49 protein-coding genes and 1 pseudogene (2 of these 50 only partly in view) are annotated in these 56,539 nt (G+C 67.4%); 30 read left to right on the top strand and 20 right to left on the bottom strand.

The features are described 5' to 3' along the window. Nucleotides 1-293, top strand: the 3' portion of a protein-coding gene (locus ACQPYM_RS29650) for a phosphotransferase (RefSeq protein ID WP_433007001.1). The gene continues 469 nt to the left of window position 1, outside the view; the window shows 293 of its 762 coding nt (coding positions 470-762); its start codon lies off the left edge, out of view; its stop codon occupies nucleotides 291-293. On the opposite strand, the gene ACQPYM_RS29645 is transcribed toward ACQPYM_RS29650, so the two are convergent. Beyond that, nucleotides 262-1,719 carry a flavin-containing monooxygenase gene (locus ACQPYM_RS29645; RefSeq protein WP_433006998.1) on the bottom strand — a complete coding sequence of 486 codons (1,458 nt, stop codon included), beginning with the start codon at nucleotides 1,717-1,719 and terminating at the stop codon, nucleotides 262-264. The two genes, ACQPYM_RS29650 and ACQPYM_RS29645, sit on opposite strands and share 32 nt — an antisense overlap. 134 nt (nucleotides 1,720-1,853) lie before the next feature. Here ACQPYM_RS29645 and ACQPYM_RS29640 point away from each other — a divergent pair, with 134 nt between their 5' ends. From ACQPYM_RS29640 to ACQPYM_RS29620, 5 genes and pseudogenes are all read left to right on the top strand, one after another. After that, complete coding sequence (locus ACQPYM_RS29640; protein ID WP_433006995.1) at nucleotides 1,854-2,219, top strand: YciI family protein; 366 nt, start codon at nucleotides 1,854-1,856, stop codon at nucleotides 2,217-2,219. A gap of 151 nt (nucleotides 2,220-2,370) precedes the next feature. Continuing rightward, nucleotides 2,371-3,189, top strand: a pseudogene (locus ACQPYM_RS29635) (RNA polymerase sigma factor); the annotation flags it as partial. A 232-nt stretch (nucleotides 3,190-3,421) separates the two neighbouring features. Then, nucleotides 3,422-3,715 (top strand): hypothetical protein, encoded by a 294-nt coding sequence (locus tag ACQPYM_RS29630; protein ID WP_433023521.1) that lies wholly within the window; start codon nucleotides 3,422-3,424, stop codon nucleotides 3,713-3,715. A gap of 67 nt (nucleotides 3,716-3,782) precedes the next feature. Next, nucleotides 3,783-4,175 (top strand): nuclear transport factor 2 family protein, encoded by a 393-nt coding sequence (locus tag ACQPYM_RS29625; RefSeq protein WP_433006992.1) that lies wholly within the window; start codon nucleotides 3,783-3,785, stop codon nucleotides 4,173-4,175. Nucleotides 4,176-4,242: 67 nt separating this feature from the next. Beyond that, the gene (locus ACQPYM_RS29620; RefSeq protein WP_433006989.1) at nucleotides 4,243-5,160 is read left to right on the top strand and encodes a phosphotransferase family protein; all 918 of its coding nucleotides are present in this window, start codon (nucleotides 4,243-4,245) and stop codon (nucleotides 5,158-5,160) included. Here ACQPYM_RS29620 and ACQPYM_RS29615 read toward each other — a convergent pair. Both ACQPYM_RS29615 and glgB read right to left on the bottom strand, forming a co-directional pair. Next, nucleotides 5,129-6,181, bottom strand: coding sequence for an NUDIX hydrolase (locus tag ACQPYM_RS29615; protein ID WP_433006986.1), 1,053 nt, complete (start codon nucleotides 6,179-6,181; stop codon nucleotides 5,129-5,131). The two genes, ACQPYM_RS29620 and ACQPYM_RS29615, sit on opposite strands and share 32 nt — an antisense overlap. Before the next feature lie 222 nt (nucleotides 6,182-6,403). Continuing rightward, on the bottom strand, nucleotides 6,404-8,686 hold the full coding sequence (gene glgB, locus ACQPYM_RS29610; protein ID WP_433006983.1) for a 1,4-alpha-glucan branching protein GlgB: 2,283 nt from the start codon (nucleotides 8,684-8,686) through the stop codon (nucleotides 6,404-6,406). Between the two features lie 99 nt (nucleotides 8,687-8,785). Here glgB and ACQPYM_RS29605 point away from each other — a divergent pair, with 99 nt between their 5' ends. Together ACQPYM_RS29605 and ACQPYM_RS29600 are read left to right on the top strand one after the other, a co-directional pair. Further along, entirely contained in the window at nucleotides 8,786-9,016 is a 231-nt protein-coding gene (locus tag ACQPYM_RS29605; protein ID WP_433006980.1) for a CopG family transcriptional regulator, read from the top strand. Continuing rightward, complete coding sequence (locus ACQPYM_RS29600) at nucleotides 9,013-9,426, top strand: type II toxin-antitoxin system VapC family toxin (protein WP_433023417.1); 414 nt, start codon at nucleotides 9,013-9,015, stop codon at nucleotides 9,424-9,426. The genes ACQPYM_RS29605 and ACQPYM_RS29600 overlap by 4 nt, the downstream gene beginning before the upstream one ends. An 11-nt stretch (nucleotides 9,427-9,437) precedes the next feature. Here the strand turns inward: ACQPYM_RS29600 and ACQPYM_RS29595 are convergent, their stop codons facing one another. The 5 genes from ACQPYM_RS29595 to arfA all read right to left on the bottom strand — a co-directional run bounded on the left by ACQPYM_RS29595 (nucleotide 9,438) and on the right by arfA (nucleotide 15,502). After that, entirely contained in the window at nucleotides 9,438-10,850 is a 1,413-nt protein-coding gene (locus ACQPYM_RS29595; protein WP_433006977.1) for a maltokinase N-terminal cap-like domain-containing protein, read from the bottom strand. After that, a complete protein-coding gene (gene treS, locus ACQPYM_RS29590; protein ID WP_433006974.1) occupies nucleotides 10,847-12,571 on the bottom strand; it encodes a maltose alpha-D-glucosyltransferase in 1,725 nt (574 codons plus the stop codon). The genes ACQPYM_RS29595 and treS overlap by 4 nt, the downstream gene beginning before the upstream one ends. 634 nt (nucleotides 12,572-13,205) lie before the next feature. Next, nucleotides 13,206-13,415 (bottom strand): hypothetical protein, encoded by a 210-nt coding sequence (locus ACQPYM_RS29585; protein WP_433006971.1) that lies wholly within the window; start codon nucleotides 13,413-13,415, stop codon nucleotides 13,206-13,208. Nucleotides 13,416-13,449: 34 nt separating this feature from the next. After that, a complete protein-coding gene (locus ACQPYM_RS29580) occupies nucleotides 13,450-14,145 on the bottom strand; it encodes a sunset domain-containing protein (RefSeq protein WP_433006968.1) in 696 nt (231 codons plus the stop codon). A gap of 133 nt (nucleotides 14,146-14,278) precedes the next feature. After that, entirely contained in the window at nucleotides 14,279-15,502 is a 1,224-nt protein-coding gene (gene arfA, locus ACQPYM_RS29575) for a channel-forming protein ArfA/OmpATb (protein ID WP_433006965.1), read from the bottom strand. Nucleotides 15,503-15,693: 191 nt separating this feature from the next. Between arfA and ACQPYM_RS29570 the strand changes: the two genes are divergently transcribed. Together ACQPYM_RS29570 and ACQPYM_RS29565 are read left to right on the top strand one after the other, a co-directional pair. Beyond that, complete coding sequence (locus tag ACQPYM_RS29570) at nucleotides 15,694-16,968, top strand: glycoside hydrolase family 18 protein (protein ID WP_433006962.1); 1,275 nt, start codon at nucleotides 15,694-15,696, stop codon at nucleotides 16,966-16,968. Between the two features lie 301 nt (nucleotides 16,969-17,269). Next, entirely contained in the window at nucleotides 17,270-17,854 is a 585-nt protein-coding gene (locus ACQPYM_RS29565) for a winged helix-turn-helix domain-containing protein (protein ID WP_433006959.1), read from the top strand. A gap of 63 nt (nucleotides 17,855-17,917) precedes the next feature. On the opposite strand, the gene ACQPYM_RS29560 is transcribed toward ACQPYM_RS29565, so the two are convergent. After that, nucleotides 17,918-22,333 carry a S8 family serine peptidase gene (locus ACQPYM_RS29560; RefSeq protein WP_433006956.1) on the bottom strand — a complete coding sequence of 1,472 codons (4,416 nt, stop codon included), beginning with the start codon at nucleotides 22,331-22,333 and terminating at the stop codon, nucleotides 17,918-17,920. 294 nt (nucleotides 22,334-22,627) lie between these two features. On the opposite strand from ACQPYM_RS29560, the gene ACQPYM_RS29555 reads away from it, so the two are divergent. Next, nucleotides 22,628-23,251, top strand: a complete 624-nt coding sequence (locus tag ACQPYM_RS29555; protein ID WP_433006953.1) for a winged helix-turn-helix domain-containing protein — start codon at nucleotides 22,628-22,630, stop codon at nucleotides 23,249-23,251. Here the strand turns inward: ACQPYM_RS29555 and ACQPYM_RS29550 are convergent. Then, nucleotides 23,229-24,371: a helix-turn-helix domain-containing protein gene (locus ACQPYM_RS29550; protein ID WP_433006950.1), complete on the bottom strand. Its 1,143-nt coding sequence runs from the start codon at nucleotides 24,369-24,371 to the stop codon at nucleotides 23,229-23,231. The genes ACQPYM_RS29555 and ACQPYM_RS29550 overlap by 23 nt on opposite strands. A 144-nt stretch (nucleotides 24,372-24,515) precedes the next feature. Between ACQPYM_RS29550 and ACQPYM_RS29545 the strand changes: the two genes are divergently transcribed. Next, nucleotides 24,516-25,781 carry a YncE family protein gene (locus tag ACQPYM_RS29545; RefSeq protein WP_433006947.1) on the top strand — a complete coding sequence of 422 codons (1,266 nt, stop codon included), beginning with the start codon at nucleotides 24,516-24,518 and terminating at the stop codon, nucleotides 25,779-25,781. After that, the gene (locus ACQPYM_RS29540) at nucleotides 25,781-26,968 is read left to right on the top strand and encodes a threonine synthase (RefSeq protein ID WP_433006944.1); all 1,188 of its coding nucleotides are present in this window, start codon (nucleotides 25,781-25,783) and stop codon (nucleotides 26,966-26,968) included. The genes ACQPYM_RS29545 and ACQPYM_RS29540 overlap by 1 nt, the downstream gene beginning before the upstream one ends. Here the strand turns inward: ACQPYM_RS29540 and ACQPYM_RS29535 are convergent. Continuing rightward, nucleotides 26,965-27,351 (bottom strand): hypothetical protein, encoded by a 387-nt coding sequence (locus ACQPYM_RS29535; protein WP_433006941.1) that lies wholly within the window; start codon nucleotides 27,349-27,351, stop codon nucleotides 26,965-26,967. The genes ACQPYM_RS29540 and ACQPYM_RS29535 overlap by 4 nt on opposite strands. 41 nt (nucleotides 27,352-27,392) lie before the next feature. Further along, nucleotides 27,393-29,381, bottom strand: coding sequence for an alpha-1,4-glucan--maltose-1-phosphate maltosyltransferase (locus tag ACQPYM_RS29530; protein ID WP_433006938.1), 1,989 nt, complete (start codon nucleotides 29,379-29,381; stop codon nucleotides 27,393-27,395). Between the two features lie 282 nt (nucleotides 29,382-29,663). Here ACQPYM_RS29530 and glgP point away from each other — a divergent pair, with 282 nt between their 5' ends. From glgP to ACQPYM_RS29515, 3 genes are all read left to right on the top strand, one after another. Next, nucleotides 29,664-32,261 (top strand): alpha-glucan family phosphorylase, encoded by a 2,598-nt coding sequence (gene glgP / locus ACQPYM_RS29525; protein WP_433006936.1) that lies wholly within the window; start codon nucleotides 29,664-29,666, stop codon nucleotides 32,259-32,261. Nucleotides 32,262-32,588: 327 nt separating this feature from the next. After that, nucleotides 32,589-33,146 (top strand): NADAR family protein, encoded by a 558-nt coding sequence (locus tag ACQPYM_RS29520; RefSeq protein ID WP_433006933.1) that lies wholly within the window; start codon nucleotides 32,589-32,591, stop codon nucleotides 33,144-33,146. A gap of 76 nt (nucleotides 33,147-33,222) precedes the next feature. After that, a complete protein-coding gene (locus ACQPYM_RS29515) occupies nucleotides 33,223-33,660 on the top strand; it encodes a hypothetical protein (protein WP_433006930.1) in 438 nt (145 codons plus the stop codon). A 264-nt stretch (nucleotides 33,661-33,924) separates the two neighbouring features. On the opposite strand, the gene ACQPYM_RS29510 is transcribed toward ACQPYM_RS29515, so the two are convergent. The 3 genes from ACQPYM_RS29510 to ACQPYM_RS29500 form a co-directional block, all read right to left on the bottom strand. Continuing rightward, complete coding sequence (locus ACQPYM_RS29510) at nucleotides 33,925-34,296, bottom strand: MarR family winged helix-turn-helix transcriptional regulator (protein WP_433006927.1); 372 nt, start codon at nucleotides 34,294-34,296, stop codon at nucleotides 33,925-33,927. Between the two features lie 68 nt (nucleotides 34,297-34,364). Continuing rightward, entirely contained in the window at nucleotides 34,365-34,745 is a 381-nt protein-coding gene (locus ACQPYM_RS29505; protein ID WP_433006924.1) for a hypothetical protein, read from the bottom strand. A 201-nt stretch (nucleotides 34,746-34,946) separates the two neighbouring features. Further along, a complete protein-coding gene (locus tag ACQPYM_RS29500; RefSeq protein WP_433006921.1) occupies nucleotides 34,947-37,682 on the bottom strand; it encodes a hypothetical protein in 2,736 nt (911 codons plus the stop codon). A gap of 188 nt (nucleotides 37,683-37,870) precedes the next feature. On the opposite strand from ACQPYM_RS29500, the gene ACQPYM_RS29495 reads away from it, so the two are divergent. Further along, entirely contained in the window at nucleotides 37,871-38,452 is a 582-nt protein-coding gene (locus ACQPYM_RS29495) for a dihydrofolate reductase family protein (RefSeq protein ID WP_433006918.1), read from the top strand. Nucleotides 38,453-38,458: 6 nt separating this feature from the next. Here the strand turns inward: ACQPYM_RS29495 and ACQPYM_RS29490 are convergent, their stop codons facing one another. Next, complete coding sequence (locus ACQPYM_RS29490; protein ID WP_433006915.1) at nucleotides 38,459-38,941, bottom strand: YfbM family protein; 483 nt, start codon at nucleotides 38,939-38,941, stop codon at nucleotides 38,459-38,461. 263 nt (nucleotides 38,942-39,204) lie between these two features. Between ACQPYM_RS29490 and ACQPYM_RS29485 the strand changes: the two genes are divergently transcribed. Continuing rightward, nucleotides 39,205-40,701, top strand: coding sequence for a DUF222 domain-containing protein (locus ACQPYM_RS29485; RefSeq protein ID WP_433006912.1), 1,497 nt, complete (start codon nucleotides 39,205-39,207; stop codon nucleotides 40,699-40,701). Nucleotides 40,702-41,722: 1,021 nt separating this feature from the next. Here ACQPYM_RS29485 and ACQPYM_RS29480 read toward each other — a convergent pair. Both ACQPYM_RS29480 and ACQPYM_RS29475 read right to left on the bottom strand, forming a co-directional pair. Further along, the gene (locus ACQPYM_RS29480; protein WP_433006909.1) at nucleotides 41,723-42,595 is read right to left on the bottom strand and encodes a transglutaminase-like domain-containing protein; all 873 of its coding nucleotides are present in this window, start codon (nucleotides 42,593-42,595) and stop codon (nucleotides 41,723-41,725) included. Continuing rightward, on the bottom strand, nucleotides 42,595-43,443 hold the full coding sequence (locus ACQPYM_RS29475; RefSeq protein WP_433006906.1) for a MerR family transcriptional regulator: 849 nt from the start codon (nucleotides 43,441-43,443) through the stop codon (nucleotides 42,595-42,597). Before ACQPYM_RS29475 ends, ACQPYM_RS29480 begins: the two co-directional genes overlap by 1 nt. A 287-nt stretch (nucleotides 43,444-43,730) precedes the next feature. Here ACQPYM_RS29475 and ACQPYM_RS29470 point away from each other — a divergent pair, with 287 nt between their 5' ends. The 4 genes from ACQPYM_RS29470 (at nucleotide 43,731) to ACQPYM_RS29455 (ending at nucleotide 45,611) form a co-directional block, all read left to right on the top strand. Next, complete coding sequence (locus ACQPYM_RS29470; protein WP_433006903.1) at nucleotides 43,731-44,150, top strand: PadR family transcriptional regulator; 420 nt, start codon at nucleotides 43,731-43,733, stop codon at nucleotides 44,148-44,150. A gap of 80 nt (nucleotides 44,151-44,230) precedes the next feature. Beyond that, complete coding sequence (locus ACQPYM_RS29465) at nucleotides 44,231-44,650, top strand: DUF3995 domain-containing protein (protein WP_433006901.1); 420 nt, start codon at nucleotides 44,231-44,233, stop codon at nucleotides 44,648-44,650. Continuing rightward, complete coding sequence (locus ACQPYM_RS29460) at nucleotides 44,647-45,144, top strand: RNA polymerase sigma factor (RefSeq protein WP_433006898.1); 498 nt, start codon at nucleotides 44,647-44,649, stop codon at nucleotides 45,142-45,144. The genes ACQPYM_RS29465 and ACQPYM_RS29460 overlap by 4 nt, the downstream gene beginning before the upstream one ends. Beyond that, nucleotides 45,141-45,611 carry a hypothetical protein gene (locus tag ACQPYM_RS29455; RefSeq protein WP_433006895.1) on the top strand — a complete coding sequence of 157 codons (471 nt, stop codon included), beginning with the start codon at nucleotides 45,141-45,143 and terminating at the stop codon, nucleotides 45,609-45,611. The genes ACQPYM_RS29460 and ACQPYM_RS29455 overlap by 4 nt, the downstream gene beginning before the upstream one ends. Before the next feature lie 68 nt (nucleotides 45,612-45,679). Here ACQPYM_RS29455 and ACQPYM_RS29450 read toward each other — a convergent pair whose 3' ends face one another. Both ACQPYM_RS29450 and glgX read right to left on the bottom strand, forming a co-directional pair. Further along, nucleotides 45,680-46,495, bottom strand: coding sequence for an SGNH/GDSL hydrolase family protein (locus ACQPYM_RS29450; RefSeq protein WP_433006892.1), 816 nt, complete (start codon nucleotides 46,493-46,495; stop codon nucleotides 45,680-45,682). A 94-nt stretch (nucleotides 46,496-46,589) separates the two neighbouring features. Beyond that, complete coding sequence (gene glgX / locus ACQPYM_RS29445; RefSeq protein WP_433006889.1) at nucleotides 46,590-48,686, bottom strand: glycogen debranching protein GlgX; 2,097 nt, start codon at nucleotides 48,684-48,686, stop codon at nucleotides 46,590-46,592. Nucleotides 48,687-48,869: 183 nt separating this feature from the next. On the opposite strand from glgX, the gene ACQPYM_RS29440 reads away from it, so the two are divergent. From ACQPYM_RS29440 to ACQPYM_RS29405, 8 genes are all read left to right on the top strand, one after another. Further along, on the top strand, nucleotides 48,870-50,162 hold the full coding sequence (locus ACQPYM_RS29440; RefSeq protein WP_433006886.1) for an ABC transporter substrate-binding protein: 1,293 nt from the start codon (nucleotides 48,870-48,872) through the stop codon (nucleotides 50,160-50,162). After that, entirely contained in the window at nucleotides 50,159-51,043 is an 885-nt protein-coding gene (locus ACQPYM_RS29435; protein WP_433006883.1) for a carbohydrate ABC transporter permease, read from the top strand. Before ACQPYM_RS29440 ends, ACQPYM_RS29435 begins: the two co-directional genes overlap by 4 nt. After that, nucleotides 51,036-51,875: a carbohydrate ABC transporter permease gene (locus tag ACQPYM_RS29430; protein WP_433006880.1), complete on the top strand. Its 840-nt coding sequence runs from the start codon at nucleotides 51,036-51,038 to the stop codon at nucleotides 51,873-51,875. The genes ACQPYM_RS29435 and ACQPYM_RS29430 overlap by 8 nt, the downstream gene beginning before the upstream one ends. 25 nt (nucleotides 51,876-51,900) lie before the next feature. Continuing rightward, nucleotides 51,901-52,917: a Gfo/Idh/MocA family protein gene (locus ACQPYM_RS29425; protein ID WP_433006877.1), complete on the top strand. Its 1,017-nt coding sequence runs from the start codon at nucleotides 51,901-51,903 to the stop codon at nucleotides 52,915-52,917. Then, a complete protein-coding gene (locus ACQPYM_RS29420) occupies nucleotides 52,914-53,972 on the top strand; it encodes a Gfo/Idh/MocA family protein (RefSeq protein WP_433006874.1) in 1,059 nt (352 codons plus the stop codon). The genes ACQPYM_RS29425 and ACQPYM_RS29420 overlap by 4 nt, the downstream gene beginning before the upstream one ends. A gap of 180 nt (nucleotides 53,973-54,152) precedes the next feature. Next, nucleotides 54,153-54,932 carry an enoyl-CoA hydratase/isomerase family protein gene (locus tag ACQPYM_RS29415; protein ID WP_433006871.1) on the top strand — a complete coding sequence of 260 codons (780 nt, stop codon included), beginning with the start codon at nucleotides 54,153-54,155 and terminating at the stop codon, nucleotides 54,930-54,932. Then, on the top strand, nucleotides 54,933-55,895 hold the full coding sequence (locus ACQPYM_RS29410; RefSeq protein ID WP_433006868.1) for a methyltransferase domain-containing protein: 963 nt from the start codon (nucleotides 54,933-54,935) through the stop codon (nucleotides 55,893-55,895). Nucleotides 55,896-55,914: 19 nt separating this feature from the next. Further along, a protein-coding gene (locus tag ACQPYM_RS29405; RefSeq protein WP_433006865.1) for a hypothetical protein crosses the window boundary here: on the top strand, nucleotides 55,915-56,539 show its 5' portion. It continues 506 nt past the right edge of the window; 625 of the gene's 1,131 nt are visible here — the first part of the coding sequence; its start codon is at nucleotides 55,915-55,917; the stop codon falls past the right edge of the window.

Here is a 56,539-nt window from a genome sequence, read left to right as displayed (position 1 = left end):
CCTGGGTCGCCTTCTCCTGGACTCCGCTGCATGCCGCTCATGTGGTGGCGGCTGAGGGCTTCACTGACCTTGAGTCGCGGCTGCTCCGGCTTGAGCTCTTCCTGGGCGAGTACGGCTGGCAGGGCACCACCGGCGACATCCTCGACCTCATCGGTGAACGCCTGACCTTGCAGCTGACCCTGATGACAGAGGCCGCCGCTAGCGACCCCACCTACCAGCGGATGCTGGCTGCCGGTCGGGACCAAGACCTGCGAGTGGCTCTCAGCCAGCTAGACGCGCTTCGGCGGGTCTGAACTGCATGGTGCCGTCGGCAACCCGGCCGTAGCGAAGGGCCAGGATGTCTCGGGGGTAGTTCTGGCGGAGTCGCCAGGGGCCGTTCGAGCCCTGCCGGGGGAGGAGGCCTGCCGCGCGGCGGATGTAGCCGGAGGACAGGTCGACCACAGGACGCGGCGGAGCGTCGTACTCGGCTGGATCGATCTCCGGTACGCAGATGGCGGTGCCGGTCGCGTCCAGGTGGTTGAGGAGCCGGCAGACGTACTGCGAGGTCAGGTCGGAGCGGAGGGTCCAGGAGTTGTTGGTGTAGCCGATGCACCAGGCGAGGTTGGGGACGCCGCTCAGCATCATGCCTTTGTAGACAAAGGTCTCGTGCGGGTGCACGCGGCGGCCGTCGACGGTCAGGTCGATCTGGCCGAGGGCGACCATCTGCAGTCCGGTGGCAGTCACCACGAGGTCCGCGGGCAACTCCTCACCGGAGCGCAGCCGGATGCCGTCGCTGGTGAAGGTGTCGACCTCACCTGTCACTACTGAGGCACTGCCGTCCCGCAACGCCTGGAAGAGGTCTGCGTCGGGCACCAGACACAGTCGCTGGTCCCACGGCTTGTACTGCGGCGTGAAATGGGGGTCGATGGGGACCTCGTCTGGGAGCAGCTTGGCAACCCGGCTGTTGAGTAGCCAGGCCGCGTGCGCCGGCCAGCGACGGAAGGCGGCGTACACGGCACTGCTGAATGCCACGTTCTTGCTGCGGATCACGTGGTGAGCCAGTCTCTCCGGCAGTACTGCCCGGAGCTTGTCAGAGAACGCGTCGGAGGCGGGGCGGGAGGCGACGTAGCTGGGGGAGCGCTGCAGCATGGTGACGTGGTCAGCGGCGGGTGCCATCGCCGGTACCAGCGTGACGGCGGTTGCGCCGCTGCCGATCACCACTACGCGTTTGCCGGTGTAGTCGAGGTCCTCAGGCCAGTGCTGCGGGTGCACGACCTGCCCTTGGAAGTCCGTGAGGCCGGGGAAGTCGACGACGTACCCGCTGTCGTAGTTGTAGTAGCCGCTGCAGACGTAGAGGAACGAGCAGGTGTACGAGTCGCCGCTGGTTTCCACTGTCCACACAGCGTCCTCGGACGACCACGATGCCTTGAGCACGCGCTGCCCGAAGCGGATGTGCTTGTCGATCCCGTACGTCGCTGCCGTCTCGTGGAGGTACTCCAGGATCGACGGGCCGTCCGCGATCGCCTTCGCCGCCTTCCACGGGTGGAAGGGGAAGCCGAGCGTGAACATGTCGCTGTCCGAGCGGACGCCGGGGTAGCGGAACAGGTCCCAGGTGCCGCCGAGGTCGTCACGGGCCTCGAGGATCGCGTACGAGTGGCTCGGCGCCTGCGTCTGGAGGCGGTAGGCGGCGCCGATTCCGGACAGGCCGGCGCCGACGATCAGTACGTCCAGGTGCACCACGGGTTCCTCCTGGGGTCCTGTTGAGTACATGGTCAACGGTAGGCGAAGAAATCATCCTGGGTGTGTTGTCGATTCCGCCGGGAGTCGTTCGTCAGCAAGATGTCCAAGGAAACCCCGAGACGAGGGAGCCAGTCATGGCGCAGTACATGTTCCTGCTGTTCGACAGCGAAGAGTTCTACGACAACGTCACGCCCGAGGTCTGGCAGGAGCAGATGAAGCTGCACGGCGCCTTCGCCGAAGCAGTCGAGGCAGCCGGCGCCCAGATCCTCGGCGGCGCCGCCCTGGAGCGCTCAACCACAGCAAGCACGGTCAAACAGGGCACCGGCGACCCCATCGTCACCGACGGCCCCTTCATCGAAACCAAGGAAGCCCTGGGCGGCTACTACCTCCTCGACTGCAAAGACCTGGACCAGGCCCTAGCCCTGGCCAAACTCTGCCCCTCCAACAACATCGAAGTCCGCCCCGTCATGGACACCTCCGCCGACTTCCCCCCGTCCTGACCCGCTATCGATCCTGCGGGTGCGCCCCCGACAGCGGCGCACCCGCGCCCCCGCCCGCCTTCGGCCCCCACTCGCCGCTGCGGCTCACCCCTCCTTACCTTCGGTGTTCTCCCGCCGGCACCTTCAGCCTGTGGGTGGTCAAGGGTGGTGAGTGGGAAGGTGGTGGGGCGTGTGGAAAGAGGGAAGGAGGTGGTGGGGTGTGACGGTTTCCGCAACTGAGGTTGCGAGGGCGGTGGAGGATACGCATCGGGCGTGTTGGTCTACGGTGCTGGCTTCTACTGTGCGGTTGACGCGGGATCTGGATTTGGCGGAGGACTGTACGCAGGACGCGTTCGTGCAGGCGTTGCGGACGTGGTCTGACGGGGTGCCGGCCAATCCCGCGGGGTGGTTGACGACGGTTGCTCGGCGGTTGGCGCTTGATCGGTTGCGGCGGGAGACGACGTTGCGGCGGAAGTTGCCGTTGCTGATCGAGGAGCCCGTGTCGCCGGGCGATCGGGAGCAGCCGACTGATCCGTTGCGGCTGGTGTTCACCTGCTGTCACCCGGCGCTGGCCAGGGAATCGCAGATCGCGCTCACCTTGCGGCTCATCTGCGGGCTGACCACGCGTGAGGTCGCGGCCGGGTTGCTGATCAGCGAGGCGACGGCGGCTGCCCGCATTACCCGCGCGAAGAAGAAGATCGCAGCCGCCAGCATCCCGTACCGGATCCCGGCCGACCACGAGCTCGCCGAGCGGCTGGACGTCGTACTGACGGTGGTGCAGCTCGTCTACACGGCCGGCCACGTGGCGGCCGGCCCGGAGCTGACCCGCACCGACCTGACCGGCCGGGCGTTGGAGTTGGCGCACCTCCTGGTCCGGTTGATGCCGGCGGAGCCCGAGCCAGAGGCGCTGCTCGCCCTCCTACAGATGACACAAGCCCGCGGCGACGCCAGGCTCAGCGAGGACGGCGAACTGGTCCTCCTCGCAGACCAGGACCGAAGCCGCTGGAACGTGAAGCTCCTAGCCGAAGGCGTCTCCCGCGCAACCGCCGCCCTCCAACGCTCAACCGCCCTCGCCGCTGGCCCCGTCGACCATGTCCGCCAGGGTGCTGTTCCGGGATCGGCGAAGACGGCAGGTAGTGGTCGGTTTGTGCTCCAGGCGGCTATTGCGGGGCTGCACGTTACCGCGGTCTTGGGAGAGGACCGACTGGTGGCAAGTGGTGCGGATGTACGACGCAATGTTGCTCAGCTGGCCGTCGCCGATTGTCGCTCTCAATCGCGCGGCCGCTCACAGCTTCGTTCCCGGCGCCGACCTGGCTGCGGTTCTCGACGAACTAGATGCCCTCAGCAAAGAACCGGCGCTCAAGAGCTACGCCTACCTGCCCGCCACCCGAGCCGATGTCCTTACCCGCCTCAACCGCGCCGAAGAAGCAATCGAGGCGTACGACGAAGCGATCACCCTCACCGCCAACGACACCGAACGCCGCTTCCTCCACCGCCGCCGAGCCGCCCTCCTCTGACTAGCCTCCACCTCCTCGATCACACGGCGAAGTACGGCCAGCAGTTAAAGTCACCATCAGTTCGGCCATGATGGAGATGGTGACGGTCGAGGAGCAGGTGGTTGCGGCGGCGGAGGGGCGGGCGGCTGCGTTGGCTGCCAATGATGCGGACACCTTGCTGGGGTGGTTGCATCCGGCATTCCGGTGGACCTCGCATACCGGAGCAAGCTTCGATCGGGATTCGTATGTGGCGTCCAACACCAGTGGATCACTGCGATGGAACGCGCAGCGCCTGACAGACATCGAGGTAGTGGTCGCCGGGGACACCGCCGTACTTCGCTGCGTGGTGACCGATGAGGTGGACGGCGGTCATGGCGCGGAGGAGTTCCGGATGCCGATGACACAGACCTGGGTCCGTGAGAACGAGCGGTGGCTGTGCCTGGCCGGACATGCGGGTCCGCGGTTGACGACTTCTGGGTGACCGTACGCCGATGCGCCGGCCGGAATTCGGGAGCGAGCGAATGCGCAGCCATGTTTGACTGACCCGCATGAGCTTGCCTTCGGCCCCAGTCATCGCGTACTTCGAACAACACGCCACCGGGCCAGTGACTCCGTTGGGGCAAGGCATGGAAGGGGCCGTCTACGACCTCGGCGGCGGACTCGTCGGGAAGGCGTGGTTCGACCGTACGGCGGCCGATGTGCTGCCACTCCAGGCATTCCTCACTGAGCTGAACCAGCAAGACCTGCCGTTCCGTACTCCGGACATCATCGTCGTCGACAGCGTCGACGGCCAAGCGGTCAGCATCGAACGACGACTGACCGGTACGCCGCTCAGCGACGTACTCGAGAGTGGTGCGATGACCCAGCAGGAGGGCCTGGACCTCTTCGTCGAGGTGGTTACCGCGTTGGCCACCACGACGGCCGGCCCGGCCAGCAAGGCCCTCCCGCTACTCGGGCAGACGGCATTGGAAGGCGAGTGGGGCGAAGGTCTCGCGGAGCTGGTCCGCCGGCGCGCCAGTACGTCGTACCAGTATCTGTCGGCCGACGTCGACGACTTCGACGACCTGCTGGAGCGGATCCTCGCCAAACTCGACGCGCTCAGCCTGGACAAGCCACAGATAGTCCACGGCGACATCTGCACGCCGAACCTCCTGGTCACCGACGGCAGCGGCGAGACACCCCGCGCAGCGTTGCTGGACTGGGGCTTCTTCACCACCGCAGGCGACAACACCTTCGACGCCGCGACCGCGGCCGGCTTCTACGACATGTACAGCCCAGCCGCACGCGACTTCGACGACCAGCTCCTGGACCGCTTCGAACAGCTAGGTCACTCGCGCGACCGCATGTACCTCTACCGCGCCGCCTACGCCATCGCCACAGCCACCATCTACAGCGCGGCTGCTGACGGCCACTACGTCTGGTGCGTCGGCAACCTCAGGCGGAAGGACCTTCGGGCTGCCCTGTGATCGGCTCCCCGTCGCGCAGGTTGTGCAGGACGTCAGGCGCGGCCAGCACAAGCGGCAGCCGCCGGGCGTTGAGCGGTGACACCAGCCCCGCCAGCTCGGTCGCGGAGTACCAGGAGACGCCGAGGATCTCGCGGCCGTCCGGCGTGAGGGACTCGAGCAGCGACGGGTCGTGGACGCCGCCGTCGTACAGGATCTCGATGGCGTCGCCCCAGCCCTGCCAGCGGGGGAGCCAGTCGATGGCGAGTACGCCGACCAGCGGCAGTTCGAACCCGAGCTCCTCCTGCATCTCGCGCAGCGCGCCGGTCGCCGGGTCCTCGTCGGGCTCGACCACACCACCGGGGAGTTCGAGGTCTCGCTTGTAGCTGACCTTGCAGAGCAGCACCCGGCCACCGGTGTCGCGGACCACGATGTGGGCGATCACCCGCTTCTTCGGCAGCACCGAGTCCATCAGCGCCGTCCACCCGTGCAGACTGTCGGCCCGCGGATCGTCACGCCGCAGCCCGTAAACAGCCACGTCGCGACGCTCGCCCTGCAGCACAGCCCCGCCCCGCAGCAGCCCTTCCCGCCGGAAGCCCGACCGGATCGCTACGCGGGCAGATGCCCGGTTCTCAGGATCCACCTCGACCTGCAACCGCTCCAGCCCGAGCTCACCGAAGGCGTAGACCACCAGCATCCGTACTGCGCGCTGCGCGACCCGCCGGCCGCGGTACGGCTTGTAGGTCGTCCAGGAGATGCTCCCGACACCAGAAGACGTACGGCGGACCTCCACGGTGCCGACCGGCCCGGACTCGCCCGCGAGCTCGATGACGAAGTTCACCACCGCGCGATCGTCGGCGTACTGCCGTCGCCAGTTCTCGACAGCCTCCACCAGCCCGGACCGCGGCGGGAGGCCGGGGAAGTCGAACCAGCGCATCATCTCGTCGTCGGTCAGCTCGTGCGCGGCGTCGATGTCGTCGTCCCGCCACGGCCGCAGCGTCAACTCACCATCGGTCAGGGTCGGTTGAGGAGGTACGCCAGTCACCCCGCGAACGCTACCCGCAAACCGGCCCCGGACAACCGGCGGTCACGGCCGCTCGCGGGTCTTCCAGACATCCGTCAAAAATCTTTCGCCCGGATGCTAACTTTTTCGGCCGCTTGTGCGTCTATCTCTGTGAAGGCGGGTGAGGTCGCGTCGGGGCGGACGCAACCTCGCCCGCCGACTCCACGTTCGAACCCGTTCCGAACGCGGGGTCCCAGAGGTTTCTCAGCCGTCGTACCGGAGCCAGATCGTGCCCAGCGGCGGCACCGAGATGTCCGCGCTGGTCTCCATCCCGTGCCAGCCCGGTCCGTTCGCCTCGAAGCCGCCGAAGTTGCCGACGCCCGAGCCGCCGTACAGGTGAGCGTCGGTGTTGACGACCTCCCGCCACTGCCCGGAATACGGCAGGCCGAGCCGGTAGCCGTGGTGCGGGATCGCCGAGAAGTTGGCGACACAGGCGAGCGTCGGCTGACCCTCATCGCCGTACCGGACGAAGGAGAAGACGTTGTTGCCGGCGTCGTTCGCGTCGATCCAGGAGAACCGGTCGGGCAGGTGGTCGTTGCCCCAGAGCGCCCGGGTGTCCTTGTAGTTCCCGTTCAGGTCCTTGACCAGCTGCTGCAAGCCGCGGTGGTCGCTGTGGTCCAGCAGCCACCAGTCGAGCTCGCCCTTCTCGGACCACTCCGACTCCTGGCCGAACTCGCAGCCCATGAACAGCAGCTGCTTGCCCGGGTGCGCCCACATCATCGCGAGGTAGGCGCGCAGGTTGGCGAGCTGCTGCCAGCGGTCACCCGGCATCTTGCGCAGCAGCGAGCCCTTGCCGTGCACGACCTCGTCGTGCGACAGCGGCAGGACGAAGTTCTCGGAGTACGCGTACATCATCGAGAACGTCAGCTCGTGGTGGTGGTACTGCCGGTAGATCGGCTCGTGCTCCAGGTAGCGGAGCGAGTCGTTCATCCAGCCCATGTTCCACTTGAAGCCGAAGCCGAGCCCGCCCAGATGGGTGGCGCGGGTGACGCCCGGCCAGGACGTCGACTCCTCGGCGACCGTGATCACGCCCGGCACGCGCCGGTACAGCGTCGCGTTCATCTCCTGCAGGAACGAGACCGCCTCGAGGTTCTCGCGGCCGCCGTACTGGTTCGGCACCCACTGGCCCTCTTCCCGGGAGTAGTCCAGGTAGAGCATCGAGGCGACCGCGTCGACCCGCAGGCCGTCGATGTGGAACTCCTCGGCCCAGTAGACCGCGTTCGCGACCAGGAAGTTGCGCACCTGCGGCCGGCCGAAGTCGAAGACGAGCGTGCCCCAGTCGGGCTGCTCGCCGCGGCGCGGGTCCGGGTGCTCGTACAGCGGGGTGCCGTCGAACCGGGCCAGTGCCCAGGCGTCCTTCGGGAAGTGCGCCGGCACCCAGTCGACGATCACACCGATGTTTGCCTGGTGCAACGAATCGACCAGGTACCGGAAGTCGTCCGGGTCACCGAAGCGGGACGTCGGCGCGAAGTACGAGGTGACCTGGTATCCCCAGGAACCACCGAACGGGTGCTCCATCACCGGCATCAGCTCGACGTGCGTGAAGCCCATCTCGGTGACGTAGCCGACCAGTTCGTCGGCGAGCTCGCGGTACGACTTGCCCTTGCGCCACGAGCCGAGATGCACCTCATAGACGCTCATCGGCTCGGCGTACGCCTGCGAGGCGGCGCGGTGCTCGAGCCAGTCCGCGTCCTTCCACTCGTACGCCGACTCGTGCACCACCGACGCGTTCGCCGGCGGAACCTCGGCCAGGTTGGCCATCGGGTCGGCCTTCTGCCGCCAGACGCCGTCGCGGCCACAGATGTCGAACTTGTACCGCGTCCCCGGGCCGACGCCCGGCACGAACAGTTCCCAGACACCGGACGAACCCATCGTGCGCATCGGGTGCGCGCGGCCGTCCCAGAAGTTGAAGTCGGCGGTCAGCCGGATGCCCTGCGCGTTGGGCGCCCAGACGGCGAACGACGTACCGGTGACGGTGCCGTTCGGTCCGTCGTAACGGCGGACGTGGGCACCGAGTACGGTCCACAGCTGCTCGTGCCGGCCTTCGCCGATGAGGTGCAGGTCCATCTCGCCGAGCGACGGCAGGTAGCGGTACGGGTCGTCGAGCTCGAGCGGCGGCCCGTCGGTGTAGGTCACCTCGAGCCGGTAGTCGGGCACCTTGTCGACATCGAGTACGCCGACCCAGATGCCCTCGAACTCGTGCTGCAGCTCGACACTCGAGTTGTCGAAGTGCGCGGTCACCGTGCTCGCGAACGGACGCAGGACTCGCAGCGTCACCACCCCGTCGCCGAGATGCGGCCCGAGCACCTGGTGCGGATCGTGGTACGTGCCGGCGATGATCCGCTCGAGCACTCCCCGTTCGACCGGAACCGCCAAGTCCTGCAGGGATCCCGGTACCGCGTCGTCAACTGGCACAGCCGCCCGTTCCGGTTCGCTCATCGCCTCGGAGATCGGCGTCGTCACCTGGTCGCTCTTGCTCGAGTCCATACACCCCATCCTGCCCGATCGAAAGTCGAACTACTGCACCCCGTACCCGTCTGGTCCAGGCGTACACAGCCAGCGCGACGTCGGGTATGCTGGCATACCATGAAGCGAACTTCGGTGAAGCTGCCCGATGAGCTCGACGCTCAGCTCCGGCACGAGGCGGCGAGGCGCGGGATCACCATTTCGGAGCTCACCCGGGAAGCCGTCGAATCGCATCTGGCGGCCCACCGCGGACGTCGGCGCAGACTTCTCGCCGCCGCAGCCGGCCGCAGTGGGCACTCGGATGTGTCGGAGCGGATCGAGGAGATTCTCGCGGCGGAGGTCGAGCGATAGCCCTCATCGTCGATGCCGGTCCGCTCTATGCCTACGTCGATGCCGACGACCGTCATCACTCCGAATGTCTCGAACTGCTGGCGACCCACCCGGGCCCACTCCTGGTCCCGACCCTGGTCATCACCGAGGTCACCTACCTGCTGGCGAGCAGGCTCGGAACCAACGCCGAGGTTCGGTTTCTCGGCGATCTTGCGCAAGGGAACCTGGTGGCAGAGCCGGTGGCGCCTCGCGACTGGTTGCGAATCGCCGAGCTGACGTCCGTCTACCGGAACCTGCCACTTGGTACTGCGGGTGCTTCTGTCATCACCGCTGCCGAACGACTGGGCGCTACCCAGGTCGCGACGCTGGACAGGCGGCATTTCAGCGTGGTTCGTCCACTACATGTCGAGGCCTTCGAACTTCTCCCTTAGCCCAGCTTCAGTCAGCCGGCGCTCAGTTGAGCGGCGGCGGCCAGGGGGATGGGTAGCCAGGTGGGGCGGTTGCGGGCTTCGTACAGGGTTTCGTAGATGACCTTGTCGGCCAGGAATGCGCTCAGGAGGACGGCCTGGTCGCGCGGGTCGGTGCCCGCGACCTCCGCGTAGCCGTCGCAGAAGGCGTTGCGGTTGCGGTTGGACCACTCGGCCGCGCGGTACGCGATCTGCTGGTCGCCCTGGTGCTCGGACAACAGCGAGCGAGCCGCGTAGTCGAACGACCGGAGCATGCCGGCGATGTCCTTGATCGGAGTGTCCAGCGCGCGTCGCTCGACCAGCGACTTGGCCGGCTCACCCTCGAAATCGATCAGCTTCCAGCCCTCGATCGTGCGCAGTACCTGGCCGAGATGGAAGTCGCCGTGGATCCGCTGCACCGGCACCGGTACGCCGGCTCCCGCGAGCGCGTCGAACGCCCGGCCCAGCCCCGGCGCGAACTCACCGAGCTCCGGCACCGCGGCAACGGCCTTGTCCAGCCGGCGTCGCATCGCCTCGGCGTGCTCGACCATCAGCGACGGCTCCCAGACATCCGTACCGAGCGCCTTCGCCAGCTCGGCGTGCACCTGCGCGGTGGCCGCGCCCAGCCGGTGCGACTCACCGGCGAAGTCGCCACCGACCTCCTCGGCGTGCAGATCCGCCTCGGCGTACAGGTCCCGGACCGAGGTGGTCGCGTACGACCAGCCGTCGGTCGCGTTCTTCTGGAACGCCGTCATCATCGCCAGCTCGCCCGAGTCGGTACCGCCGCCGGCGCGCGGCCACGAGCCACGCGCCGAACCCAGTACCTCGGGCACCAGCTCCGAGCCCGCCTCGGTGAGTGCCGACTCGATCTCGACCCCGGGATTGCTCCCGGGCTCGAGCCGGCGGAACACCTTCAGCAGCGCGGTGTCGCCGAAGACCAGCGACGTGTTGCTCTGTTCGACAGTGAGGACGAGCGACTGCGCGTCCTCCGGTACGACGGTGGCCCGCTCCGGCGCGTGCACCGGGTGGAACTCCAGCCCGTCGAGCTGCCGCCCGTGGGTGAGGGCGTCCAGCCAGTACGGCGTCGCCTCCTTGTCGTGCAGCGCGTCGTACACCCAGACCCTCGTGTCGTCGAGGTCCTGCTCCGCCCAGTCACCGATCAGGGCATGGCCGAGGTTGTCGACCGGCTCCCGGTGGTAGCTGAGCGGCAGCTGGTAAACCCGGATCGCGTTCTCCGCGCCGGGCGGGCCGGCGCAGTACACGAATCCGATCCGGACCGCGGGCCAGACGCCCTCGTCCGACAGCCACACCGAGGTGGCCATCGCGTCGACGTGGACGTCATGTCCCTTCTCACCGAACCATCGCTGGTTGGCGCAGAAGGACTGGACCTGGTCCAGATGGGAAGTCACGAAGAGCTCTCCTCACGATCAGCAGCCTTGTTGACCGGCAAACGGAACCAGTAGAAACCGTGCGCACCGAGGGTGAGCAGGTAGGGCAGCTCGCCGATGGTCGGGAAGTGCACCCCGCCGAGCAGCTCGATCGGTTCCACGCCCTGCCACTGCCGCAGATCCAGCTCGATCGGCTGCGGGAACCGTGACAGGTTGTTGACGCACAGGACCACATCGTCACCGAACTCACGGACGTACGACAGCACGCTCGGGTTGGAACCGCCTAGGTCAGTGAAAGTACCCATCCCGAAACATGGGTGCTGCTTGCGGGTCTGGATCATCCGCCGGGTCCAGTGCAGCAGCGACGAGGCGTTCTCCATCTCCGCCTCGACGTTGACCGCCTGGAACCCGTAGACCGGGTCCATGATGACCGGCAGGCTGAGCTTGCCGGGTGTGGCGGTCGAGAAGGACGCGTTGCGGTCCGGGGACCACTGCATCGGCGTCCGGACGCCGTCGCGGTCACCGAGCCAGATGTTGTCGCCCATGCCGATCTCGTCGCCGTAGTACAGGATCGGCGAACCGGGCAGCGACAGCAGCATCGCGGTGAACAGTTCCATCCGGTTCACGTCGTTGTCGAGCAACGGCGCGAGCCGGCGGCGGATGCCGATGTTGGCCTTCATCCGCGGGTCCTGGGCGTACTCGCCCCACATGTAGTCGCGCTCTTCGTCGGTCACCATCTCGAGCGTGAGCTCGTCGTGGTTGCGCAGGAAGATGCCCCACTGACAGGTGTCGGGGATCTGCGGGGTCTGGGCCAGGATCTCCGAGATCGGGAACCGCGACTCGCGCCGTACCCCCATGAAGATCCGCGGCATCACCGGGAAGTGAAAGGCCATCTGGCACTCGTCGCCACCGGACTCGCGGTCGCCGAAGTACTCGACCACGTCACCAGGCCACTGGTTGGCCTCACACAGCAGCACGCGGTCGGTGTAGTTCGCGTCCACCTCCTTGCGGACCCGGCGCAGGAACTCGTGCGTCCTGGGCAGGTTCTCGCAGTTGGTGCCCTCTTCCTCGAACAGGTACGGCACCGCGTCCAGCCGGAAACCGTCCACGCCGAGGTCGAGCCAGAACTTCAGCGCCTCGATCATCGCGTCGCCGACGGCCGGGTTCTCGAAGTTCAGGTCCGGCTGGTTGGAGTAGAACCGGTGCCAGAAGTACTGCTGGCGGACCGGGTCCCAGGTCCAGTTGGAGACCTCGGTGTCGACGAAGATGATCCGCGCGTCCGAGTACGCCGTGTCGGTGTCCGACCAGACGTAGAAGTCGCCGTACGGGCCGTCGGGGTTGTTGCGGGACTCCTGGAACCAGGGGTGCTGGTCCGAGGTGTGGTTCATCACGAAGTCGACGATGATCCGGATACCGCGCGCGTGCGCGGCCTCCATGAACGCGGCGAAGTCGGCGATCGTGCCGACCTCGGGCATCACGTTGGTGTAGTCGGAGATGTCGTAACCGCCGTCACGCAGCGGTGAGGGGTAGAACGGCGGTAACCAGAGACAGTCCACGCCGAGCCACTCGAGATAGTCGAGTTTCTCGGTCAAGCCTTGCAGGTCGCCGATGCCGTCGGCGTTCGAGTCCTTGAAGGACCGCACGAGGACTTCGTAGAAGACGGCCCGCTTGAACCACAGCGGGTCACTCTTCGTCAGTCCGTGGTGCTGCTCCGGCAGCATGTCGGTCACGCTCACCTCCATCGGGTGTCATCCCCTTGGTCCAAACCCTAGTGTCCCGCAAGGAAAGTAGCTCGGCGCTGGAGGCGCCCAGGCACGCACCTCGTGGCACTTGACGACCGCCCACGATGCTTCGCATCGAGGCCGCCCCTCAGGCACCGCGATGCACGCACCTGAACACCTCCATCGCTCGAGCTACTTCGCTTACGGGACACTAGCGCTACAACAGGGGTGCGTCGCCGGGTCGATCCGGCGACGCGCGGGTGGACACTTTTTCGGCGTGCACTGGTTTCCCTTACCCGGTGACGGGCTTCTCAAAAGGGACGGCCAGGCAGCCGGGGGTGTCCGGTGATGTGCTACGAGGCCGTGGGATGGGCGGTCCAGGCCGACGTTCTGCTCAGTGTGACGGCCCTTTGCCAGTACAAGCAAATGGGGGCCTCATCGCGCTATTCCGCCGACGAACCGTGATCTGAAACCCGTTGCTTTCCACCCCACCAGTCGTTACTTTCCCCTGCGTTTACGACGATCTCCCCACGCCGGCTCCGCCCACGTCTATCTGGGTAGACGTGGTGCGCGTTCGGTGGTGTCTCACCTGGTGGAACGTGTGCGGAGCGCCTTGCTCAGCCGCACTCTGGCAACGGCATCGTCGGTTTCGGGGTCAGTCGGTCTCGAGGGTCACGACGAGTTGGTCGGGGACGCCGACGGACTCGGCCAGGAGTTCGATGGCTGCCTTCAGGTCTTCGATGGCCGCTTCGCGGGTCGCGCCTTGGCCGTTGGCGAAGGCATCGGGGGCCAGTGCCGCGGCGGCGCACCAGAACCCGTCCTCGTCCTGCTCGACGGTGTAAGGCACGTGGATCTCGCGCTGCAATGGATCCTCCGTGGTGTGGGTATCCGCCGCAGGCTCAGTCGGTGGGGCGGGGGGATTTGCGGGGTTTGCGGGTGTACTTGGTGAAGCCGGCTTTTTCGGCGTCGGACTCGGTGCGGAACCAGACTTCGGGTTTGGTGCGGCCGTAGTACGGGGAGTCGGGGGTGTGGAAGAGCATTGACTGGGCGTTGCCCTTGATGGTGAAGCCGTCGGGTGGGCCCTGGTGGGGGACGGCGTCGGCTGAGCCTTCGCCGTAGCGGCCTACGGGGACGGCTGCGGACTTCACCTGTACTTCGTCCGTGGGGGAGGTGTCGTCGAAGAGGGTTGGCTCGCCGGCGTCCATTCGCTGTGAGAAGACCGGATTTACTGGGGCCGGCTTCGGCTCCGGCTGTGGTTCGGGCTCCGGTTGCGGTTGCGGTTCGGGTTCGGGCTCCGGCGAGGGTTCCGGTTCCGGCTCGGGCTCTGGGGCCGGCTTGGGTTGTGGCGGGTCGTCGGCGGTTTGGTCGAAAGGTTCTACTGGGGTTTCGACGCGGCGGGGTGCGGAGGCTGACGTAGTACCGGCTGCTGCTACTCCGGCTCCGACCAGGGTTTTTTCTTCGGCGGGCTCTTCTTGCTCGGCCGGGACTGCCGCGGGGGACTGGTCGCGGCGGTTGAGGAGGAGCCAGGTGATGATGGCGCCGGCCAGGAAGGCGAGCAGGGTCCACGGCCAGTTGTTGCGGAACAGCCAGGCCATCAGCGGGCACCCTTCGAGGCGGTGGGTAGAAGCCGGTGCAGCAGCCAGGCCGCTGCGCTGCCGAGGACGAACGCGACCAGCAGCAGGAACCAGACCTGGGCGATCAGCCAACTCATGAAATTCCCCTGGGACTCTAATGGACTCGGATCTCGACCCGGCGGTTCGCGACCCGGCCGGCGGAGGTGGTGTTCGGCGCCACCGGACGAGTCTCCCCGTAGCCGCGGCTGGTGATCCGCCCGGCGGGTACGCCGAGCTTGACGAGCGCCGCCTTGACGGCGTCCGCGCGCTGCTGGGACAGCGGCAGGCTGGTGGCGGGATTGCCGAGGTTGTCGGTGTGACCGCCCACCTCGACGTCGTAGGTGTCGCAGCTCTTGAGCAGTTCCGCGGCCCGGACCACCGACACCTTCGAGGCGTCGTTCACGATCGCGGTGCCGGACAGGAACACGATCTTGTTCTCCATCGCGAACCGGGCCAGCCGCGCCTCGAACGTCTGGCACGCCGCGCTGACCGGCGGTTTCGCGATCGCCGGCACCTGGAGCTCGTTGGCGATCACGGCACCCGGTACTGCGGCCGCTGCCGCGCGGGCGGCGGTCGCCTTGGTCGCCTGATCGGCGACCTTGCCGCTCAGCGTCACCTTGTCACCGTCGAACTTGACCGACGCATCACCGGTTGCCGTCGACAACGCGTGCAGCAGGGCGGACAACGCGGCCGGGTTCGGCAGGGCGGTCTGCTCGTCGATGGTGAGCTTGTCGACGAACTCGGTGCCTTCGGTCAGCAACGCCTGGACCTCGGCGACGACCTTGTCCTTCGCGGCCTGGTCGCGGACGACGGCCTGGACGGTGATCGACGAGTCGGTCCGGCTCAACTCGAAGGGAGCGACCTCGACCTCGGAAGGCGGCGTCGCGGGCGCGCCGGTCGGCGTACCGGCAGGCTCTTCGGCAGGTCCGGTCGACGGTGTCCCGGGTGACGGTGCATCGGTCGACGGTGCTCCGGTCGGGCCGGCCTGTGCGTTGCCGCCGCCGTTGGTGTGCGCGGTGCGGACGCCGTCGACCGACTCGACCACCTGCCGCGCTTCGGCCGCATCGGCCCCGGCCGGTACGACGACCGTCGCGTCCCGGCCCGAGAAGTCGACCTGGACCCCGGTGATGCCGCGAGCGTCCAGCGCGGCCAAGGACCGCTGGCGTAAGTCGTCCTCGGTGAGTCCGGCCTTGAGTCCGATCACCAGCGCGGTGAGCAGCACGGGAACGAGCACGGCTGCGAGCAGCCAGACAAAACCGGGCCGCCGCCGTACGAGTCCCGAACTCGTCGCGGCTGCCGCGGTGGGATCGGACCGGGAGTCGTCCGAGGATCCGGGCACTGTTCCTCCGTCAAGAGCGGCCATAGGTGACCGTGCGCGAGGACACTACTCCGTACCGCGCCCGCGTTGTATACCACCCCCGAAAGCTTTACGTGATCGCATGGGCATATTTATTCGGCTACCTTCTTTTCTTAACTGGGAGTACTCGGTAGGGTGCGTTCAGTCCCTCTCCGCCCCCCTTGGAGGAACAGATGAAGCCTCGACCCCTGCCCACGCTGCTCGCCGCGCTGGCGATGCTCACCGCCGGCGTCGTACCGGCCGCGGTGGCCGCCACCCCCTCGGAGTCGGTCGGCCGACCGAGCGCAGTACCGGCTGCCGCGCCGGCGCAGGACGCCGGCCGGGTGGTTGCCGCTGGCAAGCGAGTTGTCGGCTACTTCACCGAGTGGGGTGTCTACGACCGCAACTACCACGTGAGGAACATCAAGACCAGCGGGTCGGCGGCCAAGCTGACCAACATCGTCTACGCCTTCGGCAACACCACCGGCGGCCGCTGCACGATGGGTGACGCGTACGCGGCCACCGACAAGTTCTACGACGCGGCCGGCTCGGTCGACGGGGTCGCCGACACCTGGGACACCGGCGCGCTGCGCGGCAACTTCAACCAGCTGCGCAAGCTGAAGAAGCAGTACCCGAACATCAAGGTGGTCTGGTCGTTCGGCGGCTGGACCTGGTCCGGCGGTTTCACCGAGGCGGCCAAGAACCCGACGGCGTTCGCGAACTCCTGCTACAGCCTGGTCGAGGATCCGCGCTGGGCCGATGTCTTCGACGGCATCGACATCGACTGGGAGTACCCGAACGCCTGCGGCCTGAGCTGCGACGCCTCCGGCCCGAACGCCTTCAACACCGTGATCAGCGCGCTCCGTACCCGGTTCGGTTCGTCCGCCCTGGTCACCGCGGCGATCACGGCCGACGGCACCAACGGCGGCAAGATCGACGCGACCAACTACGCCCTGGCGGCGCAGAAACTCAACTGGATCATGCCGATGACGTACGACTACTTCGGCGCGTTCAACGCCCAGGGCCCGACCGCGCCGCACTCGCCGCTGAGGTCGTACTCCGGAATCCCGCAGGCCGGCTTCCACAGCGACGCGGCGATCCAGAAGCTCAAGAGCAAGGGCATCCCGGCTGCGAAGATCCTGCTCGGCATCGGCTTCTACGGCCGGGGCTGGACCGGAGTCACGCAGGCAGCGCCGGGCGGTCGCGCGACCGGGGCCGCGCCCGGCAAGTACGAGGCAGGGATCGAGGACTACAAGCTGATCTCGACCCGTTGCCCGTCCACCGGAACGGTCGGCGGTACGGCGTACGCGTTCTGCAACGGGCAGTGGTGGGGCTATGACACGCCCGCGACGATCCGCAACAAGATGACCTACGCCAACAACCAGGGCCTCGGCGGCGCCTTCTTCTGGGAGCTCTCCGGCGACACCAGTTCCGGCGCCTTGATCACGGCCGTGAAGACAATCGGCTGACCTTGACCATCGCCTGATTCGGCAGGCGATTCCCGGCGTCCGGGGCCTCCGCACCGTCCCTGCGGAGGCCCCGGACGCTGTTGCCGGTCCCCGTACTCCGGTGCGGAGCCCGCGACTCAGAGCAACCTGGAAGGCCCATTCCGTGGCGCTCTGTAGAACGTTGCCGTCCGTTGCTGTCCGGTCTCGGACAGGTCGCATATGTGCCATCCGGGGACAAAGGAAATCCCTTGACTTAACCCTCGCGGTTCGCCGTACTGGTGCCTGCGTCTGACCCCGGCATGCGTTGTGAAGGAGGGGCTCCATGGAGAGGCTGCCGGATTCGTCGTTGATCATCGGCGTGGCCACGTCGACTGCCGAACGAGTGCAACTCGCCCGGCTGCTGGGTGGTGCCGACGCGCTGCTGCTTGTGTCGAGCGCGGAGCAGGCGCGGGCCTTCCTGGAGTTGACGTCGACAGCGGAGTCGGCGCCCGTAGTACTGACCCCTGCCGTCCTGCCCAAAGCGATGGCCGAGGTCGAACCCGAGCCTGCCCAGATCGAGGCAGCGCTGCCTACGTCTGCTCCTCTGTCTATGTCTGCACCACTTGCCATCACGCCCGCCGCGGCGCTGAAGCTGGACGTGGACCGCCGGGTCGTCCGCTGGAAGGACCGCGAGATGCGGCTGACCCGCCTGGAGCACGACTTCCTGAACTGTCTGGTCAAAGAACCGGGCAAGGTCTGGACCTACCAGCGCCTGCACCACGCGGTCTGGGGCAACGAACACCTCGGCCACGGCTCGCACATCCACTCGGTGGTCAAACGCCTCCGCCAGAAGCTGGCCACCCTTGGCGCCACCGTCACCATCCACGCGGTACGAGGCGTCGGCTTCCACCTCCTGCCTGTCGCCTGAGCTCTACCAAACGGCACCGGCCCCGGACAGGAACTCCTGTCCGGGGCCGGGCTGTTCAGTTGGTCAGCGGGTTGCCTTCAGGGCGAAGTCCTCGACGAGGATCTCGCCGGCGACGAGCCTGCTGGTCCTGGTCTGCGGGCGGTAGCCGTCCTTGGCCGCGATCAGGGTGAGGGGGTTGTTGCGACGGTCCAGCCAGTAGGCGTAGCCGCCGTCCTTGTCGGTGATGAAGGTGTACTCCTGGGCCCACGAGTCGACCTGGACCGTGGCGCCCGGGAGGGGAGCGGTGGTTCCGGAGACGGCGACGCCGGTGACCGTGCCCATGATCTTGCTCCAGCTGGTCGGCGGCGTGACGTTGAGCTTCACGCCGACCGGGGCCACGCTGTACGGCGTGTTCTCGCCGATGGCGACCGAACCGGTGTAGGTACCGGGCTGGTCGACCGCGGCGTTGAGCGCCACCTTGACGACGACCTGAGCGCCCGGGGCCAGGGTGGCCTCGGTGCGGTCGAGAGCCATCCAGGGGACGTCAGCCGACGACTCGGAGCAGTTCTCCAGGCCGGGCAGCGCCTCGCTGCTGGTGGTCGCGGTGAAGCCACCGGACGATCCACCGACCTTGTAGAAGCCACAGGCCGCGCCACCGCGGTAGCGGGGCTGGTTGGCGTTCGGCAGCGCGGACCAGGTGCCGGCGGCCGGGTCGAAGGCGAAACCGGCGTTGGTGACGGCGCCGGTCTGGACACCACCGACGACCATCAGCTTGCCAGCGGCGACGGCGAAGGACGCCGCCCAGTGGTCAGCCGGGGAGTCGGCGATCGCGGCCCAGGAGTTCGCTCCCGGGTCGTACACGTAGCTTGCCTTCTGGGCTGCCGCGCCGTCGTTGCCGCCGGAGCAGTAGAGCTTGCCGTCGATGGCGCCACAGGAAGCGAAGGCCACCGACTTCGGGTAGTTCGCCAGGGTGGACCAGCTGTTCGACGCCGCGTCGTACGCGACGACGGAGTTCGACATCGGAGTACAGCCGGCGGTGGTGCAGCCGCCGACGGCGTACAGCTTGCCGTCGAGCACGGCCTGTCCGGCGGCCGCACGCGGAGCCGGGTTGGCCGCTACCGCGGACCAGGCGTTGGCAGCCGGGTCGTAGGACCAGGTGGCGGCGTCCGGACCCGACGGTCCCCAGCCGGAGCTGGCGATGATCTTGCCGTTGACCGCACCGACGGTGACTGCGTTGCGAGCACCCGGCAGCGGGGCGATCGCGGTCCAGGCCAGGGTGGCCGGGTCGTACACGTAGCTGTTGGCGGTCGAGGCGCTACCGTTGCCACCGGCAATCGAGTAGATCTTGCCGTCGAGGTTGACCACCCGGTTGTCCATCACGGTCGCCGGGTAGTTGGCGATGTCGACCCACGGAGCCGCAAGCGGGGTCCGGGCGGCCGGCTGGCCGGCCATCTTGCCGGACTGCTTGTGGCCGAACGAGGTCGGGACCTCGAGCCGCTGCAGCGGAGCACCGGTGCTGCTCATGACCTGCGACTTGGTGGTCTTGGTGCCGTTCGCGTTCTGCAGGGTGAAGCCGCCGTCGCGCTCCCCGAACTTCAGCTCGACGTCCGCGCCACCGGTGTTGGTGACCGTGAACGACTTGGTGACCTTGCCGCCGGGCAGCCGCAGGTTGGCCGCGATCGCACCCGGTACGACGGAGATCCGGCCGGCCGCCAGGGTGTAGTTGGCCGCCGTCACCCAGTCGGCCTCGACGTCCACCGTCTGCTGCGAGCTGACGTAGTTGCCTGCCTTGGCGGTGTAGCCGTGCGGGCCGTCGTCCGCGGAGTACAGCCAGTAGAAGCCGTCGGCCAGACCGGTGTCCTCGGGCGTCGCGACGGTGGTGGCGGTCTCGCTGGCCTTGTCGTCACGGGTGACGACGGCGCCGTTGATGTAGCCGCCGGTGTTGGCGTCCTTCACGTTGCCGACGACCAGGCCGCCGCCGGTGGGGACACAGTTGATCTGGCTGCCGATCAGGACGCTGTCGACCTCCCACCACCAGTCGTACGAGGCGAGGGAGTAGTGGAAGCGCACCTGGACCGCCGACTGGCCGGCCGCCTGCGGGATCGCGATCTCCTTGACCCCACGGGTGTCGGCGGACTGGGTGAGCACGGTCGTCCAGGTGGTTCCGCCGTCGACGGACAGGTCGACCTCGGCCTTCTCACCGCTCAGGTAGTTGAAGTCCTGGTTGAACTTGATCACCGGGGCGGTGACCGCGCTCAGGTCCACGACCGGGCTGACCAGCGAGGTGTCCTGCGCCCCGCCGGAGCCGTACTCGTCGCTGTCGACGATCGCGAAACCGCCGGCCGCGCCGGTCAGGTTGCCGCGGTTGCCGAGGTCCTCGAACTTCCAGACCTGACCGTTGTTCTTGTTGTCCACGACGGTCCAGCCACTCGGGGCGGCCTTCGCGTCGAAGGTCTCGTAGATGCCGTCGGAGCCGAACTTGTACCCCGGCGCCGTGCTGCACGCGTCGGTCCGGACCGGCACCGCCACGTTCTTGGTCAGGTTGCCCGCGCCGACGGTGATCGGCTGGCTGACGGTCTGGTAACCGGGCAGCTGGGTCTCCACCTTCAACGTGTACGTCGCGCTGGAGGGCACCTTGAAGGAGTACCGGCCGTTGACCGGGGTGGTGTAGTCGAACACGCCACCCGGACCCTCGACGCTCACCTTCGCGTACAGCGGCCAGCCGTGGCCGGAGCCGTCCGTGACGGTGCCGCCGACGCTCACGGTCGGAGCGGCCGCGAGGACGAAGTTCTTCGTCGTGGTGGTGTTCAGCGCGACAGTCGCCGTACCGGTCTGGCCGACGTAACCGAAGGCGGAAACGACGAGCGAGTAGTCACCGGCAGGGAGGACGGCCGAGTAGCTGCCGTCTGCCGAGGTGGTCAGTGCCTTGTCCGGCGTACCGGTCTGCTTGACCGTCACCGAGGCGCCGGCGATGGCCGCGCCGCCGGTGGCGGTGACCTTGCCGGCCAGGGTGCCGGTCTCGCCGACGGGGGCCGCGTTCATCAGCGCGAGGGCGTCGAGCCTGCCCTCACCGAACACGTTGTTGTCGTCGGTGGTGCCGCCGCACTGGGCGTTGGCCACGTCGGTCGCGGTGTCGTCGAGCAGCGCGCGGGTGGCCGCGACGTCGCCCTTCAGGCTGGGTGCGCCGGCCCACAGCAACGCGATGACGCCCGCGAGGTGCGGGGCGGACATCGAGGTGCCGTTGAAGCTCGAGTAGCCGTTGCCGGGAACGCTGGACCGGACGTTGACGCCCGGGCCGGAGATGTTCGGCTTGATCGTGCCGTTCTGGCCGGCACCGCGGCCGGAGAACGAGGCGATGTTGTTGTTGATGTCGTAGGCGCCGACCGAGTAGTTGCTGGTCGAGCTGCCGGGGGAGCCGCTGGTGTTACAGGCGGAGCCGCTGTTGCCGTTCGAGAAGACACCGAAGATGCCGGACGCGGTCCAGGCGAGGGTGACGTCCTCCATGAACGGGTCGTTGGACGGCAGCCGGCTGCCCCACGAGTTGTTGATCACGTTGGGCCGCTTGCTCGCGTCCGGGTTCGCCCCGGCGAGGTTGGTCGGCTCCAGCATCCACTGACCGGACTCGATCAGCGCGGCGTCGCTCGGGCAGCAGCCGTTCGCGGCGATCCACTTGACGGCCGGCGCGACACCGACCTGGTTGGCGGCGCCGTCGTCACCGGCCATGGTGCCCATCGTGTGGGTGCCGTGGCCGTTGGTGTCACAGGGTGCGCCCGAGCAGGTGCCGGCGGCGTCGAACCAGTTGTAGTTGTGGTCGAACGTGCCATTGGCCTGCTTGCCGCGGTACTGGTTCACCAGCGCCGGGTGGTCGTACTGGACGCCGGTGTCGATGTTGGCCACCGTGATGCCGGCGCCCTTGTCGCCGTACTGCGCCCAGACCTGGTCGGCCTTGACGTTGGCGATACCCCACTCGACGGCGTTGATCTCGTTCTGCTGCGTGCCGGGGGTGACCTCGGGCACCTCGTACTGGACCGGGTTGTAGACCCCCTCGACCTCGGCGTGGTTCGCGATGCTCTGCACCATCTCCAGCGAGCCGCCCTTGACCACGATCGCGTTGGTGGCCCAGTAGGACTTGTACTGCGCGCGCTGACCGTCCAGCTCGGCCTTGACCTTGGCCTGGCTCTCCGCGGCGGTCTTGCGCAGCGCGGCGGCGACAGCCGTACCGCGCTGGGTCCAGTCCGTGATGGCGGAGGCCTTGCTCAGGTCGGCCTTCGCGCTGAACCGGACCCAGAAGTCGGTCGCCTCCTTGGCGTCCTTGCCTTCCAGCTTCGCCCGCAGGTCAGGCTTGATCTTGTCGGCCGCGGACGTGGGCGTCGCGCCGGCCTTGCTGGGTGGTGCCGCTTGGGCCAGGCCGGAGGCAGCCAGCCCGGTGGCGATGACGGCAACCGCCGCCAGGGCACTGACCAGCGATCTGGCCAGGCCCCTCTTCCGTTGATGAGACATCTCTGCAGCCCCTCACTTGTACGACCCCGAATCGACTCCCCCGAGTCATTTGGTGCAGAGGTGCAAGGTTCCGCGGGCAGGCCGTGATGAACCGTTCCAGCGAACTCTCCGTGCCCCCCAGGTCGCGACGTGTTACGCCGAGCGCCTGCCGAGGACCCTATGTGTCATGGAAAGGTCTTAACAAGCACACTTGGTGAGCAAGATGTGACGCTCGGTCGGACTGCATCCAGGCAAAAATCGCCAATAACTGTCAACGCGTTGACGATTAAAGGCAAAGGTTGACATCGTAATCGGATGGTCACCGCCCGTGTCCCCGCCCCGAACGACGGCGCCCTCGATCTGACCGCCTCCGCCCAGCAGCCGTTTCCGCTGCTGATCGCGGTGGCGGCGTCGCTGGAGGAACGCGTCCGCCTCGCCGAACTCGTCGACGACGTAGCACCGCTGCTGCTCGTCTCCAGCCTGGACGAGCTGCGCAAGCTGCTCGTTCCGGCCCAGTCACCGCCTCCGGTCCCACCCGAGCACCCCGACCCGCCCGAACCCGAGTCGGCGACCGAATCGCCGGCCCGCGAGGTGCCGGACCGGCGTACCGGGCGGCGGGCCGAGGTGTTGACGATCGACTCGGCCCGGTCGGTGGCGCAGTGGCGGGACCGAGAGGTTCCGCTGACTGATCTCGAGCACGATCTGCTCACCTGGCTGATGACGGAGCCGTTGCGGGTCTGGACCTACGAGGCGTTGCACCAGGCGGTCTGGCGAGACCGGCACCTGCGCGGTACTGCGGACGTCCACTCGCTGGTGAAGCGTGTACGCCGCAAGCTCGACGAGCTGGGCACCACTGTCACGATCGACGCGGTGCGCGGTACCGGCTTCCGGTTGACCGACCACCAGAACCCGTCGGTCACAGGGCTACGTGCTGGTTGAGCCACGTCCGCAGGGCCCACCACCAGCGGAGGGTCTGGGGGACAGTACGCCGGTCGTCGGCTCGCCAGGTGCCAGTGAGTTCCTGCAGCCGGGCCAAGCGGTACCGGACGGTGTTGGCGTGGACGTGCATCGCGCCGGCCGTCTGGTCGAGACGCTGCTCGTGGTCGAGGTAGGCCAACGCCGTGGAGACCAGCTGGCGGTGGAAGTCGTCTGCCGGGTCGAGAGTGCCTAGTAGGTCGGCCGCAAGTAGTTCGGCCAGCAACGGCTGTGCTGCCAAGGCAATGTCACCGGCCAGCTCCGTCAGCGGGTGCAGGCCGTGCAGGCGAGTGGGTGTGGCTGCAGTTGCTGCTGCTCGGCAGAGCGAGTGCAGCGGAGCCAACTCGGCCAGGGGAGCAGCGGGGGAGGCCACTACGAGGACTGCTGCGTCCAGAGCGTTGACAGGAAGGCGCGGCACCACTGCAGCCCACCGTCCGTCGACTGAGCCGAAGAGGGCACCTGGCGACAGCCACCGCTCCAGCGCCCTTGCCAGCCGCGGGTCGGCGACGTCGGTCGCCAGACAGTGGTAGAGCCCGTCTGGGTTCAGGCCGGCTCGCGCGAGCTCTGCCGCGGTCAGCTCGCCGGCGTCCTCCCGCAGTACGAGCCGGAGCAGGTGGACCTGGAGATCGCGGGCTGTCCGCGACAACTCCAGTTCCGCGGCGTGATAGCCGCTGATCACGTGCCGCTCGAGACTGCCCGCAAAATGCCCGAAATCCACCAATGCGGAGAGCAAGACGTCGGCCGGCACGCCGGCTTCCCGGGCTCTCCCGACAGCGATCTCAACCGCCCGAGAACGACCAGCCTGTACTCCGCGCAGCAATGCGTCGAGCGGAATACCCTGAGCAGCCCGGTCTTCGCCGAGCCGTGCCGCCGCGGCGAAGTCCCGCTCGTCCGGGGCGGGTGCCCGGCTGAACGCGGCCAAGCCGGCAACGAGCATGATCTCCACATGGCGTCGCGTCTCGGACTCGGGAAGCCGGGAGACTTCCGGGGACTCGGTCCGGGCTGCCGCGACCACCTCGTCGATCGCGCCGGCGTCGCTCGCCATGGCCATCAGGACCTCGGCCAGCCGCCGGTTCTCCGCCACGACCATTCCCTCCCAGCCGCGTTGTCGCCCGGACACAACGAGGAGCGCGGGCGTTGACGACCGGCCCCTACCGTCCGTGCGCGACAGGTTGCTTTTCTGTGAGCGACTGAAAGTAGCAGCCCTCCGCCCGAAAGGTGTTGCCTCATGAAGAACCCGGTGTCCCGCCCACACCGACTTCGCCGGTACCTCGGTCTGCTCGCCGCCGGCGTGACGGTCGCCGCGCTGTGTACAACGCCCGCTACCGCGGCTCCGGAGGCAGCGCCGCTGCGGCAGGTGCTGTTCGTCGGCAACAACTGGGACGGGACCGCCGACGTCATCAAGTCCACTGGCGACTACGCGAAGATCGGGCGGATCAACGTCGTTCCGGACAAGGCTGCCCGGCTCGCCGAGATCTACCTCAACCCGGTCAAACTCGCCTACTTCCTGGGCATCCGGCACGGTGTCGGCGAGGGACATGACCAACTGGTCGACGACCTCTACACGACCTCCGACGGCAAGTCCGTGGTGGTCTCGCGCCCGAGCTTCGCCGACGTCGTGTCGATCGACCTGGCCACCGGACAGCTCAACTGGCGGTTCCCGGTCTCCGGCTTCCGCTCCGACCACATGGCGGTGTCGCCGGACAACACCCGCGTCGCCGTCTCCGCGTCGACCTCGAACACCGTGCACGTGCTCGACATGGCCACCGGCGCGCAGGTCGGATCGTTCTCCACCGGCGACAAGCCCCACGAGAACGTCTTCACCGGCAACGGTCGGTACCTGTGGAACATGGCGATCGGCGACGTCAACACCGCGCTCGACGATCCCGGCCTCGACTGGACCAAGGGCAACCGGCTGATCACCGTCGTCGACGCCAGGACGTTCGCGCCGGTCAAGGTGATCGACATGCGCCAGCGCCTCGACGCGATCGGGCGCCGCGACCTGTCCGACGCAGTACGGCCGGTCGCCTTCACCCCGGACGAGTCGAAGCTCTACTTCCAGGTGTCGTTCTTCCACGGCTTCCTCGAGTACGACGTCGCCACCGACAAGATCACCCGGGTGAAGACCCTGCCGAAGAACCCGAACACCAACGAGGACCGGACCACCTGGATCAACGACTCGCGTCACCACGGCCTGTCGATGAACCCGGCCGGCGACAAGCTCTGCGTGGCGGGCACGATGGACGACTACGCGACGATCGTCGACCGCGCGACCCTGCAGGAGCGCCCGGTCGTGCCGGCTTCGAAGCCGTACTGGGCGACCGTGAGCGGTGACGGCAAGGCCTGCGTGATCTCCGAGAGCGGCGCCGACGCGGTGACCGCGATCGACTTCGCCACCGGCCTGAAGATCGCGACAGTTGCCGTCGGCGACCATCCGCAGCGGGTCCGCCTCGGTCACATCGCGGCAGACTGGACGTCGCCGACACCCGGGTAGTGTCTGAAGCTGTGCGCTTCTCCAGCTTGAGTCACCTCGACTGTCCCAAGTGCGGTCTCAGGCACGACGCTGATCAGGTGATCGGGCTGTGCACCTGCGGCTCACCTCTGCTCGCCCGGTACGACCTCGACGAGGTGCGTGCCGGGTTGAGCAAGGAGGAGGTGGCGTCGCGACCGGCCGACCTCTGGCGGTACCACGAACTGCTGCCGGTGCGGGCCGCCGAGAACGTGATCAGCTTGGGGGAGGGGATGACGCCGCTACTCGCTCTGCCGGCGTACGGGCGGGAGCTCGGGGTCGAGCGGCTGCTGATGAAGGACGAAGGGCTGATCCCGACCGGGACGTTCAAGGCGCGGGGTGCGGCGGTCGGAGTGTCGCGGGCGCGGGAGGTCGGCGTACGGAAGATCGCGATGCCGACGAACGGGAACGCCGGGTCTGCGTGGGCGACGTACGCGGCGCGGGCCGGGATGGCGGCGTTGATTGCGATGCCGGTCGCGGCACCGGAGATCTGCCGGCGCGAGGTGACGGTGGTCGGCGCGGAGCTGAAGCTGATCGACGGGCTGATCGGCGACGCGGGTGCTTGGGTGCGGTCGGAGCTGGCTGTTCGGGACGGGTATCAGGACGTCTCGACGCTGAAGGAGCCGTACCGGATCGAAGGCAAGAAGACGATGGGGCTGGAGATCGCGGAGCAGCTCGGGTGGCGGTTGCCCGACGTGATTCTGTACCCGACCGGCGGGGGAGTCGGGTTGATCGGCATCTGGAAGGCGCTCGCTGAGCTGGCGTCGCTCGGTTGGGTCGAGGGGCCGATGCCGCGGCTGGTCGCAGTACAGGCGACCGGGTGCGCGCCGATCGTGAAGGCGTGGGAGGAGGGTCTGCCGGAGAGTGACGCGTGGCCGGATGCGAAGACTGTTGCCTTCGGCATCACCGTGCCCAAGGCGCTCGGCGATTTCCTCGTCCTGCAGGCGATTGCGGAGACCGATGGGTGTGCCGTTGCCGTCGACGACGAAGACATCCTGGCCGCCCAGCGCCGGGTCGCCGAACTGGAAGGCGCCTTCATCTGCCCCGAAGGCGCCGCCAACTTCGCCGCCGTCCAGCAACTACGAGCGGCGGGCTGGATCGCCGCCGACGACCAGGTCGTTGCCCTCAACACCGGCACCGGCCTGAAGTACCCGGAAACCGTCCCGCTCTAGTCGTCGTCGCCAGGGGTGTGCAGCCACTTCCACCAGTTGGCGATGACCAGGCCGGAGATCACACCCAGGCCGAGGTAGAGCTGCCGGTCGTCCTGGCGCATCTCGCCACTGCCTGAAAACAGCGTCATGATCGTGATGAGCACGAAGGCACCCGCAGCCAGGGCGAGCCGCGCGGACAGCTCTCGTGGGCTGTACCACTGCCACAGCAATCCGATCGCGATACCGGTCAGCCCCAGGCCGCCGAGCCAGATTTGCTCCGATCGCTCGATCAGCTCGCCGTCTCCAGGCAGGTGGACGGTTAGCGCAGTGGAGGCTGCGACGGGCAGCAGCCAGCCGGTCTTGCGGCGTACCTCCGGTGGAACTCTTTCCCGAACAGACCTCATCGCCCCCACCTCACTTGTGTGAGGGCGATGATGTCACCTCGTCAGGCCTGGCCTCGGCGTACCGCGAGGATGTGGGCCGGGTCGCCGTTCGGGTCGAGCTTCACGTAGTTCTGCTGACCCCAGCGCCAGGTCGCGCCGGTGATCTCGTCGTACACGGTGAAGGTGTCCTCGGGGCGCATGCCGAGCGCGGCCATGTCGAGGTGGACGAGTGACTCGCGGACCGCGTGCGGGTCGGTGTTCACCACGACGATCACGGTGTCGCTGTGACCGTCGGGGCCGAGGACCCGCTTGGAGAAGCACATGATCGCGTCGTCGTCGACCTTGTGCAGGCTGAGGTTGCGCAACTGCTGCAGCGCGGGGTGCCGGCGGCGGATGTTGTTCAGCAGCGTCAGGTACGGCGCGAGCGTGCGGTTCTCCGCGGCGGCGGCGTCCCAGTCGCGCGGGCGCAGCTGGAACTTCTCGGTGTCCAGGTACTCCTCGGAGCCCGGCCGCAGCGCGACGTGCTCGAACAGCTCGAAGCCCGCGTAGACACCCCACGCCGGTGACGACGTAGCCGCGATCGCCGCGCGGATCTTGAAGGCGCCCGGACCGCCGTACTGCAGGTACGCGGTGAGGATGTCGGGCGTGTTGACGAAGAAGTTCGGCCGCAGGAAGTGGCCGGTCTCCTTGGTCAGTTCCTGCAGGTACTCCTCCAGCTCCCACTTCTCGTTGCGCCAGGTGAAGTAGGTGTACGACTGGTGGAAACCGACCTTGGCCAGCTCGCGCATCATCGGCCGGCGGGTGAACGCCTCGGACAGGAAGACCACGTCCGGGTCGGTCTTGCGGACCTCGCCGAGCAGCCACTCCCAGAAGTTGACCGGCTTGGTGTGCGGGTTGTCGACCCGGAACACGGTGACGCCGTGCGCGATCCACAGCTTCACGATCCGCAGGACCTCGGCGTAGATGCCTTCGGGGTCGTTGTCGAAGTTGATCGGGTAGATGTCCTGGTACTTCTTCGGCGGGTTCTCGGCGTACGCGATCGAGCCGTCGGCGCGGACGCTGAACCACTTCGGGTGCTCGGTCACCCACGGGTGGTCCGGCGAGGCCTGCAGGGCCAGGTCGATGGCGACCTCGAGGCCGAGCTCACGGGCCCGGCCGACGAAGTAGTCGAAGTCCTCGAAGGTGCCGAGCTCGGGGTGGATCGCGTCGTGCCCGCCCTCTTCCGAGCCGATCGCCCACGGCGAACCCGGGTCGCCGGGCTTCGGGTCGAGGGTGTTGTTCGGGCCCTTGCGGTACGACTTGCCGATCGGGTGCACCGGCGGCACGTAGAGCACGTCGAAGCCCATCGCGGCGACGGCGTCGAGCCGCTTGGCCGCGGTACGGAAGGTGCCGGACTTCCATTCCTGCTTCTCTTCGTCGTACTCCGCGCCCTCGGAGCGCGGGAAGAACTCATACCAGCTGCCGTACAACGCCAGTTGCCGATCCACCCACACCGGATAGGTCTCCGACGAGGTGATCAGCTCGCGCACCGGGTACCGGCCCAGTGCCGAGCGCACCTGCGGCGAGATACCGGCCGCGAGTCGTGCCTCGGCAGGCAGCGCACCGTTGGCCAGCGCCTGCGCCGCGTCGCTCAATGTTGCCCGGTCCACCCGTACTGCGGGCGGTACGCCGGCGGCGGCGCGGTCGAAGAAGGCCGCGCCCTCGGCGAACATCAGCTCGACGTCGATCCCGGCCGGGATCTTGATCTCGGCGTTGTGCCGCCAGGTCCCGTACGGGTCGCTCCAGCCCTCGATCGCGAACGTCCACGCGCCCTGCTCCTGCAGCGTGACGTCGACGGTCCAGCGGTCGGTGCCCTGGCCGACCGGGGTCATCAGCATCCGTCTGGTCTGTCCCGTCGGCGACGTCAGCACGACGTTCGCGTTCACCGCGTCGTGTCCTTCGCGGAACACGGTGGCCGCGATGGTGAAGGTCTCACCCACCGACGACTTGGCCGGATACGCTCCGGCGTCGACGGTCGGGGTGACGTCGGTGATCGGGATGCGCCCAGTCATGGAGTTAACGAACCTTCGCTTTCCGACTAGCGGGGGACAGAGAAGTACAGCACTGACGGTATCGGTTCCCAGTACCGCGCCACGCCATGCAGGTGTCACGGTTCGGTCCAGACTCTGGATAGTCGGCCCGCCGGCTGGTCCGAACTGCGGATTCGTGGTTCAGCGACTGGTACGGACTGGTCCTGCGGTGGTACTGGTCTGGTCCTGCAAGATCTTGCTCGCGTTGCAAGATCGATGCATACCGAAGGTGCTGTCGGCTCCCGGGGCCGGTACGGTGTCCCGGTGCGAGCGATACGACGATTCTCCGTCCGCCCTGTCCTGCCCGAGCCCCTGACCGGTCTCGGCACCCTGGTGAACAACCTGCGCTGGGTCTGGCACCCGGAGACGCAAGACGTCTTCGAGGCCGTCGACCCGCAACTGTGGCGCAGTACCGGTGGTGACCCGGTCAGGCTTCTCGGTGAGGTACCGGCGGCCCGGCTCGACGAGCTGGCGAACGACCAAGCCTTCCTGCGGCGACTGGAACTGGCTGTCACTGACCTCCAGGGTTATGTGGCCGACGACCGGTGGTTCCAGGCCGAGGCCGGTTCCCCGGTCAGCTCGGTGGCCTACTTCTCCCCGGAGTTCGGCATCACCCACGTCCTGCCGCAGTACTCCGGTGGCCTCGGCATCCTGGCCGGTGACCACCTGAAGGCCGCGAGCGACCTCGGCGTACCGCTGATCGGCGTCGGTCTGCTCTACCGGCACGGGTACTTCGGTCAGTCGCTGAACCGCGAGGGCTGGCAGCAGGAGCGCTACCCGCTGGTGGACCCGGATGGTCTGCCGATCAGCCTGCTCCGCGACGGCGACACTCCGGCCACCATCGAGGTGACCCTGCCGGGTGACCGCAAGCTGTGCGCGCAGATCTGGGTCGCCCAGGTCGGCCGGGTGCCGCTGCTGATGCTGGACGCCGACACCGAGGCCAACGAGCTCGCCGAGCGCGACGTCACCGACCGCCTGTACGGCGGAACGACCGAGCACCGGCTGCTCCAGGAGCTCCTGCTGGGTGTCGGCGGTGTCCGCGCCGTCCGCGAGTTCTGCCGGGTCACCGGTCACGCGGCGCCCGAGGTCTTCCACACCAACGAGGGTCACGCCGGCTTCCTGGGCATCGAGCGGATCCGCGAACTGGCCACCGAGCAGAGGCTCGACTTCGACACCGCGCTCGAGGTGGCCCGCGGCGGCACCGTCTTCACCACCCACACCCCGGTCCCGGCCGGGATCGACCGCTTCCCGGTCGAGCTGATCCAGCAGCACTTCTCGCCCGACGTGTTCGGCGACGGCGTACCGGTCGACCGGATCCTCGCGCTCGGCGCCGAGGACTTCGAGGGCGGCGACCCGGCCGTCTTCAACATGGCGATCATGGGGCTGCGGCTGGCCCAGCGCGCCAACGGCGTGTCCAAGCTGCACGGTGTGGTCAGCCGCGGGATGTTCGCCGGCCTGTGGCCGAGCTTCGACCCCTCCGACGTACCGATCACCTCGATCACCAACGGCGTGCACGCGCCGACCTGGGTGGCGCGCGAGATCTCCGCGCTGACCTACGCGGCCGCCGACCAGGGTGACTCCGAGAACATGTTCGAGGGTCTGGACAAGACCACCGACGCGCAGCTGTGGGAGACGAAGCGGATGCTGCGGCAGCGCTTCATCGACGACACCCGCGCCCGGGTCCGCGCCTCCTGGGTGAACCGGGGCGCTTCCGAGGCCGAACTGGGCTGGGTCGACTCGATCCTCGACCCGGACGTGCTGACGATGGGCTTCGCCCGCCGCGTACCGTCGTACAAGCGGCTCACCCTGATGCTGCGCGACCCGGCCCGCCTGAAGGCGATGCTGCTGCACCCGACCCGGCCGGTCCAGATCGTGATCGCCGGCAAGGCGCACCCGGCCGACGAGGGTGGCAAGAAGCTGATCCAGGAGATGGTCCGGTTCGCCGACGATCCCGAGATCCGGCACCGCATCGTCTTCGTGCCCGACTACGACATCGCGCTGGCCCAGCCGATGTACCCGGGCTGCGACGTCTGGCTGAACAACCCGCTGCGTCCCTACGAGGCGTGCGGAACGTCCGGCATGAAGGCGGCGCTGAACGGTGCGCTGAACCTGTCCATCCGCGACGGCTGGTGGGACGAGTGGTACGACGACGAGTTCGGCTGGGCCATCCCGTCCGCCGAAGGGATCGAGGACACGGATCGCCGTGACGACCTCGAGGCGCACGCCCTGTACGACCTGATCGAGAAGCAGGTCGCGCCGCGCTTCTACGACGGCGACGTCCCCGGCCGTTGGATCGAGATGCTCCGGCACACGATCAAGGAACTCGGCCCGAAGGTGCTCGCGACCCGGATGGTGCGCGACTACGTCGAGCAGCTGTACGTCCCGGCCGCACGGTCGTCGCGCCAGCTCAACTCGACGTACGACGGCGCCCGTCAGCTCGCTTCGTGGAAGAAGCAGGTGCGGGCGGCCTGGTCGCAGATCCGCGTCGACCACGTGGAGCTGCAGGGTCTCGGTGACGTCCCGCAGCTCGGTACGACGGTCGGCATCCGCGCGTTCGTGACGCTCGGCGACCTGACACCTGGCGACATTGATGTCGAGGCGCTGCACGGCCGGGTGAATTCGGAAGACGAGATCACCGACCCGGTCCGGGTGTCGCTGTCGCTGGCGGAAACCTACGAAGGCAACCGCCACCGCTTCGAAGGCGAACTGAAGCTGGACCGCACCGGTCCCTTCGGCTACACGGTCCGAGTCCTCCCCAACCACCCGATGCTGGCCAGCCCGGCCGAGCTGGGGTTGGCTGCTGGGCCGTCCGACCCCGAGGACCCGGAAACCCCGGACCTCCCAGCCGGCTCCGAATTCTGAGCCCCTGAACTCTCGCGGGCCCCGCCTACCTCACTAGGCGGGGCCCGCGGTTTGTTTTCCCCACGCCGGCGCCACCGCTCGCTCCTACGTCGCTCACTACGGCGCTGGCTCCTACCCACCCTGGGGCGCGGGCTCCTCCGTCGCCCGCTTGGTGAAAGCGGCGGGGGCGACTGCTTCTCCCGGGCGCGCGCCTGCCATCTACCAACTGTTGGGTGCTGGGCCAGACCGTCGTTGTGTTCGACGATTGGCGATGGCGCAGCAGGTTGTTGGCCGGGCGCTGGATCAAAGTCAGGTGCGGGTGAGGGAACAGAGCTGGATTATGGGGCTATGGGTCACGTGGAACCGCGGTCAGTCGGGCAACTGGTGGAAGGGATGGCCGCGGGCCGGAAGTATCGGTATGTCTTCTTCTGGGGCCACACGCCGCGGCGACCGGGCGAGGTGGATGCGAGCTGCTTCAGTCAGTGGTATCCGGCGGAATTCACCGTCGACGGCGTCACCTATCCGACTGCCGAGCACTGGATGATGACGGCCAAGGCGCGGCTGTTTGGTGACATTGCTTCGGCTGCGAAAATCTTGGCGGCTGGTCATCCTGGTGAGGCGAAGGCATTGGGGCGCGAGGTAGCGAACTTTGACGGAGCCGAATGGCGGCGGGAGCGATTCGCGATCGTGGTAGCAGGCAACGTGTCAAAGTTTCGCCAGAACGCTGAGCTTGCGAAGTACTTGGCCGGTACTGGAGACCGCGTGCTGGTCGAGGCGAGTCCGGTCGATCGGATCTGGGGCACGGGACTGGCTGCCGACGACGAGCGGAGTACGGATCCGCAGCAGTGGCTCGGCGAGAACCTGCTCGGCTTCGCGTTGATGGCCGCGCGGGATCAGCTTGATTGACTAACGCGCAGAGTCGCAGCCGGAGTCGATGGTGGGAAGTTCGAGGGAGAAGGGCCGGGCTTTGACTTCTGAGGCGGTGCCTACGCGGGAGGAAGTGCTGGCGTCGGTCGAGATGTCGCTTCGGTTCCTCGAACAGTTGGGGCGTGGGGGTCCGCGACGGGCCGATGGCGGAATCCAGACGACGTTGGCCTATTCCTTGGGCGAGACGTTCGTCGAGGTGGAGCTGGACTGGAGGGAGCAGGCGGTCTTCGTACTGGTTGGGTGGTGCCAGGACGGCGAGATTCCGGACGGCTATTACGTCGACGGCCACGGGACACAGGTCCGGCACCATCTGGCGGCGGTGCTGGAACACGGCGAGCCGACTGACCAAGCCGCCGCCCGTCGACTCGACGAAGCTGTCAAGCGTAGCGGGCCGGAGGCGATGATCCGGCAGATCGACGCATTCAGCGACGTACTCCGGGCCGTTCACCCCCGCCTACCGGCCCTCCTCCCCAACCTGCCGCCTAGACGGTGAGACATATTCTCGATCCGAGTCATCGCAACCCGATCGTCCCTCCGGACGGCGGACTACTGGGCAGCGAGCCATCTGACCTGCCATGAGCATTCGGAATTCACTATGACGGAGAAACCCTGCTGGCAGTGGCTGCCACGTCACTCGGCTTTCCTCGAGCAGTCGGAGCGTGAAGTCCAGCAGCCGCTCCACGAGCCGGCGGGTGGGTAGGAGTTGGTGTCGTGTGAGCGACGAAGGAGTGAGCGTGGCGCCGACGTGGGGGTAGTTTCACGCGTTCAGGGAGTAGGAGCGGTCTATCAGGGTGGTCATCGCTTGCTGGAATGCGCGGCGTTGGCCGGGCGTCCAGTCGTCGGTGAGTTGGTTGAAGACTTTCTCCTGCCAAGCGTGGGCGTTCTTCAGCATCGTGTGGCCGGTCGGTGTCACGGTGGCGTGGCGTCGGCGGGCGTCGGTGTCGAGGGTCCACAGCTCGATCAGGCCGGCGTCCGTGGCGCTCTTCACCAGTCGGGACGCGCCGCTTTGGTCGAAGCCGATTTCGTAGGCGATCGCGTTGATCGTTGCCGGCTCGCCGCGTCGGGTGAGTGAGTCGATCGCCTCGATGACGAGGACGAGCCGGCCCTGTTCCGCGGTTCGGGGGTCCATGGCCGAGGCTCTGCGCGACCAATGGCGCACGAACTCGAACAACGTCTGGCCCGGCCCTGGCTCAGAACTCATTCGGTGGCAGCCAGTTCGCGGCAGATGGACGCGAGGTCGAGAGCTGACCGAAGATCCGGCAGCCGGAGCGCAGCGGTCACCTTCTCCCCACTCACCCGGAACACCGTCGCCACCCTGGTCGGTTTCGCCGGATCCGGCCAGCTCGCCTCTTGCTCGACAACCATGAATCGCTCGCCGACCGGATGCCACGACTTCGGCACCAACTTGATCCCGGAACGCTCCACCCACTCGGCGAACTGCGCCGGGCTGATCGGCCCAGCACCCTTGGGTCCCAGTACGACGATCGGGTCACCGACCACCTTCGCCGACCGCTCCAGATCCCCAGCATTCACACTCGCGTGCCACGCGTTGATGACTTCTTCCAACCTCGACTCCATTCCACAACTCTATGCAAATCGCATAGAACTCACAATGCATTCAGTCTGGCCCATGCTGGTGCAGTAGCCCCGCCCAATGGGTCACCGGTGTGATCGGCCTGCTTTCGCTAAGCGGGCGACGGAGGAGCCCGCGTCCTGGGTGGGAGGGAGCCAGTGCCGTGTGAGCGACGTAGGAGCGAGCGAGGCGCCGACGCGGGGGAGTTACCCGAGGATGTCGATGCCGTCGATGGTGAAGGTGCCGGTCACGACCGTGACCTTCAGGGTGTGAGGGTTCGTTGTTGTCAGGCCTCGGAGCCAGTACGACGTTTGGCGGGTGCCCGTTGGGCCGACGGTGATTCGCTGGGCTGGGGCGCTGTCGATGGAGATGTCCAGGGTGGCGCGGGCGGTTGCTCCGAAGATGTTGAGGCCCGTGCCCTGGAACGGCACCGTCGCCGATGCGCCCGGGCTGAGTACGTGGAACGTCCGGTTGTAGTTCGCGAAGCCCACCTGCTGGAACTGCGCCGGACCGCTGTAGCCAACAACAGATGCAGTGTCGTCCAGCTTGTCCGAACGCCAGGCGTGCCCCTCGACCGGTACGACGGAAAGGTTGTCCCAGCTGTTCTCGTAGAAGCCGGACGTCAGGGCAATGCGGCCCGCCATGACGGTGTTGGGCGCCGTGTCGGTCCAGGTCGTCAGCTCGGAGCCGTCGACCGACGGAGTGAGCTGGTTCTCCTTCGCCTCCAGTGAGATGCGGTGCCAGGCGTCCGGATCGAAGCCCGTGATGGTGCCTGAGGCAACGACCGTGTCGAGCTTGCGCAGTTCCCAGCCGCCCACTGGCGACAGGCGCAGCGAGTAGGCCGCGAGATTCGCTCCCTGCGACACCACTTGCCGGACGCCGAGTCCGGCGAAGTTGGCCAGCGCAGGGTTGCGGACATCGCGGTCGAAGCGCACGTCGATCGAGGCGCGATAGTTCGCCCACGTGTGGTCACCCAGTATCGTCGCCGGGGTGGCCGTCGAGAGACGGTTCTGAGACCCGTCGCCCCAGGAGTTCCAGGTGTAGCCGCGGTTGTCCGCGTGGATGCGTTGCTGGAGCACATGGCCCTCGCCGGACTCAACGACCTCAAAGGCACCGTTCTGGTCAGCCGTGTAGCGCGGGGTTCCGCCACGGCGCTGCAGATAGCTCATGTCGACGCCGTTGACGTCCTCGGTCGGATAGCCGGAGTACTCGAAATCGTCGGAGTACGGGAGTGCGAGTGGCGAGTTCGCGGCGGCCGGCGCGTACTCGCCGGGGGAGTACTCCGTGGCCGAGCGGTGGACTCCGCGGGGCAGCGACGACATCGTGAGGATCGAGTACGGTTCAACTTTGATTCGGTAGACGAAGTACTTGCTGCCGTTGTCGCCGGTCTCCAAGCGAACCGGTGTGACGAACCCCAGATTCTGGAAGTGGTTCACGTCGACAGGCTGCTTGGCGGCGTCGTCCGGACCCTTGGTCTGCCAGAGATGAAGAGGTGTCGACGCCTTGGTACCGAGGTCGGTCACCGTGACCTCGAAGTACCGGGCCTTGCTGGTGTTGTTGGCGTGGACCTGGGTGAAGTCGGTGCCCGGGCCGTCGCCCAGCTTGGCCGGCTCCCGCAACGTCAGGTACGTCCGGGTGCTCGAATCGACCGCGGTGCCGCCGTCGGCGAACGTCCCGTCCCCAAAGCTGGCGCCCTCGACATACTCCCACCCCTCGTCGATGAACTGCATGAAGTGCCGCACGAGGGTGATCCCGACCCCGCCCTCGTAGTACCCGGACCACGGGTCGGACGCGCGGATCAGATGCTTGGGCGAGTACGACGATCCTTCGTACAGCGCGCTCACCGCGGGCTGGAACAGGAACGACGTCATGTGCGCCGGGTTGTCACCGGACCCGGACCACCGGTACGCGTTGATGAACCGGTCCGCGATGTCGACCGCGCCGACCGTACCGCCGATCCCGCCCCGCTCCGGCTGGGCATTGATCCGGTACTCCGGGTCGATCATCGGCGCGACGCCCTCGGAGTAGATCACCTCTTTGCCATGCTCCTTGTTGAGCCGGGTGAGGTTGGGTCCGCCGCCGATCGTGTAATGGATGCCGATGGCATCGATCTGGCCGAGTGCCTCGGGACTCTTCAGGATGGCCGCGGCCACCGTCTCGCCGTTGCGGTAGGAGTCCATCGCGACGACCTTGATCTTGGAGTAGTCGTAGCGGGCGTCGCCGGCCCGCGCGTCCGCTTCGAGCCGTTGCGCGAAGTCGACCACCCAACCGAGTTCGGAGCCGAGCTGGTTCATGTTCAGCTCGTTCTGCGACGGGCTGAGGTAGTCGAACTTGACGCCGTACGTGTCGTACGCCGCGTCGATCGTCTCCTTGTACCACCGGTACCGATCGGCCGGCCGGTTGCCCGTCCAGGACGGCTCACCCCAGCGCAGCGCCTCGACCTTGACGTGCGGGTTGATCGTCTTCGCGTCCGCGATCAGCCGGAAACCGGCGCCCCGCAGTACGTTCGCCGGCTCGTCCGCGCTGCGCTTCGTCGCCGGCTCGGCGCCCGACGAGGTGTCGGTGTCCGAACCGAGCTCCACCTTGATGTGGTTGAGGCCCGCGCCGGTCCGCTTGTTGAAGAGCAGATTGAGGATCCGCCAATACGCCGCCGGGTTCTCCTCGCGGTAGTCGAGCAGCAGCCGCGAAGTGTTGTTGCAGGAGACCGACCCGAAGCCGCCGAAGACGTTGTACGCCTCGCCGGCCGAATCCCGCTCCACGTCGTCACCGTCGACGACGATGTCGCTCCACGCGGTGGTCTCGTCCCCGAAGATCAGCCCGGGGGCCTTGCCCGCCAGGTCAGTATCGGTTGCCGACGCGGCGACGTACGGCGCGCTGGTCCAGATCGACGTGATCATCAGTGCCACGGACGCCGCGCGCCGCCACCGGGTGTTGTGCAACATGGGACCAAGGGTCATCGGGCTTCGACGGGAGCAGCAAGACTCCGAAAGCATTCGAACAGAGACGACCACAACCACTCACACCATGTACTCCGGCCGTCGTTTCGCGGAATTGTCGAATGCGAGGGCGACTCTTCGTGTGGAGGGTACGAACGCGGATCCGCCGCGCCGGACAATCCGAGGAGAGACCGATGGCCAGTTCCGTTCTCTACATGTCGATGTCGCTCGACGGGTTCATCGCGGGACCGAACGACACCCCGGACAACCCGGGCGGCGACGGGTTCATGCGGCTGCACGACTGGTTCATCACGCCCGAGGGAGAGTTCGGCCGGCCGGGTGGGGTAGCGGGGGAGGTGTGCGACGAGATGGAGCAGTACGGCGCGATCGTCGCCGGCCGCAACACCGTCGAGCAGGTCGACCACTGGGGTGGGGACCGGCACGGCGTACAGATCTTCGTCCCCAGCCACCGGCCGCCCGCACCGTCGGTGGCGAAGTACCCGAAGGTCACCTACGTCACCGATGGCATCGCCAGCGCAATGGCCCAGGCGAAGGAGGCGGCTGGGGATCGATACGTGCTGGTCCACGGTGCCTACACAGCCCAGACCGCTTTAGAGGCCGGAGTACTGGACGAACTCCAGATCCACCAGATCCCAGTACTCCTCGGCAACGGCCGACGCCTGTTCGACGTACTGCCGAGCCGCATCGAACTCGACATCGTCCGCGTAGTAGACACCCCCGAGGCGACCCACCTCCGCTACCGGGTACGCCGCTGACCCGGGTCAGGTGAGCGTCTGCAGCACCCAGCGACCGTCGGCGGCTGCGTGGGTGTACAACGCCTTCAGGGTTTCGAAGTTGGGCAGCAGGTAGCTGTCGAAGACGTCCGCTTCGTCCCAGATGTCCGGGTAGACCTCGGCCTCCGACAGGGCGTCGGGATCGAACCGCGCACGAAGCTCGTCCGCGCCGATCGAATCAAGCGCCGCCGCCACCGAAACCACACTGGCCGGGTCGAGCAGCCTTGGCCGTCCGTAACCCCAGTCCTCACCGAACTCCTCGCCACCCATGATCGCCTGCCCAAGAGCACCTTCGGCACCCCAGGCGGCGCCGGTCAGTACCCAGTGCAGTCCATGCCACGCCTTGTCGAGGTCAGCAACAGCCGGCGGTTTCCCCGCCTGCTCGACAAGATCCCCCAGCGACTCCGGATCCGCCTTGAGCCCATCCGCCTCCGCCGCGGTCAGACTGCGCCCTTCCCAGATCATCGACATCCGCAAATCCTCACACCCGACGGTGTCAGGCGAGGCTGGGCGACAAGCAGCAGTACGACCTGAGCGCGCAGAGCAAGCGGGTCACCAGCGCAGACAGCTGCCTGCGCCGGTGACCCCCCGTATCCACCCCTCCGCCCTTGCTTTGTACACAGCTTTGGGTTCCCTCTGCACATCTTGGCCAGTTCCTGCCAATCGCGGTTTCCCTTATCTACAAGGCGGTCTGGGCACGGAAATTGTCGGTGGCGGTGTCTAGAGTTTGATGTATGGAGACCACGCAGCTACTCCCACCGTCGAGGCTCGGTGACAGCGCTTTGCTGTCCACTCTCGACGCGGTCGAGGCTGCCCTTTCCACTCTGAGCACGTACCGCCTGCAGTTGGTCGCGGACTTCGATCAGCGCGGCCTGGCAGGCGAGCATGGTGCCCGCGACACCATCGAGTTCTTGTCGCTGCGTCACCATCGCAACCGCCGCGAGATCAAGCAAGACCTCACGACCGCCGAGGCCCTCCGCAGCTACACCGCCGTCAAGGCCGCGCTGCCGGACCCCGCGGCACCAACGGACCCGACGCCCACCACTGCCGACGCCCCGGCACTGGTGTTGAACCCGGGCCAGGCCGCAGCGATCGTCACCACCTTGGAGAAGGCGCCGGCGTCGGTGCCGGACGATTTGCTGCGGGTGGCTGAGGAGCAGATGATCGAAGCCGCTCAGCTGCTCACTCCGGACGGGCTGCTGGGTTTCGGCCGCGAGGTGTTGGCCCGGTTGGACACCGACGGCCCTGAACCCGCCGAACACGACGCCGCCGCCCGTGAGTCGCTCACGCTGCACCGGGCCGACGGCGGCGTGAAGTTCAGCGGCTACCTGGCCGGGGAGAACGCTGAACAGTTCCGTACCCAGATCAACCGGTTGTCCAAGCCTCACCGCACCGTCGACGGTGAGCTGGACCCGCGCCCGCACGCCAAGCGCCAGGCCGACGCGTTGAGCTTGATCCTGGACCTGGCCGCGGCCAACACACCCCGCACCGACAGCGACCCGGGCACCTCGAACGGCTCGCACGCCCCGGGCGTGCCGCACATCACCATCACCATCGACTTCGACGACCTCCGCGCCGCCACCGCCCAAGCCGTCGGGGAGTTGGTGTACGGCGACAACCTGTCCGCCTCCGCGATCCGGCGGCTGGCCTGTGACGCCGCGATCTTGCCGATCGTGCTCGGCTCGGACTCCCAGCCGCTGGACGTGGGCACCGAGCAGCGTTTCGTGACGCGGCCGATCCGGCGGGCGCTGATGAGGCGGGACAAGGGCTGTGTGGTCTGCAAGGCGCCGCCGTGGCAGTGCCACGCCCACCACCTGATCCACTGGATCGACGGCGGCCCGACCTCGATCACGAATCTGGTGCTGCTGTGCGCCGGTCACCACCGCGCCGTCCACTCCGGCCAGTGGGCCATCACCATCACCGGAGGCGTCGTCCACGTCACCCGGCCCACCTGGACCAGCCCCGGCATCACCAGCGCCGCAGATCTCGCCAACCTCACCGACCTGTCCCACTACTACACCCCGACCTCCAGCGGACAGGTCAGCGTAAACCCGCAGCACCAACACCCCGACCGCGTACCCACCACCAGCCTCACCCAGGAACCCGATCCGCAGCCAGACTCGCGGCCCAAGGCGCAGGTCGGTACTGGAGACCTGTCCTGGCTCACCCCAGAAGCCGCCGCACTCCTAGACCCCTGGGGCGACAACAGCACCCCCTCCGCCGGCCCGTAAACGCCCGGCGCCCGCAGGCGGCGCCGCACCCCTGGGGGAAACACCCACACCCTTCAGCGCGCGTTCACCACGCGCGCCCAGACCCATGCCCCCCACGGCTTTGGTAGCGGGCGTTCATCACGGCCGCCCGGATCCATGTCTGCCCGCAGCTTGGTAGCGGGCGTTCAGCATGCGCGCCGGGACTCATGCTCGCCCACAGTTTGGTAGCGGGCGTTCAGCATGCGCGCCCGGACCCATGCCCGCCCGCAGCTTGGTGCTGATGACACCTGTTCGGCTGAGGCGGCCACCCACGCGGAGAAGACCACGGCGCCCACTGTGACGTCGCTCCTCCACCCAGCCGCCCGACCGTCCGGACAAGGAGTCGACGGAAAGCCCGCACTTCGGTTCCCCCGTCGCGGGCCCAATCCCCGCGCAGACCATCGCCCCGTCCGCGCCGCCGGCGAGGGGCCGTCCCCCCACGCGGGACATCGCGCCGTCCGCGCCGCCGACGTAGGGCAGTCCCCCACGCGGGACATCGCCCCGTCGCAGTCTGCAGTTGCCGTGCTACCCAGCTTCCTACGTGATCACACTGCTTTCACCAAGCGAGGAGCCCGCGTTCCAAGGGTAGGTGGGAGCGAGTGGCGTGTAAGCGACGCAGGAACGAGCGAGCCGCCAGCGCGGGGGCGATCTCCACGCGGACCTCGCCCCGTCCGCGCAGTCTGCAGTTGCTGTGCGACTCGGGCTCCCTGGTCGATCACGTTGCTCTCGCCGAGCGGGCGACGGAGGAGCCTGTCCCGGGGTGGCTGGGAGCTAGTGGCGTCTGAGCGACGCAGAAGGGAGCGAGTCGCCGGCGTGGGGGCAGTTGCCCACGCGGGACATCGCCCCCGTCCACGCAGTCTGCAGTTGCCCCGCCACTCGGGCTCCTGCGTGATCACACTGCTCACGCCAAGCGGCCGACGGAGGAGCCTGCGTCCTGGGGTGGGTGGGAGCTTGTGGCGTGTGAGTGACGCAGGAGCGAGCGAGCTGCGGGCGTGGGGCAGCCCTAAACAGCAACAGTCCGGGTTTTTAGGTCGATCGTTACCGGTGGGTGGTTGGCGGGGGAGAGTTGCAGGACCTGCCCGGCCGGGTGCAGTTGGGGGTCGGTGGCGTAGCGAGCCGCCAGCTCGTCGGTTGCCGCGGTGTTTCCGTTGTCGGAGGCAACAAGGAGGGTGGCGATCTGGTCGGTCAGGTCGAGGTCGCCGTCCAGGTTGTCCGACATCGCGCCCCAGCTGTCCCAGAGCAGCAGCTCATCACCCTGCAGATGGGCCAGCTGGAAGAACACGTAGTTGCGGATGAACCAGCCACCACGAATCGGCAGCGACGGGTCCACGCCGAAGGCGTCGCCATCAAGCTCGCCGGCCCGATACCCGAGCCACACCTCCGCCGCCGACCTGAAGAAGCCAGGCGTCATGTCCTGCGGATCGAACAGCCACGGCGGACCGGGCTCGAGTTGCGCGTCCACCATCACCCAGCGCTCGCCGTTCCAGTACTCCGCGACGACGTGGTCGTGGTTGAACCCTTCGGCGAAGTAGTTGGAGAAACCGATCTGGCTGCGGGCCGGAATGCCCTTGTGGCGCAGGGCCGAGACGGTCAGCAGGGTGTAGTCGCGGCAGCAGCCGACGATCCGGTCGAAGGGTTCGCGCGGCGTGGCCAGCGGCGTACCGTTGCGGTTCTGGTCGGTGGTCAGCATCGCCTCGACCCACCGATGGTTGATCTCCTCGTAGCGGTCACCGGTGAACTCGATGCCGCCACCGCGGTAGTGGATGACCAGGTTGCGGATCACGGCGGTCAGGCCAGGGATGTCCGACGGCAGTGCGTCGAACAGCGCAGCATGGACGCCTGGATCGCTGTAGTGGGTTTGGGCCGAGTAGTCCATCAAGCATGTCCTTCAATCGGTTGGGCGATGTCGACCCCCGGCTCGGAGCCGGGGAGGTGCTGGAAGCCTGGGTGGTAGACCTCGCGGGCGGGACCGGTAGTGGGCCGGCCGGAGCGCCGGACCCAGTCCTCGACCAGGTCGTAGGCGAGCATGATCCGCGGGTACGCGCACTCGTCCTTGGTGATCGTGCAGTAGGCCTCGGTGTGCGCAGGCTCGACCCGGATCGCGATCGGCCCGGCCGGGTCCACCAGTCCGGTGAACGGCACGCACACCTCGACTGTCGCCTCGCTCTCCGGCGTCACTGCTCCGTGGTAGATCACCCAGGAGCTGCCAGGTAGGTCAGCACCGCCCTGGTTGAGATGCGCGAGGATCTGCATCGTCGACGAGACGATGACCCCGATCAGCGACTGCTGGTCCGTGTCGGCCCGGATGGACGCCACCTTGGTCTCCGGTACGTCGCGAGTCAGTACCGGCCGTGGCGGCAACGCGAGACTGATCGGACGGAGCAGCCGGTCCCGCAGGTACTCCAAAGTCGCCTTGCGAGCCTCGTTGGTCGCCTGCTCGGCCGCCCACCACCGGTCCAGCCGGATGAGGCCTTCGGCGTCGGTGCCTGCCAGTACTTCGGCGATGGTGCTCAGCGGCATGTCGAGCTGGCGCATCACACTGATCCGGCGGGCGCGTTCGAGCTGGCTGACGGCGTACCGGCGGTAGCCGTTGACCGGGTCGACCCGGACCGGTGCGAGCAGCCCTGACACGTCGTACAGGCGGAGTGCTTTGTGGGAGAGGCCGGCCCGGCGGCCGAACTCGCTGATCGTCAGCTCGTCATCGGTGTCGCGTGGCGCCGTCATGGAGCTCAGTGAACACCCTGCCCCAGGGGCAAGGTGAAGTTTCGGGACAGGGCTTGCGTTCATGACACTAGCGATATATCGTTAGTGTCATGAACAATATCGAGGAGGATTCCATGAACACCCCCAACGAACTCAGAGGCCGCCGACGCGGCCACCGTCACCCCCGCCGCGACGGATCGCGGATGGGCGAAGGCATGCCGATGCACCGCGGTCGCGGTGGACGAGCCCCCGGACGTGGCGCAGGCCGCGGCCGAGCCCCGCGCGGTGATGTCCGAACGGCCGTTCTGATGCTGCTCGCCGAGGAGCCGATGCACGGTTACCAACTGATGCAGGCGATCGCTGATCGCAGCGGCGGGCGCTGGACCCCCAGCCCCGGTGCCATCTACCCGACTATCAACCAACTGGAAGACGAGGGCCTGGTCCGCGTGACCGCCGAGGCAGGCCGCAAGCTCGTCACCCTGACCGACGCCGGTCGCGAATACGTCGAGGGGCGTCGCGAGACGTCGACCGACCCGTTCGCCGGTTTCGCGAGCGCCGAGCCCGCCACCGACCTGCGCGGACTGCTCGAGGAACTGCACGGCGCAACCCGGCAGGTCGGCCGCAGCGGCTCGGAAGAGCAGCGCGCAGCCGCGGCCAAGATCCTGGCGGACGCCCGCCGCTCGATCTATCTCCTGCTGGCCGATGGCCCGCAGAATCCCGAAGCCTGAGACCTGCGTCACACCAGGGAACGTTTCGGCCGAACGGCTCCTCTTCCCGGATGTCCACCCACATCTGAGGAGGGGTCGGGATGGGAACTCGAAAACTCGCCGCGGGCGCGCACATCCTGCTCGCAGCCGTACATCTCTACTGGGCAACGGGCGCGACCTGGCCCGCCGCTGACGAACGATCCCTCTCGCTGGCGGTTCTCGGCCGCGAAGTGTCCTTCGGTCCAGCGGTCGTGCTGCCGCTGGCAGCGCTGCACCTGCTGCTCGCCTTCGCAGTACTCCGGTCCGGAAGGTCCTCGCTCGCGAGACTTGTCGTAGCCGGCCTCGTTGCCGGCCTGACCGCGCGCGCTGCGCTGGGCCTGGTGTGGGCCTTCGGCGACACCAGTACTGCGTTCTACTGGCTCAACCTTTTGCTCTACACACCCGCGTGCCTGGCACTCCTGACGATCGACGTCGGTTTGATTCGGGCGCGGCGAACCCGTCTGGAAGAGTTCGCGGCGTGATCGAGGATCCGGAGCAGCTCGTGCGGGCGGCGCAGGGTGGTGACACCCTCGCGATGAGCCAGCTGCTCGACCAGCTCGCGCCGTACGTCGGCCGGATCTGCGCGCCAATCGCCTTGAGCAACGGCCCGGACGCCGCCCAGGAAGCCCTGGTCGCGGTCTTCAAATCACTGCGGACGCTCAAGGACCCAGCCGCACTCTTCGGCTGGGTCCGGGCGATCGCGATTCGGGAGGCGATCCGGGTGGCGCGGCGAGAGCAGCGGCAGGTCGCCGCGGATCTGGCCGAGCTGCCGGCTCGTGATGACCCACAGCTGGCGGTCGATATCCGGGACACGTTGGCGAGGTTGTCGCCCGAGCATCGGGCGCTGCTCGTCCTGCGCGACCTGGAGGGCCTGGACGAGCGAGACGCGGCGGCACTGCTCGAAGTACCGGCAGGAACAGCGAAATCCCGGCTCCATCGAGCCCGGGAGAGTTTCCGGAAGGCGTGGGCATCATGACCGACAACTGGCCTGACCCCGAGTGGCCGGACTTCGACCTCGACACCGTACGCCGGTTGCGCGCCCTCGCAGCGGCTATCCCGGGAGCCGCGGTGACCGAACGCGTCTTCGACACGACTGCTCACCACGTCTGGGACCTGATGTGGGGCGATGGAACCCAGGTGATCGAGATCCAGCCCGACATGCAGGAGATCGAGATGCTCGAACAGGCGGAAGACCGGGTGCGCATGCTGGTCCGCAGCCGCTACGGCATGAAAGCTCGCCTGGAAGGCACAGTCCGCCCCGGCTGGTGCTGGCTACAGAGCCGCTTCCTCCTGATCGGAATGGCAGCCGCCGACGAACCAGACGGAGGCACTCGAGTTGCCCTCACCGGTGGAGTGCGCGTCCCTGGCCGAGCCGCAATCGTCCCCATCGGCGTACGCCGAGAAAGCAGGAAGTCACTCGACCGCCTAGCAGCAAAGCTCTGAGCAAGCCGAGCCGCATTGACCTTCGCCATCACAAGACAGCGCCAGGGCTCACAAGGCGTGGCTAGGGCTCACAACGCGGCGCTGGGGCTGCGGGTCAGGGTTGCTGGGAGTGCGGCCAGTAGGGCGTCCTTCTGGTGGCTGTAGCCGGCGTCGTTGGGGTGGAACAGGTCGGGGGCGAGTTTGCCGCGCCATGGTGGGCGGGCGTGCCGGGAGACTTCGGCGACTGGTAGGCCGCGTTCTGCTGCCGTCGTGTGGATCGTCCGGTTGATGGTGGCGACGTACGGGCTGCAGAGACCGCCGACGGCCCAGAAGCGGTCGGGCAGCAGCAGGTCCATCACCACCGAGGAGGACGGCAAACGACGGATCAAGTCGCGCAGGTTGCTGTGCACCTTTTTCGGTGCGGTGCCCAAGATGTCGTTGCTGCCGATGCCGCAGGTCACCAGCGCGGGTTCGGCGTCCAGCTTCTCGATCAACGGCAGTTGGTCGTGAAGAACGTGAGCCGCTTGAGCGCCGGCCCGGGAGAGGTTGAGTACGCGCCATGGCCGGTCGGACCGGTCGTTCAACGTCCTCAGAGTCTGGCCGACATAACCATGCATCGGCGAGGTCGCGCCGAGACCTTGTGCCGTCGAGTCGCCGAGCACCACCCAGAGCGGACCGTCGCCAAAGCGAGCGGTCTCGTTCTGCCGGGTCCAGAACTCCGCGAAAGTCCGCGCCTGAACGTCGACGAACGCAACGCCGTCACACCACCGTCGAAAGGCCCGCCGAGACGTAGTTCGCTCGGCATCGCCCCAGCGCACCACCATCTGGTGCAGCACGCCAATGGGCGTCGTGTGGTCGTGTTCGCTGCGTTCGTAGTGCCGTTCGGCCGCTCCCAGCAAAGCCATCCAGGTCCCCCTTCGGACATCACCTCGACGCCGGAGTGGCCCGGACGTGAACAGTTGGTGACGATCGAAGGTACAGGTCCTAGGTGAACAGATTTCAGAGCGCGCGGAGCAGCACCAGGCAGCGGGGTGCGAGTGGGACCACGGCGTTGGCTTCGACCTCGGTCGCGCCGCTCCCGCTGGTGTCCAGCACGACCTCGTACGCCGGTGCCCACGACGCGTTCGGTACGACGACATCCCGCGTCTCGGCCGTCGCGTTGAGGGCGAGCAGGAACGAGTTGTCGACCGGAACGTTGCCCTCGGCATCAGTTCCGCGGAGCGCGTCGCCGGCCAGGAACATGCCGATGGTGCGCAGATTCCCGTCGTGCCAATCGGCTTCGGTCATCTCGCCACCGTGCGGCGCGATCCAGGACAAATCCTTGCGACCACCGGGCACCACCGGCTGACCCGAGAAGTAGTGCCACTGCCGCAAGGCCGGGTGCGCAGCACGCAGAGCGAGCAGTTTCTTCGTCAAAGCCAGCTGATCCGGCCAGGCACCAGGCAGCGACCAGTCGAACCAAGACGTCTCGTTGTCCTGGCAGTACGCGTTGTTGTTGCCGTGCTGCGTCCGCCCGCATTCGTCGCCGGCGGTGATCATCGGTACGCCGGTCGACAGCACCAGCGTTGCCATCAGGTTCGCCATCTGGCGTTTGCGCAAGGCGATCACCGCGGGATCGTCGGTCTCGCCCTCGACCCCACAGTTCCAGGACCGGTTGTCGTCGGTGCCGTCGCGGTTGTCCTCGCGGTTCAGTTCGTTGTGCTTGTGGTTGTAGGAGACCAGATCGCGCAGAGTGAAACCGTCGTGCGCGGTGACGAAGTTGATCGACGCATACGGGTAGCGCCCGTCGTCGCCGTACAGGTCGCTCGAGCCGGACAGCCGGTAGGCGAGGTCCTGCACCCCGTACGACGAGGTGCGCCAGATGTCGCGCACCGAGTCGCGGTACTTGCCGTTCCACTCCGACCACGGCGTGCCGAAGTTGCCGACCTGGTAGCCGAAGTTGCCGACGTCCCACGGTTCGGAGATCAGCTTGACCCGGCCGAGCACCGGGTCGGCCGCGACCTCGGCGAGGAACGGATGTCCCACCGTGTCGACCTCATGCCGCTCGTTGCGGATCAGCGTCACCGCCAGGTCGAACCGGAACCCGTCGACGCCCATCTCCTCGACCCAGTACCGCAGTGAGTCCATCACCAGCCGGCGGACCTGCGGGTGCGATGTGTCGACCGAGTTGCCGGTACCGGTGACGTCGTACATCGCGCCGCCCTGCGTCAACCGGTAGTACGCCCGGTTGTCGAGTCCGCGGAAGCTCAGGCTCGGCCCGTCGAAGCCGCCCTCGGCCGTGTGGTTGTAGACGACGTCGAGGATCACCTCGATGCCCGCGGCATGGAACGCGGCCACCATCGCCTTGAACTCCGCCACCTGCGCGCCCAGCGACCCCGCCGACGAGTACGGCGCGTGCGGCGCGAAGTAGTTGAGCGAGTTGTAGCCCCAGTAGTTGGGCAGCCCGCGCGCGGCGATCGCCGGCTCGGTCAGGAAGTGGTGGATCGGCAGCAACTCGACCGAGGTGACGCCCAGGTCGGTCAGATAGTTGATCACGGACGGGTGCGCCAGGCCGGCGTACGTGCCGCGCTGGTGCTCCGGTACGTCGGGGTGCAGCTTGGTGAAGCCCTTGACGTGGAGCTCGTAGACCACCGTCTCGGTCCACGGGACCGGCCGGCTGATCGGGGGCGGCGGCTCGGAGTCGGCAACGACCACGCCGACCGGCACGTGCCCGGCCGAGTCCCCAGGCGAGGAGTCGTAGATCAACGAGCTACCGAAGTCGAGTGACCCGTCGACCGCGCGAGCGTACGGGTCGAGCAGCAGCTTCGCCGGGTTGAACCGCAGTCCGTGCGTCGGGTCGAACGGCCCGTGCACCCGGTACCCGTACCGCTGCCCGTGCCCGACGCCGCCCACGAACCCGGTCCAGTACTCGCCGGTGTGGGTGAGATCCAGGTTGCGCTGGCTCCCGTCATCGCCGAGCAACGTCAGTTCGACTCGCTCGGCGGCAGGTGCCCAGACGGTGAATGTCGTGCCATCGGGCTGGACCACCGCGCCCAACCGGTACTCGGGGTCGGGAGCGGGGCCGAGCGCGTTCGGGGCGGCGGTGGCTTCGGTCACCGGCACATTGTGCCCATGACAGGTCAAACACGCCGCAGGGGAGTCGCAACATGAGCGTAACGATGGCGATTGTGTTCGTGAGATGCGCCTTGCGAACACCGACGCGCACTGATACAAACGTAGGAACGTTACTAAATTACGTGATGTGAAGCCACCCGGTAACAGGTTGCCCGAGGAGACAGCATGCGTATTTCGTCCGTCGTAGCCGGGGTCGCGCTCGCCGCCCTGGCGCTCACCGGCTGCGGAGGCAACTCCGGCAGCGAGGGAGCCGCCAAGGTCCCCGACGACCCGGCCAAGGTGAAGGGCGACCTCACCTACGCGATCTGGGACGTGAACCAGCAGCCGGCGATGCAACAGATCGTCAAGGCGTTCAACCAGAAGTACCCGGACGTGAAGGTCTCGATCTCGCTGGCCACCTTCGACCAGTACTTCACCAAGCTGAAGACGCAGGGCTCGTCGGACAACCTGCCCGACGTGTTCTGGATGAACGGCCCCAACTTCCAGCTGTTCGCCTCGAACAAGCAGCTCGCCCCCCTCGACGGGCTGGTCGAGGCCAAGCAGGTCGACCCGGCCAACTACCCGAAGGCGCTGAACGAGCTCTACACGCTCGACGGCAAGCAGTACGGCGTACCGAAGGACTTCGACACGATCGCGCTCTGGTACAACAAGCGCCTGTTCGCCGAGGCCAAGGTCGAGCCGCCGACGGCCGAGTGGACCTGGGCCGACTACAAGGCCGCGGCCGTGAAGCTCAAGGCGGCGCTGGGCCCGAAGGGGATCTGGGCGACCGGTGACACGCTCGGCAACCAGGCCGACTTCTACCCGGCGATGCTGAGCAACGGCGGGTTCGTGATCAAGGACGGCAAGTCCGGGTACTCCGACCCGAAGTCGATCGAGGCGCTGCAGTTCTGGTCCGACATGGTCAAGGGCGGCTTCACCCCGAACGCCGCGCAGAACGCCGAGACCAAGAGCCAGGACCGGTTCTTCGACGGCAAGGCCGCGATGATGTGGAACGGCAACTGGGTCGTCTCGGCCGCGCTCAAGTCGCCGCACAAGAACGACTTCACCGTGGTGCCGTTGCCGAAGGCACCGAGTGGCGACCGCAAGACCGTCATCCACGGCATCGCCAACGTGATGAGCGCGAAGTCGAAGAACCCCGAGGCCGCGGCCGCCTTCCTGGCCTTCCTCGGTGGCAAGGACGCGGCTCTCATCCAGGCCAAGGCCGGCGCCGCGAACCCGGCGTTCACCGGAACCCAGACCGACTTCGTCAACAGCGCGCCGCAGTACAACCTGAAGACCTACATCGAGGCGGCCGAGCAGTACGCCGAGCCGTACCCGGTCTCGAAGGACACCGGCGTCTGGAACAAGCTCGAGACCGACGAGCTGGTACCGGCGTTCGGTGGTGACAAGCCGATGTCCGAGGTCGCCCCGAAGATCGCGACCAAGATGGACGAGGCACTGGGCAAAGAGAAGAAGTGAGCAAGGCACGTTCGGCCGACGGTAAGTGGCCGTGGCTCTTCGTCCTGCCGACCTTTCTGGGCGTGTTGGTCTTCTACCTGTGGCCGTTGGTGAAGACGCTGTACGACAGCTTCACCGAGACCGGCCCGTTCGGTGGCGCGACCTGGGTCGGTGCGGCGAACTACAGCACGCTGGTCGGTGACGCCGAGGTCTACCGGGCGATCGTCAACACCGTGGTCTACACGGCGATCGTGCTGCTCGGCATCCCGCTCGCGGTGCTGTTCGCGAGTCTGCTGAACCGGCCGGGGCTGAAGGGCGCGATGGTCTACCGGACCCTGTTCTTCCTCCCGTACGTCGCGATGCCGACGGCCATCTCGCTGGTCTGGCGGATCATCTACAACGGCGAGTACGGCGTACTGAACCAGGCGCTCGGCGTGTTCGGGATCGACGGGCCGTCCTGGATCACCGAGCCGTGGTTCGCGCTGATCGCGGTCGCGCTGCTCGGGCTGTGGATGTCGATCGGCTTCAACATGATCGTGTTGTCGGCCGGACTGAAGGGCATCCCGCCCGAGCTGTACGAGGCGGCATCGCTGGACGGCGCCGGCTCGGCCCAGCAGTTCCGGTCCATCACCGTGCCGCTGCTGACGCCGTCGATCTTCTTCCTGTCGGTGATCACGACGATCGCCGGGTTCCAGCTGTTCGACCAGCTGTTCGCACTGCTCGGGCCGACCAACCCGGTGATGCCGAAGACGCAGTCGCTGGTCTTCCTCTTCTACGACGCGGCGTTCGTCGGCAACGATCGCGGGTACGCCGCCGCGGTCGCAGTACTGATCCTGTTGGTGGTCGGTCTGCTGACCCTGTTCCAGTTCCGTTTCCAGCGCAGGTGGGTGACCTATGACTAAGCGCGCCGACCAGCAACGGCTGGGCAGCAACCGGCTGGCCCATGTGGTCCTGGTCCTCGGCAGCCTGGTGATGATGTTTCCGTTCCTGTGGCAGATCAAGCTGGCGTTCTCCAGCAACGCGGAGATCCAGGCGGTGCCACCGGACCTGCTGCCGAAGGGTCTGGAGTGGAGCAACTTCACCGAGGTGTTCGAGCGGCTGCCGTTCCTGGACCAGTTCTGGGTCTCGGTCGCGGTCACGGTCGGCCGGACGGTCGGGCAGCTCGTGCTGTGCTCGATGGCCGGTTATGCGTTCGCCCGGATGTCGTTCCGGTTCAAGGGCCTGATGCTCGGGCTGATCCTGTCCATCCTGATGGTGCCCAGCCAGGTGTACCTGATCCCGCAGTACCAGATCGTGCAGCAGCTCGGCTGGCTGAACACGATCCAGGGCATCATCGCGCCGGGCGTCTTCAGCGCGTTCGGCACCTTCTTGATGATGCAGTTCTTCAAGTCGATCCCGGCCGAGCTGGAGGAGGCCGCGCGGCTGGACGGCTGCAACCCGTGGCAGACCTTCTGGAAGGTCGTCCTGCCGGTGGCCAAGCCCGGGCTCATCTCGCTGGCGATCATCACCGTGCTGGCGTCCTGGGCCGATCTGCTCTGGCCGCTCGTGGTCACCTCGTCCCCGAATGAGATGCCCCTTGCGGTCGGGCTGGCCACCCTGAGTGGATATCAGGGCAGCATCTCGCCGGGCGTGATGATGGCAGCGGCCCTGATGGCCATGCTGCCGATCCTGATCCTCTTCGTCGTCCTGCAGCGTCGCGTCGTCGAAGGCATCGCGTTCTCCGGACTCAAGTAGTTCAACCAGCTAACAAAGGACAGTCATGTCTGACTCTGACCTCACGGTCGGACTGATCGGCGCGGGCAACATCGCGCACGTTCACGTCGCGGCCTGGCAGGCGCTCGGCGCCCGGGTGCTGGTGCACTCGGCCGCCGGCGCCGGGGAACTCGCGGCGCAGTACGGGCTGGAGGTGGCGCCGACCCTCGACGGCCTGCTGGCCGCGGTGGACTTCGTCGACATCGTCACCCCGTCCGCGACGCACAAGGAGATCGCGCTCGCGGCGATCAAAGCAGGTCGCGACGTCATCTGCGAGAAGCCGCTGGCGCTGGTCGCCGCCGACGCGCACGAGCTGTCCGCGGCGGCGGCCGCTGCCGGCGTACGGATCTATCCGGCGCATGTGGTGCGGTACTTCCCGGAGTACGTCGCGGCGCACTCCGCCGTCGTCTCCGGGCAGATCGGTCAGGTCGCCGTCGCGCGGTTCTTCCGTCAGGCGTCGTCACCGGCCGGCGCTGGGTGGTACCGCGAGGTCGCGCGTTCGGGCGGCGTGATCATGGACCTGATGGTGCACGACCTTGACCAGGCCCGCTGGCTGTGCGGCGAGGTGACCAGCCTGTACGCCGTACAGAGTCCGCCGACCGTGGACGGGATCAGCCCGGTCAACGTGGCGGCTCACGTGACGCTGACCCACGAGGGCGGCGCGATCAGCCACTTGCGAGCGACCTGGGGAGCAGCCGGTACGCCGTTCAAGACCGGCTTCTCGATCGCGGGCTCCAAGGGTGTGCTCGAGTACACCTCCGGCAAGGACACCGGGTACTCCGAGGAGCTGCAGGCGGGTTCAGCTGGGGGAGACCTTTTGATCCCGTCATCGACGCTCTACGAGAGCCCTTATCTGACCCAGTTGCGTGAACTGGCTGCTGCTTTGAAGGGCGGTCCGGAGCCTCGGGTGGTCGCCGCTGACGGTGCTGCAGCCGTTTACCTTGCGGAGGCCGCGCGCGAGTCGATGGCGACCGGCCGGACCGTGGACATGAGTGTTTTCAACCCGGCGGGAGTGGCGGAATGACTCTGAAGGTAGCTCTGGCGTCGTTCGCCCACACTCACGCTGCGTCGTACGCGCGGCTGCTCGGCTCGATGCCTGACATCGAGGTGTTGTCATCGGATCCTGACGGTGCCGCGGCGCCTGACGCCGGTCCGCGGGGCGCTTCCTTTGCCGCTCAGGTTGGCGTGCCGTATGTAGATTCCTACGACGAGTTGTTCGCGTGGAGTCCCGACGCCGTGGTCGTGACCTCGGAGAACGCCCTGCATCGCGGGCTCGTGGAACGGGCTGCCGCGGTCGGGGCGCACGTGCTGTGCGAGAAGCCGCTGGCGACCGAGGTGGCTGACGGCGAGGCGATGCTGGCTGCTTGCGAGGCGGCCGGCGTGATCCTCATGACGGCGTACCCGGTGCGCTTCGCGCCGTCGTACGGGCGGCTCCGGGCGTCGGTCGAGGCGGGGCGGCTCGGGGAGGTCTTCGCAGTGCTCGGGACGAACAACGGGAAGATCCCGTATGCGCAGCGGCAGTGGTTCACCGACGCTTCGCTGGCCGGCGGGGGAGCGCTGGTTGACCACACCGTGCACTGTGCGGATCTGATCGACGGGCTGACCGGCGGGGTTGAGGCTGCGCGCGTGCATGCAGTCGCCAACCACGTGTTGCACCAGGACAAGGGTGTGACGGTGGAGACCGGCGGCCTCGTCACGATCACCTACGAAAACGGGCTGTTGGCAACGATCGACTGCTCGTGGAGCGTGCCTGACAACGGGCCGACGTGGGGTGGCGTGACGCTGCAGGTGACAGGGACGAACGGTTCGGTGGAGATCGCGCCGTTCCAGTCGCACGTCGGCGGCACCGACGCGTCGGGCGAGGTGTTCCTGCCGGTCGGGGGTGATCTCGACGCGATGATGCTCGCCGAGTTCCTGACCGCAGTACGAGCCTCTGGTCCGGCAGTTCCCGGTACTCCGCCCGCGGTGGTCCCGCAGCCCGATGGTGCGGTGGGTCTCCGCACCCTTCGGATCGTCGACGCGGCCCGCCGCTCGGTGGCTGCCGGCCAACCCGTCGACGTTCGACCGTCTGCCCTCTGAGGGGTTAACCCCTCAGAGGAGGGGTTGCCCAGCTGGATTCTGGCAGGGCAACCCACCATTTCGGGGGTGGACCCTCGAAAGGGCGGGCGGCTGGGGAGGGCGTAGTACTGCTCCTTCGACTGGTCCGGTACCGTGCCGGGGATGTGACCCGCGGGTAGTACACGACACGAGGAGCTGGTGATGGGCGAGTTCGTCAACCTGACGGTGGCCGACGGAGTCGGCACGATCCGGCTGGACCGGCCGAAGATGAACGCGCTCAACGTCCAGGTCCAGGACGAGATCAAGGCGGCCGCGCTGGAGGCCACCGCGAACGACGACGTCCGCGCCGTGGTGATCTACGGCGGCGAGCGGGTCTTCGCGGCCGGCGCGGACATCAAGGAGATGGCGGACATGTCGTACGCCGACATGGTCCGCCGCTCCGGTCCGCTGCAGGCGTCGCTGTCCGCGGTCGCCGCCATCCCGAAGCCGACCGTCGCGGCGATCACCGGCTACGCGCTCGGTGGCGGCTGCGAGCTCGCGCTGTGCGCCGACTACCGGATCGCGGCCGACGACGCCAAGCTCGGCCAGCCGGAGATCCTGCTCGGCATCATCCCCGGCGCGGGCGGCACCCAGCGGCTGTCCCGGCTGGTCGGCCCGTCCAAGGCCAAGGACCTGATCTACACCGGCCGGTTCGTCGACGCGGCGGAGTCGTTGCAGATCGGGCTCGTCGACAAGGTCGTACCGGCCGCTGAAGTTTATGAGGCGGCCGTCGCCTGGGCCTCGCAGTTCTCGCGGGGCGCCGCGCTGGCGTTGCGGGCGGCCAAGGAGTCGATCGATGCCGGGCTCGGGGTGGATCTGCACACTGGGCTGGAGATCGAGCGGCAGCAGTTCGCCGCGCTCTTCGCCACCGAGGACCGCTCCATCGGTATGAAGTCGTTTGTCGAGAACGGCCCGGGCAAGGCCGAGTTCAAGGGAATCTGAATGACCACGTCTGCATCGAACCCTGACACCGCCAAGCCCGCTGCCACCGCTGAAGAGGTCGAGGCGGCGTGGAACGACAACAAGCTCGCCCAGGTGCTCTACCACGACTGGGAAGCCTCGACCTATGACGAGAAGTGGTCGATCTCGTACGACGAACGCTGTGTCGAGTACGCCCGGGACCGGTTCGTCGACGTGGCCGGCTCCGAGGGCTGGCCGTACGGCAAGTCGCTCGAGATCGGCGCCGGGACCGGTTTCTTCACGCTGAACCTGAAGCTGGCCGGCGTCCTGGCCGAGGCGCACGTCACCGACCTGTCGCCGGGCATGGTCGAGGCGGCCAAGCGGAACGCGGACACGCTCGGTTTCGCGATCGAGGGCAAGGTCGCCGACGCCGAGAAACTGCCGTACGACGACGACACGTTCGACCTGGTGATCGGGCATGCGGTGATCCACCACATCCCGGACGTCGAGCTGGCGTTCCGCGAAATGCTGCGCGTGCTCAAGCCGGGCGGCCGTTTCGTCATCTGCGGCGAGCCCACCCGGTACGGCGACTTCGTGGCGCGACGGCTGTCCCGGCTGACCTGGTGGGCGACCACGAACGTGACCAAGCTGCCCGCGTTGTCGCACTGGCGCAGGCCGCAGTCCGAGCTCGACGAGTCGTCGCGGGCCGCTGCGCTGGAGGCTGTGGTCGACCTGCACACCTTCGACCCGGACACGCTGGCCCGGATGGCGTTGCGCGCCGGCGCTGTCGACGTACGGACTGTCACCGAAGAGTTGCTGGCGGCTTGGGTCGGCTGGCCGATCCGGACCTTCGAGGCCGCGGTACCGGAGGAGAAGCTCGGGTTCGGCTGGCGGATGTTCGCCTACAAGTCCTGGCTGCAGCTGTCCAAGGTCGACAAGGTGCTCTCGTCGGTCGTGCCCGACGAGCTCTACTACAACGTGTCGATCACCGGCGTCGCTCCGTAAGGGTGTACATACTGGACGGATGCGGTTGCTGACGGCGGCGAATCTGCGCTGGGTGGTGCGCCACCGGGCGTGGACGCCGTACTACCTGAAGCGGTACTGGCGGTTCGCCTGGTTCAAGCTGCGGCATCCGCAGGTGATCACCGAGGGATTCGTCTTCCTCGGCAAGAAGCTGGAGATCGTCGCGCGGCCCGGGCATGGCCGGCTGATCCTGGGCAAGTGGGTGCACCTCGGCGACGAGACGCGGCTGCGCGCGCACGAGGGCACATTGCGGATCGGCGACAAGGTGGTGTTCGCCCGGGACGTGACGGTGAACTGCTACCTGGACATCGAGATCGGCGCGTCGACACTCATCGCGGACACCACGTACATCTGCGACTTCGACCACCAGACCGAAGACCTCGACCTGCCGATCAAGGACCAGGGCCTGGTGAAGTCCCCGGTCCGCATCGGCCCTGACTGCTGGCTGGCCACCAAAGTCACCGTCACCCGCGGCACCGACATCGGCCGCGGCACCGTGATCGGCGCCAACAGCGTTGCCCGAGGCAACATCCCGGCGTACTCGATCGCCGCCGGCATCCCCGCCCGCGTAGTAGCCGACCGCAAAACCCGCTACCAGGCAGGCGCCGCCCGCCGCGCCTACCTGG

Source organism: Kribbella sp. CA-294648, from assembly GCF_050943845.1.
Classification (GTDB): domain Bacteria; phylum Actinomycetota; class Actinomycetes; order Propionibacteriales; family Kribbellaceae; genus Kribbella.
The sequence above is the reverse complement of the archived record's forward strand: the minus strand, read 5'-3'. Positions and strand labels throughout refer to the sequence as shown.

What these genes read in the sequence shown, in the direction of transcription:
- ACQPYM_RS29640 (WP_433006995.1), top strand. Translation starts at nt 1,854, where the DNA reads ATGGCGCAGTACATGTTCCTGCTGTTCGACAGCGAAGAGTTCTACGAC.
- ACQPYM_RS29630 (WP_433023521.1), top strand. Translation starts at nt 3,422, where the DNA reads ATGTACGACGCAATGTTGCTCAGCTGGCCGTCGCCGATTGTCGCTCTC.
- ACQPYM_RS29625 (WP_433006992.1), top strand. Translation starts at nt 3,783, where the DNA reads ATGATGGAGATGGTGACGGTCGAGGAGCAGGTGGTTGCGGCGGCGGAG.
- ACQPYM_RS29620 (WP_433006989.1), top strand. Translation starts at nt 4,243, where the DNA reads ATGAGCTTGCCTTCGGCCCCAGTCATCGCGTACTTCGAACAACACGCC.
- glgB (WP_433006983.1), bottom strand. Translation starts at nt 8,686, where the DNA reads ATGGACTCGAGCAAGAGCGACCAGGTGACGACGCCGATCTCCGAGGCG.
- ACQPYM_RS29605 (WP_433006980.1), top strand. Translation starts at nt 8,786, where the DNA reads ATGAAGCGAACTTCGGTGAAGCTGCCCGATGAGCTCGACGCTCAGCTC.
- treS (WP_433006974.1), bottom strand. Translation starts at nt 12,571, where the DNA reads ATGGAGGTGAGCGTGACCGACATGCTGCCGGAGCAGCACCACGGACTG.
- ACQPYM_RS29580 (WP_433006968.1), bottom strand. Translation starts at nt 14,145, where the DNA reads ATGGCCTGGCTGTTCCGCAACAACTGGCCGTGGACCCTGCTCGCCTTC.
- ACQPYM_RS29570 (WP_433006962.1), top strand. Translation starts at nt 15,694, where the DNA reads ATGAAGCCTCGACCCCTGCCCACGCTGCTCGCCGCGCTGGCGATGCTC.
- ACQPYM_RS29565 (WP_433006959.1), top strand. Translation starts at nt 17,270, where the DNA reads ATGGAGAGGCTGCCGGATTCGTCGTTGATCATCGGCGTGGCCACGTCG.
- ACQPYM_RS29560 (WP_433006956.1), bottom strand. Translation starts at nt 22,333, where the DNA reads ATGTCTCATCAACGGAAGAGGGGCCTGGCCAGATCGCTGGTCAGTGCC.
- ACQPYM_RS29555 (WP_433006953.1), top strand. Translation starts at nt 22,628, where the DNA reads ATGGTCACCGCCCGTGTCCCCGCCCCGAACGACGGCGCCCTCGATCTG.
- ACQPYM_RS29545 (WP_433006947.1), top strand. Translation starts at nt 24,516, where the DNA reads ATGAAGAACCCGGTGTCCCGCCCACACCGACTTCGCCGGTACCTCGGT.
- ACQPYM_RS29535 (WP_433006941.1), bottom strand. Translation starts at nt 27,351, where the DNA reads ATGAGGTCTGTTCGGGAAAGAGTTCCACCGGAGGTACGCCGCAAGACC.
- ACQPYM_RS29530 (WP_433006938.1), bottom strand. Translation starts at nt 29,381, where the DNA reads ATGACTGGGCGCATCCCGATCACCGACGTCACCCCGACCGTCGACGCC.
- ACQPYM_RS29520 (WP_433006933.1), top strand. Translation starts at nt 32,589, where the DNA reads ATGGGTCACGTGGAACCGCGGTCAGTCGGGCAACTGGTGGAAGGGATG.
- ACQPYM_RS29510 (WP_433006927.1), bottom strand. Translation starts at nt 34,296, where the DNA reads ATGGACCCCCGAACCGCGGAACAGGGCCGGCTCGTCCTCGTCATCGAG.
- ACQPYM_RS29505 (WP_433006924.1), bottom strand. Translation starts at nt 34,745, where the DNA reads ATGGAGTCGAGGTTGGAAGAAGTCATCAACGCGTGGCACGCGAGTGTG.
- ACQPYM_RS29500 (WP_433006921.1), bottom strand. Translation starts at nt 37,682, where the DNA reads ATGTTGCACAACACCCGGTGGCGGCGCGCGGCGTCCGTGGCACTGATG.
- ACQPYM_RS29495 (WP_433006918.1), top strand. Translation starts at nt 37,871, where the DNA reads ATGGCCAGTTCCGTTCTCTACATGTCGATGTCGCTCGACGGGTTCATC.
- ACQPYM_RS29490 (WP_433006915.1), bottom strand. Translation starts at nt 38,941, where the DNA reads ATGTCGATGATCTGGGAAGGGCGCAGTCTGACCGCGGCGGAGGCGGAT.
- ACQPYM_RS29485 (WP_433006912.1), top strand. Translation starts at nt 39,205, where the DNA reads ATGGAGACCACGCAGCTACTCCCACCGTCGAGGCTCGGTGACAGCGCT.
- ACQPYM_RS29480 (WP_433006909.1), bottom strand. Translation starts at nt 42,595, where the DNA reads ATGGACTACTCGGCCCAAACCCACTACAGCGATCCAGGCGTCCATGCT.
- ACQPYM_RS29475 (WP_433006906.1), bottom strand. Translation starts at nt 43,443, where the DNA reads ATGACGGCGCCACGCGACACCGATGACGAGCTGACGATCAGCGAGTTC.
- ACQPYM_RS29470 (WP_433006903.1), top strand. Translation starts at nt 43,731, where the DNA reads ATGCTGCTCGCCGAGGAGCCGATGCACGGTTACCAACTGATGCAGGCG.
- ACQPYM_RS29465 (WP_433006901.1), top strand. Translation starts at nt 44,231, where the DNA reads ATGGGAACTCGAAAACTCGCCGCGGGCGCGCACATCCTGCTCGCAGCC.
- ACQPYM_RS29455 (WP_433006895.1), top strand. Translation starts at nt 45,141, where the DNA reads ATGACCGACAACTGGCCTGACCCCGAGTGGCCGGACTTCGACCTCGAC.
- ACQPYM_RS29450 (WP_433006892.1), bottom strand. Translation starts at nt 46,495, where the DNA reads ATGGCTTTGCTGGGAGCGGCCGAACGGCACTACGAACGCAGCGAACAC.
- ACQPYM_RS29440 (WP_433006886.1), top strand. Translation starts at nt 48,870, where the DNA reads ATGCGTATTTCGTCCGTCGTAGCCGGGGTCGCGCTCGCCGCCCTGGCG.
- ACQPYM_RS29430 (WP_433006880.1), top strand. Translation starts at nt 51,036, where the DNA reads ATGACTAAGCGCGCCGACCAGCAACGGCTGGGCAGCAACCGGCTGGCC.
- ACQPYM_RS29425 (WP_433006877.1), top strand. Translation starts at nt 51,901, where the DNA reads ATGTCTGACTCTGACCTCACGGTCGGACTGATCGGCGCGGGCAACATC.
- ACQPYM_RS29420 (WP_433006874.1), top strand. Translation starts at nt 52,914, where the DNA reads ATGACTCTGAAGGTAGCTCTGGCGTCGTTCGCCCACACTCACGCTGCG.
- ACQPYM_RS29415 (WP_433006871.1), top strand. Translation starts at nt 54,153, where the DNA reads ATGGGCGAGTTCGTCAACCTGACGGTGGCCGACGGAGTCGGCACGATC.
- ACQPYM_RS29410 (WP_433006868.1), top strand. Translation starts at nt 54,933, where the DNA reads ATGACCACGTCTGCATCGAACCCTGACACCGCCAAGCCCGCTGCCACC.